Annotated in this window: 74 protein-coding genes, 2 tRNA genes and 1 pseudogene (1 of these 77 running past the window's edge); 61 read left to right on the forward strand and 16 right to left on the reverse strand. The window is 41.2% G+C overall.

Annotation, left to right across the window (positions count from 1 at the left end):
• Together tuf and C228_RS0111075 are read left to right on the forward strand one after the other, a co-directional pair.
• The coding region (gene tuf / locus C228_RS0111070) for an elongation factor Tu (protein ID WP_018652685.1) at window positions 1-963 on the forward strand (963 nt) is incomplete at its 5' end.
• Between the two features lie 228 nt (window positions 964-1,191).
• Window positions 1,192-2,397, forward strand: coding sequence for a hypothetical protein (locus C228_RS0111075; protein ID WP_018652686.1), 1,206 nt, complete (start codon window positions 1,192-1,194; stop codon window positions 2,395-2,397).
• Window positions 2,398-2,434: 37 nt separating this feature from the next.
• Here the strand turns inward: C228_RS0111075 and pdxY are convergent, their stop codons facing one another.
• Window positions 2,435-3,295 (reverse strand): pyridoxal kinase PdxY, encoded by an 861-nt coding sequence (pdxY, locus tag C228_RS0111080; protein ID WP_018652687.1) that lies wholly within the window; start codon window positions 3,293-3,295, stop codon window positions 2,435-2,437.
• A gap of 102 nt (window positions 3,296-3,397) precedes the next feature.
• Here pdxY and C228_RS0111085 point away from each other — a divergent pair.
• A tRNA-Thr gene (locus tag C228_RS0111085) sits at window positions 3,398-3,473 on the forward strand.
• Window positions 3,474-3,611: 138 nt separating this feature from the next.
• On the opposite strand, the gene accA is transcribed toward C228_RS0111085, so the two are convergent.
• The 3 genes from accA to C228_RS0111100 form a co-directional block, all read right to left on the reverse strand.
• Complete coding sequence (accA, locus tag C228_RS0111090; RefSeq protein ID WP_018652688.1) at window positions 3,612-4,565, reverse strand: acetyl-CoA carboxylase carboxyl transferase subunit alpha; 954 nt, start codon at window positions 4,563-4,565, stop codon at window positions 3,612-3,614.
• A 118-nt stretch (window positions 4,566-4,683) separates the two neighbouring features.
• Window positions 4,684-6,099 carry a multicopper oxidase domain-containing protein gene (locus C228_RS0111095; protein ID WP_018652689.1) on the reverse strand — a complete coding sequence of 472 codons (1,416 nt, stop codon included), beginning with the start codon at window positions 6,097-6,099 and terminating at the stop codon, window positions 4,684-4,686.
• Between the two features lie 7 nt (window positions 6,100-6,106).
• Window positions 6,107-6,832, reverse strand: a complete 726-nt coding sequence (locus C228_RS0111100) for a 1-acylglycerol-3-phosphate O-acyltransferase (protein ID WP_018652690.1) — start codon at window positions 6,830-6,832, stop codon at window positions 6,107-6,109.
• A gap of 132 nt (window positions 6,833-6,964) precedes the next feature.
• Here C228_RS0111100 and tpx point away from each other — a divergent pair, with 132 nt between their 5' ends.
• Window positions 6,965-7,465: a thiol peroxidase gene (gene tpx / locus C228_RS0111105; RefSeq protein WP_018652691.1), complete on the forward strand. Its 501-nt coding sequence runs from the start codon at window positions 6,965-6,967 to the stop codon at window positions 7,463-7,465.
• Between the two features lie 99 nt (window positions 7,466-7,564).
• Here tpx and tilS read toward each other — a convergent pair whose 3' ends face one another.
• Window positions 7,565-8,824 (reverse strand): tRNA lysidine(34) synthetase TilS, encoded by a 1,260-nt coding sequence (gene tilS, locus C228_RS0111110; RefSeq protein WP_018652692.1) that lies wholly within the window; start codon window positions 8,822-8,824, stop codon window positions 7,565-7,567.
• A gap of 129 nt (window positions 8,825-8,953) precedes the next feature.
• Between tilS and tldD the strand changes: the two genes are divergently transcribed.
• The 4 genes from tldD (at window position 8,954) to prmA (ending at window position 12,229) form a co-directional block, all read left to right on the forward strand.
• Entirely contained in the window at window positions 8,954-10,414 is a 1,461-nt protein-coding gene (tldD, locus tag C228_RS0111115; protein WP_018652693.1) for a metalloprotease TldD, read from the forward strand.
• A 120-nt stretch (window positions 10,415-10,534) separates the two neighbouring features.
• Window positions 10,535-10,795 carry a type II toxin-antitoxin system TacA family antitoxin gene (locus C228_RS0111120; protein WP_018652694.1) on the forward strand — a complete coding sequence of 87 codons (261 nt, stop codon included), beginning with the start codon at window positions 10,535-10,537 and terminating at the stop codon, window positions 10,793-10,795.
• Window positions 10,796-10,798: 3 nt separating this feature from the next.
• Window positions 10,799-11,266, forward strand: a complete 468-nt coding sequence (locus tag C228_RS0111125; protein ID WP_018652695.1) for a GNAT family N-acetyltransferase — start codon at window positions 10,799-10,801, stop codon at window positions 11,264-11,266.
• 81 nt (window positions 11,267-11,347) lie between these two features.
• On the forward strand, window positions 11,348-12,229 hold the full coding sequence (gene prmA, locus C228_RS0111130; RefSeq protein WP_018652696.1) for a 50S ribosomal protein L11 methyltransferase: 882 nt from the start codon (window positions 11,348-11,350) through the stop codon (window positions 12,227-12,229).
• Window positions 12,230-12,497: 268 nt separating this feature from the next.
• Here prmA and fumC read toward each other — a convergent pair whose 3' ends face one another.
• The 5 genes from fumC to selA form a co-directional block, all read right to left on the reverse strand.
• The gene (fumC, locus tag C228_RS0111135; RefSeq protein WP_018652697.1) at window positions 12,498-13,892 is read right to left on the reverse strand and encodes a class II fumarate hydratase; all 1,395 of its coding nucleotides are present in this window, start codon (window positions 13,890-13,892) and stop codon (window positions 12,498-12,500) included.
• A gap of 213 nt (window positions 13,893-14,105) precedes the next feature.
• Entirely contained in the window at window positions 14,106-15,482 is a 1,377-nt protein-coding gene (gene trkA, locus C228_RS0111140; RefSeq protein ID WP_018652698.1) for a Trk system potassium transporter TrkA, read from the reverse strand.
• Window positions 15,479-16,786, reverse strand: a complete 1,308-nt coding sequence (gene rsmB / locus C228_RS0111145; RefSeq protein ID WP_018652699.1) for a 16S rRNA (cytosine(967)-C(5))-methyltransferase RsmB — start codon at window positions 16,784-16,786, stop codon at window positions 15,479-15,481. Before rsmB ends, trkA begins: the two co-directional genes overlap by 4 nt.
• Window position 16,787: 1 nt before the next feature.
• Window positions 16,788-18,638, reverse strand: coding sequence for a selenocysteine-specific translation elongation factor (gene selB / locus C228_RS0111150; protein WP_018652700.1), 1,851 nt, complete (start codon window positions 18,636-18,638; stop codon window positions 16,788-16,790).
• The gene (selA, locus tag C228_RS0111155) at window positions 18,635-20,020 is read right to left on the reverse strand and encodes an L-seryl-tRNA(Sec) selenium transferase (protein WP_026313288.1); all 1,386 of its coding nucleotides are present in this window, start codon (window positions 20,018-20,020) and stop codon (window positions 18,635-18,637) included. Before selA ends, selB begins: the two co-directional genes overlap by 4 nt.
• A gap of 69 nt (window positions 20,021-20,089) precedes the next feature.
• On the opposite strand from selA, the gene C228_RS0111160 reads away from it, so the two are divergent.
• A tRNA-Sec gene (locus C228_RS0111160) sits at window positions 20,090-20,184 on the forward strand.
• Window positions 20,185-20,315: 131 nt separating this feature from the next.
• Here C228_RS0111160 and C228_RS0111165 read toward each other — a convergent pair.
• The gene (locus tag C228_RS0111165; RefSeq protein WP_018652702.1) at window positions 20,316-21,383 is read right to left on the reverse strand and encodes an MFS transporter; all 1,068 of its coding nucleotides are present in this window, start codon (window positions 21,381-21,383) and stop codon (window positions 20,316-20,318) included.
• Window positions 21,384-21,403: 20 nt separating this feature from the next.
• Window positions 21,404-22,972, reverse strand: coding sequence for a murein biosynthesis integral membrane protein MurJ (murJ, locus tag C228_RS0111170; protein ID WP_018652703.1), 1,569 nt, complete (start codon window positions 22,970-22,972; stop codon window positions 21,404-21,406).
• A 408-nt stretch (window positions 22,973-23,380) separates the two neighbouring features.
• Here murJ and rpsT point away from each other — a divergent pair, with 408 nt between their 5' ends.
• Window positions 23,381-23,644 carry a 30S ribosomal protein S20 gene (gene rpsT, locus C228_RS0111175; RefSeq protein WP_018652704.1) on the forward strand — a complete coding sequence of 88 codons (264 nt, stop codon included), beginning with the start codon at window positions 23,381-23,383 and terminating at the stop codon, window positions 23,642-23,644.
• A 61-nt stretch (window positions 23,645-23,705) separates the two neighbouring features.
• Here rpsT and C228_RS0111180 read toward each other — a convergent pair whose 3' ends face one another.
• A complete protein-coding gene (locus C228_RS0111180; protein ID WP_018652705.1) occupies window positions 23,706-24,338 on the reverse strand; it encodes a TfoX/Sxy family DNA transformation protein in 633 nt (210 codons plus the stop codon).
• A 420-nt stretch (window positions 24,339-24,758) separates the two neighbouring features.
• On the opposite strand from C228_RS0111180, the gene rpsJ reads away from it, so the two are divergent.
• The 32 genes from rpsJ (at window position 24,759) to rplS (ending at window position 40,750) form a co-directional block, all read left to right on the forward strand.
• Window positions 24,759-25,070, forward strand: coding sequence for a 30S ribosomal protein S10 (gene rpsJ / locus C228_RS0111185; protein WP_001181005.1), 312 nt, complete (start codon window positions 24,759-24,761; stop codon window positions 25,068-25,070).
• Window positions 25,071-25,095: 25 nt separating this feature from the next.
• A complete protein-coding gene (rplC, locus tag C228_RS0111190) occupies window positions 25,096-25,722 on the forward strand; it encodes a 50S ribosomal protein L3 (RefSeq protein ID WP_018652706.1) in 627 nt (208 codons plus the stop codon).
• 15 nt (window positions 25,723-25,737) lie between these two features.
• A complete protein-coding gene (gene rplD, locus C228_RS0111195) occupies window positions 25,738-26,340 on the forward strand; it encodes a 50S ribosomal protein L4 (protein ID WP_018652707.1) in 603 nt (200 codons plus the stop codon).
• On the forward strand, window positions 26,340-26,645 hold the full coding sequence (rplW, locus tag C228_RS0111200) for a 50S ribosomal protein L23 (protein ID WP_211214907.1): 306 nt from the start codon (window positions 26,340-26,342) through the stop codon (window positions 26,643-26,645). Before rplD ends, rplW begins: the two co-directional genes overlap by 1 nt.
• A 20-nt stretch (window positions 26,646-26,665) precedes the next feature.
• Window positions 26,666-27,487, forward strand: a complete 822-nt coding sequence (gene rplB / locus C228_RS0111205; RefSeq protein ID WP_018652709.1) for a 50S ribosomal protein L2 — start codon at window positions 26,666-26,668, stop codon at window positions 27,485-27,487.
• Window positions 27,488-27,514: 27 nt separating this feature from the next.
• On the forward strand, window positions 27,515-27,790 hold the full coding sequence (rpsS, locus tag C228_RS0111210; RefSeq protein WP_005539416.1) for a 30S ribosomal protein S19: 276 nt from the start codon (window positions 27,515-27,517) through the stop codon (window positions 27,788-27,790).
• Window positions 27,791-27,800: 10 nt separating this feature from the next.
• Window positions 27,801-28,133 (forward strand): 50S ribosomal protein L22, encoded by a 333-nt coding sequence (rplV, locus tag C228_RS0111215; protein ID WP_018652710.1) that lies wholly within the window; start codon window positions 27,801-27,803, stop codon window positions 28,131-28,133.
• An 18-nt stretch (window positions 28,134-28,151) separates the two neighbouring features.
• Window positions 28,152-28,856, forward strand: coding sequence for a 30S ribosomal protein S3 (gene rpsC, locus C228_RS0111220; protein ID WP_018652711.1), 705 nt, complete (start codon window positions 28,152-28,154; stop codon window positions 28,854-28,856).
• Window positions 28,857-28,869: 13 nt separating this feature from the next.
• Window positions 28,870-29,280: a 50S ribosomal protein L16 gene (gene rplP, locus C228_RS0111225; protein WP_005818321.1), complete on the forward strand. Its 411-nt coding sequence runs from the start codon at window positions 28,870-28,872 to the stop codon at window positions 29,278-29,280.
• Window positions 29,280-29,471 carry a 50S ribosomal protein L29 gene (rpmC, locus tag C228_RS0111230; RefSeq protein ID WP_005717924.1) on the forward strand — a complete coding sequence of 64 codons (192 nt, stop codon included), beginning with the start codon at window positions 29,280-29,282 and terminating at the stop codon, window positions 29,469-29,471. Before rplP ends, rpmC begins: the two co-directional genes overlap by 1 nt.
• A complete protein-coding gene (gene rpsQ, locus C228_RS0111235; protein WP_018652712.1) occupies window positions 29,471-29,725 on the forward strand; it encodes a 30S ribosomal protein S17 in 255 nt (84 codons plus the stop codon). Before rpmC ends, rpsQ begins: the two co-directional genes overlap by 1 nt.
• Before the next feature lie 241 nt (window positions 29,726-29,966).
• Window positions 29,967-30,338, forward strand: a complete 372-nt coding sequence (gene rplN / locus C228_RS0111240) for a 50S ribosomal protein L14 (RefSeq protein WP_005619403.1) — start codon at window positions 29,967-29,969, stop codon at window positions 30,336-30,338.
• A 10-nt stretch (window positions 30,339-30,348) separates the two neighbouring features.
• Entirely contained in the window at window positions 30,349-30,660 is a 312-nt protein-coding gene (gene rplX, locus C228_RS0111245) for a 50S ribosomal protein L24 (protein WP_014992365.1), read from the forward strand.
• Window positions 30,661-30,677: 17 nt separating this feature from the next.
• On the forward strand, window positions 30,678-31,217 hold the full coding sequence (gene rplE, locus C228_RS0111250) for a 50S ribosomal protein L5 (RefSeq protein ID WP_018652713.1): 540 nt from the start codon (window positions 30,678-30,680) through the stop codon (window positions 31,215-31,217).
• An 11-nt stretch (window positions 31,218-31,228) separates the two neighbouring features.
• Window positions 31,229-31,534: a 30S ribosomal protein S14 gene (gene rpsN / locus C228_RS0111255; RefSeq protein WP_018652714.1), complete on the forward strand. Its 306-nt coding sequence runs from the start codon at window positions 31,229-31,231 to the stop codon at window positions 31,532-31,534.
• Between the two features lie 36 nt (window positions 31,535-31,570).
• Entirely contained in the window at window positions 31,571-31,963 is a 393-nt protein-coding gene (rpsH, locus tag C228_RS0111260; protein WP_018652715.1) for a 30S ribosomal protein S8, read from the forward strand.
• Between the two features lie 16 nt (window positions 31,964-31,979).
• Window positions 31,980-32,513 carry a 50S ribosomal protein L6 gene (gene rplF / locus C228_RS0111265; protein WP_018652716.1) on the forward strand — a complete coding sequence of 178 codons (534 nt, stop codon included), beginning with the start codon at window positions 31,980-31,982 and terminating at the stop codon, window positions 32,511-32,513.
• Window positions 32,514-32,527: 14 nt separating this feature from the next.
• Window positions 32,528-32,881, forward strand: coding sequence for a 50S ribosomal protein L18 (gene rplR / locus C228_RS0111270; protein ID WP_018652717.1), 354 nt, complete (start codon window positions 32,528-32,530; stop codon window positions 32,879-32,881).
• Between the two features lie 14 nt (window positions 32,882-32,895).
• Window positions 32,896-33,396: a 30S ribosomal protein S5 gene (gene rpsE, locus C228_RS0111275; protein ID WP_005625147.1), complete on the forward strand. Its 501-nt coding sequence runs from the start codon at window positions 32,896-32,898 to the stop codon at window positions 33,394-33,396.
• 6 nt (window positions 33,397-33,402) lie between these two features.
• Window positions 33,403-33,582, forward strand: a complete 180-nt coding sequence (rpmD, locus tag C228_RS0111280) for a 50S ribosomal protein L30 (RefSeq protein WP_005711983.1) — start codon at window positions 33,403-33,405, stop codon at window positions 33,580-33,582.
• A gap of 4 nt (window positions 33,583-33,586) precedes the next feature.
• Complete coding sequence (gene rplO / locus C228_RS0111285) at window positions 33,587-34,021, forward strand: 50S ribosomal protein L15 (RefSeq protein WP_018652718.1); 435 nt, start codon at window positions 33,587-33,589, stop codon at window positions 34,019-34,021.
• Window positions 34,022-34,024: 3 nt separating this feature from the next.
• Entirely contained in the window at window positions 34,025-35,347 is a 1,323-nt protein-coding gene (secY, locus tag C228_RS0111290; protein ID WP_018652719.1) for a preprotein translocase subunit SecY, read from the forward strand.
• Between the two features lie 25 nt (window positions 35,348-35,372).
• Window positions 35,373-35,486: a 50S ribosomal protein L36 gene (gene rpmJ, locus C228_RS0111295; protein ID WP_005599318.1), complete on the forward strand. Its 114-nt coding sequence runs from the start codon at window positions 35,373-35,375 to the stop codon at window positions 35,484-35,486.
• Between the two features lie 137 nt (window positions 35,487-35,623).
• Entirely contained in the window at window positions 35,624-35,980 is a 357-nt protein-coding gene (gene rpsM, locus C228_RS0111300) for a 30S ribosomal protein S13 (RefSeq protein ID WP_005599322.1), read from the forward strand.
• Window positions 35,981-35,996: 16 nt separating this feature from the next.
• Entirely contained in the window at window positions 35,997-36,386 is a 390-nt protein-coding gene (rpsK, locus tag C228_RS0111305) for a 30S ribosomal protein S11 (protein WP_018652720.1), read from the forward strand.
• Between the two features lie 28 nt (window positions 36,387-36,414).
• Window positions 36,415-37,041, forward strand: a complete 627-nt coding sequence (rpsD, locus tag C228_RS0111310) for a 30S ribosomal protein S4 (protein ID WP_005599325.1) — start codon at window positions 36,415-36,417, stop codon at window positions 37,039-37,041.
• Window positions 37,042-37,106: 65 nt separating this feature from the next.
• Window positions 37,107-38,096 carry a DNA-directed RNA polymerase subunit alpha gene (locus C228_RS0111315; protein ID WP_018652721.1) on the forward strand — a complete coding sequence of 330 codons (990 nt, stop codon included), beginning with the start codon at window positions 37,107-37,109 and terminating at the stop codon, window positions 38,094-38,096.
• A 35-nt stretch (window positions 38,097-38,131) separates the two neighbouring features.
• The gene (rplQ, locus tag C228_RS0111320) at window positions 38,132-38,515 is read left to right on the forward strand and encodes a 50S ribosomal protein L17 (protein ID WP_018652722.1); all 384 of its coding nucleotides are present in this window, start codon (window positions 38,132-38,134) and stop codon (window positions 38,513-38,515) included.
• Between the two features lie 237 nt (window positions 38,516-38,752).
• Window positions 38,753-39,001 carry a 30S ribosomal protein S16 gene (rpsP, locus tag C228_RS0111325; protein WP_018652723.1) on the forward strand — a complete coding sequence of 83 codons (249 nt, stop codon included), beginning with the start codon at window positions 38,753-38,755 and terminating at the stop codon, window positions 38,999-39,001.
• A gap of 33 nt (window positions 39,002-39,034) precedes the next feature.
• On the forward strand, window positions 39,035-39,562 hold the full coding sequence (rimM, locus tag C228_RS0111330; RefSeq protein WP_018652724.1) for a ribosome maturation factor RimM: 528 nt from the start codon (window positions 39,035-39,037) through the stop codon (window positions 39,560-39,562).
• Window positions 39,563-39,618: 56 nt separating this feature from the next.
• A complete protein-coding gene (gene trmD, locus C228_RS0111335) occupies window positions 39,619-40,374 on the forward strand; it encodes a tRNA (guanosine(37)-N1)-methyltransferase TrmD (protein WP_018652725.1) in 756 nt (251 codons plus the stop codon).
• Window positions 40,375-40,399: 25 nt separating this feature from the next.
• Complete coding sequence (rplS, locus tag C228_RS0111340) at window positions 40,400-40,750, forward strand: 50S ribosomal protein L19 (protein WP_014992357.1); 351 nt, start codon at window positions 40,400-40,402, stop codon at window positions 40,748-40,750.
• A 189-nt stretch (window positions 40,751-40,939) separates the two neighbouring features.
• On the opposite strand, the gene C228_RS0111345 is transcribed toward rplS, so the two are convergent.
• A complete protein-coding gene (locus C228_RS0111345; RefSeq protein WP_018652726.1) occupies window positions 40,940-42,133 on the reverse strand; it encodes a ribosomal protein uL16 3-hydroxylase in 1,194 nt (397 codons plus the stop codon).
• Between the two features lie 226 nt (window positions 42,134-42,359).
• On the opposite strand from C228_RS0111345, the pseudogene C228_RS0111350 reads away from it, so the two are divergent.
• Window positions 42,360-42,632, forward strand: a pseudogene (locus tag C228_RS0111350) (ABC transporter substrate-binding protein); the annotation flags it as partial.
• A gap of 207 nt (window positions 42,633-42,839) precedes the next feature.
• Here the strand turns inward: C228_RS0111350 and C228_RS0111355 are convergent.
• Window positions 42,840-43,559 (reverse strand): LexA family transcriptional regulator, encoded by a 720-nt coding sequence (locus tag C228_RS0111355; RefSeq protein WP_018652728.1) that lies wholly within the window; start codon window positions 43,557-43,559, stop codon window positions 42,840-42,842.
• Between the two features lie 176 nt (window positions 43,560-43,735).
• On the opposite strand from C228_RS0111355, the gene C228_RS0111360 reads away from it, so the two are divergent.
• The 12 genes from C228_RS0111360 (at window position 43,736) to C228_RS0111415 (ending at window position 50,396) form a co-directional block, all read left to right on the forward strand.
• Window positions 43,736-44,014, forward strand: a complete 279-nt coding sequence (locus C228_RS0111360; protein ID WP_018652729.1) for a helix-turn-helix domain-containing protein — start codon at window positions 43,736-43,738, stop codon at window positions 44,012-44,014.
• Window positions 44,015-44,058: 44 nt separating this feature from the next.
• Window positions 44,059-46,020 carry a Mu transposase C-terminal domain-containing protein gene (locus C228_RS0111365; protein ID WP_018652730.1) on the forward strand — a complete coding sequence of 654 codons (1,962 nt, stop codon included), beginning with the start codon at window positions 44,059-44,061 and terminating at the stop codon, window positions 46,018-46,020.
• 9 nt (window positions 46,021-46,029) lie between these two features.
• Entirely contained in the window at window positions 46,030-46,458 is a 429-nt protein-coding gene (locus tag C228_RS0111370; RefSeq protein WP_018652731.1) for a hypothetical protein, read from the forward strand.
• Window positions 46,459-46,513: 55 nt separating this feature from the next.
• On the forward strand, window positions 46,514-47,395 hold the full coding sequence (locus C228_RS0111375) for an AAA family ATPase (RefSeq protein ID WP_018652732.1): 882 nt from the start codon (window positions 46,514-46,516) through the stop codon (window positions 47,393-47,395).
• 9 nt (window positions 47,396-47,404) lie between these two features.
• Window positions 47,405-47,602, forward strand: a complete 198-nt coding sequence (locus tag C228_RS0111380) for a hypothetical protein (protein WP_018652733.1) — start codon at window positions 47,405-47,407, stop codon at window positions 47,600-47,602.
• Window positions 47,599-47,943 carry a hypothetical protein gene (locus C228_RS0111385; RefSeq protein ID WP_018652734.1) on the forward strand — a complete coding sequence of 115 codons (345 nt, stop codon included), beginning with the start codon at window positions 47,599-47,601 and terminating at the stop codon, window positions 47,941-47,943. Before C228_RS0111380 ends, C228_RS0111385 begins: the two co-directional genes overlap by 4 nt.
• 9 nt (window positions 47,944-47,952) lie before the next feature.
• Window positions 47,953-48,219, forward strand: coding sequence for a hypothetical protein (locus C228_RS0111390; RefSeq protein ID WP_018652735.1), 267 nt, complete (start codon window positions 47,953-47,955; stop codon window positions 48,217-48,219).
• A complete protein-coding gene (locus C228_RS0111395; RefSeq protein ID WP_018652736.1) occupies window positions 48,212-48,730 on the forward strand; it encodes a host-nuclease inhibitor Gam family protein in 519 nt (172 codons plus the stop codon). Before C228_RS0111390 ends, C228_RS0111395 begins: the two co-directional genes overlap by 8 nt.
• 145 nt (window positions 48,731-48,875) lie before the next feature.
• On the forward strand, window positions 48,876-49,112 hold the full coding sequence (locus C228_RS0111400) for a hypothetical protein (protein ID WP_018652737.1): 237 nt from the start codon (window positions 48,876-48,878) through the stop codon (window positions 49,110-49,112).
• Between the two features lie 10 nt (window positions 49,113-49,122).
• Window positions 49,123-49,431: a hypothetical protein gene (locus tag C228_RS0111405; RefSeq protein ID WP_018652738.1), complete on the forward strand. Its 309-nt coding sequence runs from the start codon at window positions 49,123-49,125 to the stop codon at window positions 49,429-49,431.
• The gene (locus tag C228_RS0111410; protein ID WP_018652739.1) at window positions 49,418-49,984 is read left to right on the forward strand and encodes a hypothetical protein; all 567 of its coding nucleotides are present in this window, start codon (window positions 49,418-49,420) and stop codon (window positions 49,982-49,984) included. The genes C228_RS0111405 and C228_RS0111410 overlap by 14 nt, the downstream gene beginning before the upstream one ends.
• Entirely contained in the window at window positions 49,968-50,396 is a 429-nt protein-coding gene (locus tag C228_RS0111415) for a gp16 family protein (protein WP_018652740.1), read from the forward strand. Before C228_RS0111410 ends, C228_RS0111415 begins: the two co-directional genes overlap by 17 nt.
• Before the next feature lie 61 nt (window positions 50,397-50,457).
• Here C228_RS0111415 and C228_RS0111420 read toward each other — a convergent pair whose 3' ends face one another.
• Window positions 50,458-50,964 carry a helix-turn-helix domain-containing protein gene (locus C228_RS0111420; protein WP_018652741.1) on the reverse strand — a complete coding sequence of 169 codons (507 nt, stop codon included), beginning with the start codon at window positions 50,962-50,964 and terminating at the stop codon, window positions 50,458-50,460.
• Between the two features lie 121 nt (window positions 50,965-51,085).
• Here C228_RS0111420 and C228_RS0111425 point away from each other — a divergent pair, with 121 nt between their 5' ends.
• From C228_RS0111425 to C228_RS0111450, 6 genes are all read left to right on the forward strand, one after another.
• Window positions 51,086-51,274 (forward strand): helix-turn-helix domain-containing protein, encoded by a 189-nt coding sequence (locus C228_RS0111425; protein WP_018652742.1) that lies wholly within the window; start codon window positions 51,086-51,088, stop codon window positions 51,272-51,274.
• Window positions 51,275-51,345: 71 nt separating this feature from the next.
• Complete coding sequence (locus tag C228_RS0111430) at window positions 51,346-51,939, forward strand: antA/AntB antirepressor family protein (protein ID WP_018652743.1); 594 nt, start codon at window positions 51,346-51,348, stop codon at window positions 51,937-51,939.
• Window positions 51,940-51,951: 12 nt separating this feature from the next.
• On the forward strand, window positions 51,952-52,161 hold the full coding sequence (locus tag C228_RS0111435; protein WP_018652744.1) for a hypothetical protein: 210 nt from the start codon (window positions 51,952-51,954) through the stop codon (window positions 52,159-52,161).
• Between the two features lie 131 nt (window positions 52,162-52,292).
• A complete protein-coding gene (locus C228_RS0111440) occupies window positions 52,293-52,718 on the forward strand; it encodes a Mor transcription activator family protein (protein WP_018652745.1) in 426 nt (141 codons plus the stop codon).
• 88 nt (window positions 52,719-52,806) lie between these two features.
• Window positions 52,807-53,352 (forward strand): N-acetylmuramoyl-L-alanine amidase, encoded by a 546-nt coding sequence (locus C228_RS0111445; RefSeq protein ID WP_018652746.1) that lies wholly within the window; start codon window positions 52,807-52,809, stop codon window positions 53,350-53,352.
• Between the two features lie 2 nt (window positions 53,353-53,354).
• Window positions 53,355-53,573: the 5' portion of a DUF2644 domain-containing protein gene (locus C228_RS0111450; protein WP_018652747.1), read on the forward strand. It continues 3 nt past the right edge of the window; the window shows 219 of its 222 coding nt (coding positions 1-219); its start codon is at window positions 53,355-53,357; its stop codon lies beyond the right edge, outside the window.

The raw sequence follows: 53,573 nt of genomic DNA on the forward strand, positions 1-53,573 counted from the left end.
CGTCACTACGCACACGTAGACTGCCCAGGACACGCGGACTATGTTAAAAACATGATTACTGGTGCGGCGCAAATGGACGGTGCAATCTTAGTGGTAGCAGCAACAGACGGTCCAATGCCACAAACTCGTGAGCACATCTTATTAGGTCGCCAAGTAGGTGTACCATACATCATCGTATTCTTAAACAAATGCGACATGGTAGATGACGAAGAGTTATTAGAATTAGTAGAAATGGAAGTTCGTGAACTTCTTTCTCAATATGACTTCCCAGGCGATGATACACCAATCGTACGTGGTTCTGCATTACAAGCATTAAACGGGGTTGCAGAATGGGAAGAAAAAATCCTTGAATTAGCGAACCACTTAGATACATACATTCCAGAGCCAGAGCGTGCGATTGACAAGCCATTCTTGTTACCAATCGAAGACGTATTCTCAATCTCTGGTCGTGGTACAGTAGTAACAGGCCGTGTTGAGCGTGGTATCATTAAAGCAGGTGAAGAGGTTGAAATCGTTGGTATCAAAGAAACAGCGAAAACAACCGTAACTGGCGTTGAAATGTTCCGTAAATTACTTGACGAAGGTCGTGCAGGTGAGAACGTAGGTGCATTATTACGTGGTACAAAACGTGAAGAAATCGAACGTGGTCAAGTATTAGCGAAACCAGGTACAATTACACCACACACAGACTTCGAATCAGAAGTATACGTATTATCAAAAGAGGAAGGTGGTCGTCATACTCCATTCTTCAAAGGTTACCGTCCACAGTTCTACTTCCGTACAACAGACGTAACAGGTACAATCGAATTACCTGAAGGCGTAGAGATGGTAATGCCAGGCGACAACATCAAAATGACTGTTAGCTTAATTCACCCAATCGCAATGGACGAAGGTTTACGTTTTGCGATTCGTGAAGGTGGTCGTACAGTAGGTGCAGGTGTTGTAGCGAAAATTATCAAATAATTAGGTATTAGACTTAATATTTGAGTGCGAAATGCTAGAGAAGGCGTGTCGAAAGACACGCCTTTTTTGTTTTGTATCAATTTGAATCACAGAGTATAATTCAGCGCGCTTTATGCAAATAAGCAGAACATAGAAGTATTTGTTCTCCGATTCACAAATAGCCTATAAATAATTTGACCTCGCTATAGCTAGATTGCCTGATTAAATTATTGTTTAAAATAAAAAGTTATGGAAAGAATCCCCCAACTACAGGCAGTCGATATCTATATTGATTTTGCAACCATTCCCAGTTTAAGTTACTTCTTACATTTTCTTAAACACAAACATGATCATCAAAGATTACGTCTATTTTCATTAGCACGTTTTGAAATGCCACAAACGGTTATTGAACAATATGAAGGCATCATTCAATTTTCTCGTAATGTTGAACATAATGTGGAGCAGTTACTTGAACAATTACAAACGATTTTGTCTCAAGAAGGTAAACAATTCGAATTACATTTGCATTTAAATTTGTTTCATAGTTTTGAGATGTTTCTGAATTTATCGCCGACTTATACAAAGTATAAGGAAAAAATTAGTAAGATCGTTTTACATTTATATGATGACGGCTCGGAAGGTGTGATGAAACAGTATCAGTTACAGCAATCTAATTCACTTGCACAAGATTTGGCTTCAACAAAAGCCTCTTTAGTTTCTTTATTTAAGAATGGGGAGGGGGCATTTTCACAAATTGATTTGATTCGCTATGTTTGGAATGCTGTGCTTGAAACGCATTATTATTTGCTTTCCGATCACTTTTTAGCACATGAAAAGTTACAACCGTTAAAGATTGAATTAGGGCATTATCAATTACTCAATCTTTCCGCATATCAATATTTATCGAGCGAAGATTTGTTATGGTTAAAGCAAATATTAAAGATTGATGCCGAATTAGAATCGTTGATGCACAAATTAACTACTCAACCGGTTTATTTTTTCAGCGGTACGACATTTTTTAATATTAGCTTTGAAGATAAACAACGTTTAGCAAATATTCATGCGATACTGATTCGTGAACATTTAGATCCAAATAGCCAGTTGTTTATTGGAGAACCTTATTTATTTGTGTTTAAAGGCCATCCGAATAGTCCGGAAATTAATCAGGCATTACGAGAGTATTATCCTAATGCGATATTTTTACCGGAAAATATTCCGTTTGAAATATTAACCTTATTAGGCTTTAGTCCGCAGAAAATCGGCGGTTTTGCTAGCACAATTCATGTAAATAGTGAGCAAAGTAAGTTAGCGAAATTATTCTTTTTGACGTCAACAGATGAGCAAGAGCGTAATCGCTCTGACGGTTATATTAAGCAGTATGCGCTTGCTCAGGCGATGTTAGAAATGCAGCTTGTTAGCCAAGAACAGGTGTATTATTGTAGTTTATCCTCATAAAAAAGCCGACGAATTGTCGGCTTTGTTAATTGTAATATTAGGCGATTTTAACCGCTTTACATGTGCTAATTGGATTCACAATGCGTTCTCTCGCGGCAATGATTTGTAATTCATATACGCTCGAATTTGCGGTAATTTCCATAACATCGTTTACTGCATTTGCAGTGTGTTCAAAAGCTTCTAGATCTGACTTACCATTTAATAAATTTGCTAAGAATAGTCCGGCGGTTAAATCACCCACACCAACTGGCTCTTTATCAAATTGATAGAGTGGACGGCTAATATGCCAAATGCCTTCCGCCGTTGCAAAAAGCATCTCAAATTTATCCGCTTGTTTGCCTACTTTGCTTAAATGTTTGACTAAAACTTTTTTCGGACCTTTGCTTAAAATGGCTTTAACCGCCTCGATTGCTTGCTCAAAGTTTTCAACGGGTAAGCCGCTAAGTTCTCGTAATTCGACCAAATTTGGTGTAATGATATCTGCATGTGCCATTGCGATATTAATTAAGCCTTCTTTAACTCCGTCCGCCACGATACAGCCTTTATCCGGATGTCCCATCACCGGATCACACAGGTAAATTGCATTTTTATTCTGTAATTTAACTGCTTGATAGGCTTTAACAATCTCTTCCACCTGTTCTGCCGAGCCGATATAACCGGATAACACAGCATCGCAATGCTTAAGTGCATCAATATCGGCAATACCTTGTACGATTTCGCCGATTTGTTCTTTTGGAATCACCATACCTTTCCATTTGCCGTATTGCGTATGGTTTGAAAATTGCACCGTATTCAATGCCCATACATCCACACCGAGTAATTGCATTGGGAAAGTTGCGGATTTATTTCCTGCATAACCATATACAACATGGGATTGAATAGAGAGGATATTTTTCATTCTTTTGATTCCTTTTTTATGTTCAATTGTGGATAATTTGGGCGAAATAAACTTGCATGTGAAATAAAAATACCTATAATAACGGCTCTTTCAACGAAGTATGCCGACTTAGCTCAGTAGGTAGAGCAACTGACTTGTAATCAGTAGGTCACCAGTTCAATTCCGGTAGTCGGCACCATTCTTATATCTTTTCTTTTATTTCTTCAAATTTTTTCTTTATAAAGGTTTCTAATTTTAAATTTGTTATTTCTTTTTTGTGCATAAAAAACGGTCGGATTTTGGCAAAATTTTGCGGAAATCCTACCGTTTTTTTCGCTTAAACGTATCCGTAGCTCATTAAGCGTCGGTAACGACGATCTAGTAAATCTTCGGTGCTTAATGGCGAGAGATCAGCTAAGTCCGCTAAAATACGTTCTTTAAGGTTTTGTGCCATTTGGGCAACATCATGATGTGCACCACCTAATGGCTCAGCAACAATGCTATCAATTAAGTTTAACTCTTTTAAACGTTGCGCGGTTAAACCCATAACTTCTGCTGCTGTTGAGGCTTTTTCTGCGCTTTTCCATAAGATTGAAGCACAACCTTCTGGCGAAATAACTGAGTAAGTTGAATATTGCAACATATTTACTTTATCACCTACGCCGATCGCTAATGCACCGCCAGAACCGCCTTCACCGATTACCGTACAGATAATCGGTACTTTTAATTGCGCCATTTCACGTAAGTTGCGTGCGATAGCTTCTGCTTGGCCACGTTCTTCCGCACCGATACCAGGATATGCGCCCGGTGTGTCGATAAAGGTAATAATCGGCATATTGAAACGTTCCGCTATTTCCATTAAACGTAAAGCTTTACGGTAGCCTTCCGGTGCCGGCATACCGAAATTACGTTTTACTTTTTCTTTGGTTGTGCGGCCTTTTTGATGGCCAATAACCATGACCGGACGACCTTCTAAACGTGCAATACCACCAACAATCGCTTTGTCGTCAGCAAAAGCACGGTCACCGGCTAATTCATCAAATTCGGTGCAAATATGTTCGATATAATCTAAAGTGTATGGACGATTTGGGTGACGTGCCATACGTGATACTTGCCACGCATCTAAATTTGCAAAGGTTTTTTTAGTCAATTCTTCGCTTTTCTTTTGTAGGCGTTTGATTTCGTCATCCAAATCAATTTTACCGTCTTGCGCACTCACAGCACGAAGCGATTCAATTTTTGCTTCAAGCTCGGCAATCGGTAATTCAAAATCTAAATATTCTTGGCTCATTATTTCAGTCCTGTTTTGCAGAAAATTCTATCTATTCTATCAGTGATAGAAGAAAAATAGGCATAAAAGCGGTGTTTTTTTGCAAAAAATTTGCAATTTTCGTAACAGATCCGACCGCTTATTCCTCCACGATAAATTGTCCCATTGCACCTCGGTCTCTTAGCATGAAGTCAGAAACACCAAAAGTGAATGGTAGTTGGTCAGAAGCGAGATGGTCAAAGCGAACCAGCAATGTGACTTCTTGGTCTTTCTCCAACCAAACGGTATCTTGCCAAGCTAGCTGTTTATGCGGTTCACGTTTACGATCTCGAGTTTCGACAATAAATTTTGCACCTTGTAGGGTAAAACCAACCGCTTCGTTGCTGGTTACGTACCAACGCTCCACGCTGCCTTGCTTAATGGTAAAGTCGATACGTTTAGGGTCAAATCGCTGTTGGTTAATTAAACAATCTAACGGGCGTAATGCGATACGGCGTTCCTGAGTGATTTTCAGTTGGAACGAATCTAAATCGAAAACCGGTAATGAAGGTTTGGTGGTGAATACCGATGCCATACCTTCGGGGTGCAATTCTAAAATGACATTATCAACCAAATCGTTATTATCGGCGAATAGGCTTTTCGCTTTGTAAAAAATATCCCGTTTTTGACCGCTTATTAGTGAGACGGTTTTGCCGTCATTAAGGTCGACTAACACTTCAATACGAGCGGAAGGTGCAAGCGTGACGCTAGGCATTTCCACCGGTTCGGCAAGCATTCCCATACCGGTTGCTATTACGTGTAACGGCTTATCATTATCTAAACGTAACTCATAAGCTCGCGATAAGGAAGCATTAACAATACGTAGGCGCACCCAGCCTCGAGCCACGTTGTGATAGGCCGATTCTTGTCCGTTAACAAATAAACGTTTGCCAAAGAATTGCTTCTGATTCAGATCGAGTAACTGAATGCCGTCTTTATTAATGTGCTGGTCTTGCAAGACCAACGGAATATCGTTCACCCCATATTTATTGGGTAGCGATGCTGTTTTGCTATTGGCATCTTCAATAATCCAAAGTCCGGCTAGGCCTCTATATAGCTGAAATGCAGAATTTAGCATAGTGTCGGCGTGATACCAGCAAGTACAAGCGGGTTGATGGACGGAAAGAATCGGTGACCAACTGCTTTTCGGCGCTAATTTACGGTGTGCCGAACCGATCATTTCAGTCGGTGCTAATAGCCCCTGAATATTGATGGAAACCGGCTGTGGTAGATTATTCACATAAGTTAATTTGACGAAATTATCCGATTTTACTCGGACGGTCGGCGCAAGGTATTGTCCGTTTACGCCCCAAACATCCACTAATTTGCCTTTATTAAATTGGGTTTGTGCCGGACGTAAATCCAAACGAACAGGGCGACCGCGCCCCACTTCAATAATCGGCGGAATGCGTAACGGTTGACGCTCTTCGGCAAAAAGTGTACCGGGTGCAGAAAGCATCGCTCCGGCTAATGCGGAGCGTTTGAGTAGTTGTCTTCGAGTCAGATTTTGTTTCATTATGTGCTTATTTCTTGGCATCTAACGCTGCAATTTCAGCATCTAAGTCAGCAATTTTGGCTGCCATAATGCTATGGCATTTTTCAATCAATTCTTTGATATTGTCACGGTTGTAACCGCTCGTATCAATCGGCTCTAAGCTTTCGCAGATGACCGTACCGTTATCCCAACGATTGAGATCAACCTTATTATGTAGCGAAGAACACACAATTGGCACAATCGGTACGCCTGCTGCGATTGCAGTATGAAATGCGCCGGTTTTGAAAGGTAATAAGCCACGACCACGGCTACGAGTGCCTTCTGGGAACATCCAAATGGAAATTTGACGCTCACGAATAATTTCACCGACTTTGTTCATCGTGCTAATTGCGCTACTGCGTTTTTCTCGATTAATAAAGATATTGCCAGTTGCCCAATACACCAAACCGAAAAATGGAATCCAAATCAGGCTTTTTTTACCGATCGTAACAGTGCGAGGCGGCACGATACCGGCAATAGTGAGCATATCGTAGTTATTTTGATGGTTAGCGATATAGATTGCCGGTTGAGTAAATTCCGGGCGTGGACGATAAATCACTTTTAAACCGACCAGTTTGTGCATTGAGGCATACATTCTTGCTACGATGCCGACCGTGCTAGGGTGACGGAAACGGATAAAAGCATATACCGTACCAATGATAGAAATAAGAATCGCAGTCACGGCGACCGCAAGAATACGAGCGAGTTTTAGCATAATAAGCCCTTTAAAAAATCAACATTTAATTGCACGCAGTATAACAAAATTTACTTATTTTATTAAAAGGTTTAAACGGCAATTAAAAGTCGCTATATTAGGTTGGCTTTTAACCAATGATAGGAGTTTGATATGAGCAAGGTAACATTAATGGGTAACCCGATTGATGTAGCGGGTAACTTTCCACAAGCGGGCGAAACCGTTGAGAATTTTACATTAGTGAATAACAGTTTAGAGAATGTTTCTTTGGCGGATTTTGCCGGTAAACGCAAAGTGTTAAATATTTTCCCAAGTATTGATACCGGTATATGCGCAACCTCAGTACGTGTGTTTAACCAAAAAGCAGCGGATTTAACAAATACGATTGTTTTATGTATTTCTGCAGATTTACCTTTTGCACAGGCACGTTTTTGTGGTGCAGAGGGCATTGAAAATGTACAAACGCTTTCTACTTTCCGTCATAAAGCTGTACATCAACAACTTGGTGTTGATATTCAAAGTACACCGTTAGCCGGTTTAACTTCTCGTTCGGTGATTGTGCTAGATGAAAATAATCGTGTATTACACAGCGAATTAGTTTCCGAAATCAAAAATGAACCGAATTACGAAGCGGCATTAGCTGTTTTAGCGTAATCTTCACGAGCGGTAGAGTTTGCAAAAAATTTAGCCAAAATAACCGCTTATCGACAAAAAGCCCACGCAGCAAAACGTGGGCTTTTTTGTGTGCCAAAGCTAGGCACAAACAAAAACTAACTGATCATCCCAAAAAATAAGCGGCGTGCGTTTACGTAACCAGACCGGCACTTGTGCTTGTTGGTAGAGCTTTTTCATCTCTTCCCGCATTGGCTTACCATATTGCGCTACTTTGCCTTGGTGAGCTAATTTCACTTGTAATGAGGCATCCACTAAGGCTTCCGGTAATAGCAAGCGGTTAATTTTGCCTGATTTTTTGTAAATAATGCTGTCGCCTAAATGTTCTAACTCGCCGACTCCATCCGGTAGCGTTAACGATTGTTGAGCGGAGAGCGGCTGGCAAAAATCGTTTATCTCGAGCAGTTCACCGGTTAAATATAAATGATGTTGATAACGGCGTAGCCAAAAATCGACCAATTTAAGTTGCGGATTTTTATCAATGTTCGTATAAATCGTTTGCTGAATCACTTGCATCAGTTGTGAGGTGCTTGGCATTTGTACGCCGCATTTTCCCAGCCATAAACGAATAAGTTGCTGCTGTTTAGCTACAGAAAATTGTGGGAAATCTTTGATATTTAAGCGCTTTTCAGAAAAGTCCGCATAGTGTTGTAACTCTTGAGCGAGCAATTCTTCCAATAGCATTTGTTGTTCAGCACAATGCTGTGCAGAACGAGCCACCATTTGACTGAAATGCTGCCAGCGCCGATTCACAATCGGCAACACTTCATTGCGTAAAAAATTACGGTCGTAATGGCTGTCGTGATTACTTTCGTCTTCAATCCAAGTTAATTGCTTTTGGCGTGCATATTGTTCGATTTGCGCTTTGCTCACATTAAGAAGCGGTCTAAAAATGGTAAACTTTTGCCAAAATCCGACCGCTTGCATGGCCGATAGTCCTTTGATTCCGCTGCCACGTTTTAAGGCAAGCAGGAAGGTTTCCGCTTGATCATCAAGATGATGAGCAGTCACTAACACTTCGTTAGGCAGAATGATTTCCCCGATTGCCTGATAACGTGCTGCTCTGGCGCCGGCCTCGATACCTTCACTGCGATCCACCGTGACTTTTTGTAAAATAAATGGGATTTTTAACTGCTTGCAAAGTTGCTCACAGAAATCTGCCCAACGGTCGGCATTTGGACTAAGCCCATGGTGAATATGTACCGCTCTTAGGTTGAGCTTGAGTTCGGCTAACAGGTGCAGTAACACAATCGAATCAATACCACCGCTTAAGCCAAGCACAAAATTTCGCTGAGTCGGAAAATAGTGCCTAAACTGTGTTTGAAGTGTATCCAGTAACATATTGCGCCTTATCTGTGTCGGTCATTTTCCTCATTCTATCATTATTCAGCGGCTCTTTTTGAAAAAGAGCAGTGAGAGCCGGCTTGAATATGTTAAAATTTAAAGAATTTTATTAAGAAGAGAAAAACAATGTTAAATCAAGTTTCAGAAAGCTTGCTTGCACCAAGTGGGCTTGAATTATCGCACTTGAGTAAAGTGCTTGATCATTTTGCGAATCGCCAAATTGATTATGCGGATCTCTATTTTCAATTAAGCCAAGACGAGAGTTGGTCGTTAGAAGATTCGATTATTAAAGAGGGCGGTTTTTATATTGACCGTGGTTTCGGTGTACGTGCGGTATCGGGAGAAAAAACCGGCTTTGCTTATGCAGACCAAATCGGCTTGAGCCAGCTTGAACAATGTGCGACCGCAGCTCGCTCGATTACTAATGCAAGCGGTCAATTATCGGTAAAAAGTTTCAAACAAACGAATGCGATCAAACGTTATGCGTCGGTCAATCCGTTAGATACGTTAAGCCGTGAGCAAAAAGTTGAGCTACTCCATTTAGTCGATAAAGTTGCACGTGCGGAAGATCCTCGAGTGATTCAAGTTAATGCAGGGCTTTCAGCAGTTTATGAAGAAATGTTAGTGGCGGCAACAGACGGCACGCTTGCAGCGGATATTCGCCCGTTGGTGCGTTTATCAGTTTTAGTATTGGTAGAAGAAAATAGTAAACGTGAGCGAGGTTCTGCAGGTGCTGGCGGACGTTTCGGTTTAAATTGGTTTTTTGAACCGCAGGTGGTCAACGGTGAAATGACTGGTGATACTCGAGCGGTTTATTTGGCGAAAGAAGCGGTGCGTATGGCATTAGTCAATTTAGGCGCAATGCCGGCACCAGCCGGTACGATGCCGATTGTATTGGGTGCGGGTTGGCCGGGTATTTTATTACATGAAGCGGTTGGGCACGGTTTAGAAGGTGACTTTAACCGTAAAGAATCTTCGCTATTTACCGGCAAAATTGGCGAGCTAGTAACTTCTCCGCTTTGTACTATCGTTGATGACGGTACTGTGTCGGATGTACGAGGTTCAATTACGGTGGATGACGAGGGCGTACCTTCTCAACGTAACGTATTGATCGAAAATGGTATTTTGAAAGGTTATATCCAAGATAAACTTAACGCTCGTTTAATGGGAGTTACCCCGACCGGCAACGGTCGCCGTGAGTCTTATGCACACTTGCCAATGCCTCGTATGACCAATACCTATCTCACTGAAGGCCCACACAGCTTTGAAGAAATGATCGAATCGGTCGATTACGGTATTTACGCACCGCATTTCAGCGGCGGTCAGGTGGATATTACTTCGGGTAAATTCGTGTTCTCAACTGCAGAAGCTTATTTAATCGAAAAAGGTAAAATCACCAAACCGGTTACCGGTGCAACCTTAATCGGCAGCGGCATTGACGCGATGCAGCAGGTTTCAATGGTTGGCAAGAAAGTGGAACTTGATCCGGGCATTGGCACTTGCGGCAAAGAAGGGCAATCCGTACCGGTTGGTGTAGGCCAACCGACCGTGAAGTTAGATAAGATTACGGTTGGCGGACGAGGGTAAATAAAGGCAGCAAGATTTAACAATCTTGCTGTTTTTTATACTAAAGCGATTATGATTGCCTTACTTCGTTAAATCTTTTAAGATGTATATCTATTGTGTATCTATAAAAGTGGAGGAAACATGAGAACTGCGCCAATTAATTTACGAGCGATGCCTGATCAGCGAGATTTAATTGATTATGCGGCAAGCATTTTAGGTAAAACACGTTCTGACTTTATGTTAGAAACAGCGTGCCAAGCTGCCCAAAATGTGATTTTAGATCGTACTGTTTTCCAATTAAATGAGCAGGCTTTCGAGCAATTTAACCGATTGTTAGAACAGTCGACAGCAGATAATCCGGGGTTAGATAAGCTGTTAAATACCAAAACGGTGTGGGAGTAGAAAATGCACACACCGGAATTGCTTTCCGAGCAACATATTGTGCGATATTTTCAATGCGGTGAGGTCGTGCTAGACCAATGGTTACAACGCACAGCATTGAAAAATCAGCAAAATAATGCCAGCAAAACTTTTGTTGTGTGTGATGAGAATAAAAACGTTATAGGATTTTATTGCTTATCTGCCGGTTCGGTGAGTCATCAGTTTGTTGCAGGCGCATTAAGACGTAATATGCCCGATCCGATTCCCGTGATTATTTTAGGTAGATTAGCTGTCGATTGCTCAGCACAGGGTAAGCAGTTAGGCGTATCAATGTTAAAAGATGCGGTCTTAAAATCGAAGACGGTGGCGAGCCAAATCGGAGTAAAAGCATTACTTGTTCATGCGTTAAACCAGCAAGCAAAACAATTTTATTTAAAGTACGGTTTTTCATGTTCACCCATTGATGAGATGGTTTTAATGTTAAAACTCTAAACAAGCGGTCATTTTCGGCTGATATTTTACAAATTATCCGCTTGGTTTCGGACATCGGATAAAAATAAGGAAAAAAATAATATGGCATGGGTACAAATTCGTTTAAATAGTACGGATAAACAGGCTGAGCAAATCAGTGATTTTTTAGAAGAAATCGGGGCGGTGTCGGTAACCTTTATGGACAGTCAGGATACGCCGATTTTTGAGCCGTTACCGGGTGAAACCCGTTTATGGGGTAATACGGACGTAGTGGGTTTATTTGATGCGGAAACCGATATGAAAGCGATTGTTGAAGCATTAATTGCCAGCCGTTTAGTCGAAGCGGATTTTGCACATAAGATCGAACAAATCGAAGATAAAGATTGGGAGCGTGAATGGATGGATAACTTCCACCCAATGCAATTCGGTAAACGTTTATGGATTTGCCCAAGCTGGCGTGAAGTGCCGGATCCGAATGCGGTCAACGTGATGCTTGACCCAGGACTTGCGTTTGGTACTGGTACGCATCCGACTACCGCACTTTGTTTGCAATGGTTGGATAGCTTAGATTTGGCAGGTAAAACGGTAATCGATTTTGGTTGTGGTTCCGGTATTTTAGCGATTGCGGCACTTAAACTCGGTGCAAAACAAGCGATCGGGATTGATATCGACCCGCAGGCGATTTTAGCTTCTACCAATAATGCGAAAGCAAACGGTGTGGCGGATCGTTTACAGTTATTCTTAGCGAAAGATCAACCGCAAGATCTACAAGCCGATGTGGTGGTGGCGAATATTCTTGCCGGTCCGCTGAAAGAACTTGCGCCAAATATTATTACGTTGGTGAAACCACAAGGTGATTTAGGTTTATCCGGTATTTTAGCAACGCAAGCGGAATCGGTCTGTGAAGCCTATGCGCCGGACTTCAATCTTGATCCGGTGGTAGAAAAAGAAGAGTGGTGCCGTATTACTGGTGTGAAGAAATAAGCGGTTATTTTTGTCAGATTATTTGCAAAAAAAAACGGCATTATATAGCAGTTGCACAAAAGTTTATTTGTAGGGGCGAACTGTGTTCGCCCTTATGATATTCATCATAAATTGTTTGGGCGAATGTAATTCGCCCCTACATAATTGAAACAGATTAACCTCTGTGCATTTGCTACATAATTTCGAAAAAAAGTGGAAAATTAGACCGCTTGTAAACAGTAAAAAGGGCTATCAAACGATAGCCCTTATTTATCTGTTAGTTAACAGCTTATTTTAAGCTGCCTACCATATCTTCCGGACGAACCCATTCATCGAATTGTTCAGCGGTTACTAAACCTAAGTTAATCGCTTCTTCTTTTAAGGTTGTGCCGTTTTTGTGTGCGGTTTTCGCAATTTTCGCTGCATTTTCATAGCCGATGTGTGTATTTAATGCAGTTACCAACATTAATGATTGCTCAAGTTGTTGCTTAATGCGCGGGAAGTTTGGCTCAATACCAGTTGCACAGTGCTCATCGAATGACACGCAAACATCACCTAATAATTGCGCTGATTGTAAGAAGTTTGCCGCCATAACCGGTTTGAATACGTTCAATTGGAAATGACCTTGCGTACCGGCAAATGAAATGGTCGTATCGTTACCTAATACTTGTGCCGCAACCATTGTCATTGCTTCACACTGTGTTGGGTTTACTTTACCCGGCATGATTGATGAACCCGGCTCATTTTCCGGAATTAATATTTCACCGATACCTGAACGAGGGCCTGAAGCAAGTAAACGAATATCGTTGGCAATTTTATAAAGTGACACAGCGATTTGTTTTAATGCACCGTGTGTTTCTACGATTGCATCGTGTGTTGCAAGCGCTTCGAATTTATTTTGTGCAGTAATGAACGGTAAACCGGTGAATTTAGCGATATAGTTCGCTACGGTCACATCATAACCTTTCGGTGTATTTAAACCGGTACCCACCGCTGTACCACCTAATGCTAATTCAGATAAGTGCGGTAAAGTATTTTCCAACGCTTTAATACCGAATGCTAATTGTGCCGCGTATGCAGAGAACTCTTGACCTAATGTTAACGGCGTTGCGTCCATTAAGTGAGTACGACCGATTTTTACCACGTCTTTGAATGCTTCAGCTTTTTCCGCAAAGGTTTTTTGTAAGCGTTTTACACAAGGTAAGGTGTGTTCTACCACTTTTTTGTATGCCGCAATGTGCATTGCTGTCGGATAGGTATCGTTTGAAGATTGTGATTTGTTTACATCATCATTCGGATGAATAATTGATTTTTCACCTAATTTACCGCCGTTAATTACGTGGGCACGGTTAGCGATAACTTCATTGAGATTCATATTTGACTGTGTACCTGAACCGGTTTGCCAAATCACTAATGGGAATTCGCCGTCTAGTTTATGATCAAGAATTTCATCACAAGCGGTTGCAATTAAGTCACGTTTTTCAGCAGAAAGCACGCCTAAATCGGTATTTGCAAAGGCTGCGGCTTTTTTCAAGTAAGCGAATGCTTCGATGATTTCAGCGGGCATCGATGCTTCCGGGCCAATTTTGAAGTTATTACGAGAGCGCTCGGTTTGCGCCGCCCAATAACGATTAGCAGGTACTTGAACTTCGCCCATTGTATCTTTCTCAATACGATATTCCATTTGTGTTCTCCTGTGGATAATGTAAATGTTTAATTTGGGTATCTAATAATTTCTAGGTAGGATAGTAGCACTGGCAAAAGAAGAAAGAAACCGGCTCAAAACATTCCGTTCTACTTTTTTTATTATTTTGTGATATGGATCAGAATTTACCGAATTAGCTAAAAAGATAGCCATAGTAACGATTTTTTTACTATGGCTTTTATTTATTATAATTTATAAGAAGAAGGTGCTTAATTGGAAGAGTTTCTCAATTTCGCTGACTTGTTTCTTGTCGTTAACAAAAACAATCACTCTGTCGTTTTCTTCAATTTGAGTTGATTTATGGGCGATGATGATTTCTTCATTTCGCACGATCGCACCGACAATCGCACCCTGCGGCAGTTTCAATTCTCGGACGGTACGTCCAACCACTTTAGACGATTCCGCATCACCGTGCGCAATAGCTTCGATACACTCTGCCTGCCCCTGTTTTAGTGAAGCGACCTGCACAATATCACCTTTGCGAACATGGCTGGATAACGCAGAAATCGTGGCTTGTTTCGGCGACAGCGCAATATCAATGGTTCCGCCTTGAACCAGGTGTAAGTAAGCCATTTTCTGTACCAGAACAATCGCTTTTTTCGCACCAAGTCGTTTCGCTAATAACGCCGACATAATATTGGCTTCATCATCGCTGGTGAGTGCGAGGAATAAATCAATATTTTCGATATGTTCTTCAAACAGTAATTCTTGGTCGGATGCGTCACCGCACAACACTAACGCTTTTTCTAATTTTTCTGCAAGTTTCTCCGCTTTACGGGGATCTCGCTCAATCATTTTAACGCTGCATTGTTCTTCAAGATCTTTCGCTAATCCGGTACCGATACTGCCGCCGCCGACAATCATCACTCGTTTATGCGGTTTGTCTAAGCGTTGTAACTCACTCATAACCGCTTTGATGTTATGGGTGGCACAGATAAAGAACACTTCATCACCGGCTTCGATAATAGTTGAGCCTTGCGGAATGATGGCTCGGTCTTGGCGGAAAATCGAGACGATACGAGCTTCAATATAAGGTAAATGGTCACGTAATGCTGAAATCGGGTAGCCGACTAACGGACCTCCATAATAAGCTTTTACACTGACGAGGCTGACAAGTTCATTGGCAAAATGTGCCACTTGTAGCGCGCCCGGATAATCTATTAAGCGCAGAATTTCTTTTTTTACCAATACTTCCGGCGCAATAATATGATCGATCGGCAACGCACTATCGGTAAAGAGCTTTTCTTTTTCTCGTACGTAATCGGAATTACGAATACGGGCGATTTTGGTTGGAATATGAAACAACGTATGAGCGATTTGGCACGCAATCATATTGGTTTCATCGCTTTCGGTTACTGCGACAATTAAGTCGGCATCACTGGCGCCCGCATCTCGTAATACTTGCGGCGATGCACCATTCCCCTTTAATACTTGTAAATCGTGTTTATCTTGTAACGTGTTTAAACGCCCCTGATCGTCATCGATTAAGATAATATCGTTATCTTCACTTACCAGATTTTCTGCGAGAGTGGAGCCGACTTGACCGGCTCCTAAAATAATTATTTTCATTCAGTTTTTACCAACTTCGCATAGAAGAAACCGTCTCCACCTTTTTCCTGCGGGAAGAATTGCTTCATTGCTGTTTTTTCACCGTTAAAATCCATTTCTACCAGTTTGGCATCCGTTCGTTGTGCGACAAAGCGGCTGATTTGTTGCTCGTTTTCTTCAGGCAGAATAGAGCAGGTTGCATATAATAAAACGCCGTTTGGTTTTAGCCTTTGCCATAATGCGTGCAAGATTTTGCTTTGCAATTCGGCGAGTTCGGCAATATCTTGTTCTTTGCGCAGCCATTTGATATCCGGATGGCGGCGAATCACACCGGTTGCCGAGCAAGGCGCATCTAAGAGGATACGATCAAACATCACATCCGCTTCAAGCCATTCCTGCGGCTTTGAGGCATCTCCGCAAATTACCTTAGCGGTTTGCCCTAAACGTGTTAAGTTTTCTCGCATACGTTTAAGGCGGTTTTCTTCAATATCTAATGCAATCACTTGTGCTTGCGGTACTTTTTCTAAAATATGGGTGGTTTTGCCACCGGGTGCGGCACAAGCGTCCAGCACTAATTCGCCATCTTTTGCACCGAGTAATTCGGCAGACCATTGTGCGTGCGCATCTTGCACGGTCGCCCAACCTTGCTCGAAATGCATAAGTTTAGCCACTGGTATCGGATTCTCAAGCAGAATGGCGCAATCCGGCACACAAGCGGTCGAATTTTCGGAATTTTTTGCAACTAATTCACCGAGCAATACAGCATAGTCTTGCGCTTTAATATGTTGCTGATTTGCTCGAATCCACATCGGTGGGCGCTGATTATTCGCTTCCACAATCTCGCGCCAGTGCGGGTACACTTTTTTGATGCGATTCACAAACCAGTCCGGATGTAGTGTCTGCCAATGTTTATCGGCAACCGCTAAAATCTGTGCTTGTTCACGTAAAAAGCGGCGCAATACCCCGTTGGTTAGCGCTCTGAAGCTATCCAGTTTTAGCACTTTGGTCGCATTAACCACTTCATCTACCGCCGCATGTGCAGGCACTCGCATATAGAGTAATTGATATAGCCCCACCAGTAATAAGCAGTGGACTAAACGAGTTTTGCCTTTAAGCGGTTTTGCGACTAACTGTTTAATCACCAGTTCCAAACGTGGCAATACACGACAGATCCCAAACGTGATTTCTTGAACTAAGGGGACATCTTTCGGATCAAGCTGAGGCTGTATTTCCGGCAGTAAGCTGGAAAGTGATTTCCCTTGATCTAAAACTTGTAAGATAATTTGTGCGGCAATCGCACGTGTATTTTGTTTTTTGTTTTTCATATTAAAAAATGTCGTGGTCTCTTAATAAATGCACATTACCTTTACGGCGTAAAAAGCCGGAGCGGTCAAAATATTCAATTAATTGTACGGTGAGCTTGCGTCCGTACTGAATTTCGTCTCGTAGCTGATTTACCGAGATTTCTCCGTGCCGGAGAATAAAGTCTCGAATCAATTGTGCAAAGGCTTCAATTTGTTCATTTAATAAGAAACGGTCTTTTACAATAGGGATTAAATAGCCTAATTTCCCTGCTTTATATAATAAATTTCGCATTTCGGTTTCATCAACTGCCAAATGAGTTGCAATATTCCGTACCCATAATGCTTGGTTGGTTGCTTCGAAAAGCGGTCTAATTTGTTGCCAAATTTGCAATTCTTGCGGATTGAACTCAATGCGATGAGCGGGCAGATGCAACCAGCCACGTGTTTGGGCTAATTGTTGTGTTGCCAGCAGATCATCAATAAATGCCAATCCGAGCTTTTCAGGCAATTCCAATAATGCCATGCGGCGTAAACGGGCTTTCGCCACGCCTAACTGATCTTGATGGAGCGAATGATATTCCGCTAGTTTAGCTAACACTTTTTGTTGAGCTGCTTGTTTGAATGTTGGGCTATAAAGCCATTCGGCATTCGTATCAAAACCAAGTTTAGCAATCTCTGTCGCAAACAATTGTTCGTCCCATAATAAACGTTCCAACGCAAGAACATCGTGTTGCAGATAAAGCGCGATACGTTGTGCATAATTACCGGTTTGCGTTAACGCAGTTAAATAAGCTAAACGAGCCTCGCTACGCTTATGGCGTTTCGGTGAATGAATTTCTAATACCTGTGCGCCGGCGACGGTTTGGCTGTCATCACCATTGCGTATAATCAGTTTATCATTGAATGCAATGTGTAACGGTTCATCTAATAGCACTTCTGCAAAATATTCAGCGTTTTTGACCGCTTGTTTCGCATTGAGTAAGCTTAATTTGCCGGTGATATGCGAGGCAAAATGGTAAATATGTACCACTGACGTTTCTTTTAAGGTTTGTGCTGCGCTCAGTTTTACCGTAATACGGTCGGTGGCAAATGTTGGTGCCAGCTCGGTTAGCCAGTAACCTCGGGCGATTTGTTGTTTTTCAACATTTGCCAGGTTTAGGGCTAGGCGCTGTCCTGCAGCACCAAGTTCTGACGGATGATTTTGTGCGTGAATCGTTTTAACACGCACTTTGGTACCATCTGATAAATAGATTTCATCACCAACAGTAACTTTACCGGCAACTGCTGTACCGGTCACTACCAGCCCGGCACCTTTAATGTGGAATACTCGGTCGATAACATAACGAAACGGCTGGTTATTCGTCACTTGTCGGTTTTGCGCAATTAAATACGCTCTTAATTCGGCAATACCTAAGCCAGTTACGCAAGAGGTCACAAAAAAAGGCACGCTATTGAGCAAAGGTAATTGTTGCTTGATCTGCGAAATAAGCTGATCAATTTGCGCCGGTTCAACCTTATCCGCTTTGGTTAATACCACCATAATATGCTTGAAATTCAGCAAGTTAAGAATTTCGAAATGTTCAAGCGTTTGCGGTTTAAGCCCTTCTTCCGCCGAAATGACTAACAGAGCGTGTTCTACACCTCCTAATCCTGCCAACATATTCGATAAAAATTTTTGGTGACCCGGCACGTCAATAAAACCGAGCGTATCGGTTTGGCTTGAATCTGTGTGTATCGGCAAATAAGCGTAGCCTAAATCAATGGTTAAGCCACGCTTTTTTTCTTCCGGTAAGTGGGCGGTATGAGTGCCGGTGAGAGCATGTAAAAGGGTGCTTTTGCCATGATCGACATGGCCTGCCGTGACAATAATCATTCTTTCTCCAACATGGTAATTAATTGCTCAAACTGCGTAACCGATCTCAAATCTAACCAAAATTTCTGCTGTGCAAACCGCCCAATAATTGGACAATTAAAGGCTTTAAAGCGTTGCTCTAACGCTAATAAATCGCTTTGTTTGTCAGCACTAATCGTGATAGCGATTGAAGCTAAGGTTTCGGTTGGAAGCGTACCACTGCCAATTTGAGCGACACTCTCTTCAATTTGCACATTAAAATTCGGGGTTAAGAGCTTACTTAGCGCTTGTTTTAATTGTTCCGCTTTAACTTTCAATACATAAAGTGGCTGTGTGAGCAAATGTAACGTAGGCAATTCATCCGCTAATTTTTCTGGAAATAAATAGTGACGCAATGTGGCTTCCAGTGCCGATAAAACCACTTTATCGCAACGTAGCACGCGTTTGAGCGGATGTGCTTGTAATGCAGCGATTTGAGCTTGTTTGCCGACAATAATACCGGCTTGAGGGCCGCCCAGTAACTTATCACCGGAAAACGACACTAAATCAACGCCGGTGGCCACTTTTTGTTGCACCATCGGCTCTGAAGGCAAGTTAAGCAACGTCATATCGGTTAATGAGCCGCTGCCTAAATCACTGATAACCGGTAAATTAAATGCTTTACCCAGTTCGACTAATTCTTCTTCGGAGACGCTGCTTGTGAATCCTTGAATCTGATAGTTACTGGTGTGTACTTTCATTAACAAGGCGGTATTTTCAGTAATCGCATTGCGATAATCTTTTAAATGAGTGCGGTTAGTTGTACCGACTTCCACTAGTTTGCATCCGGCTTGTTGCATAATATCCGGAATGCGGAATGCACCGCCGATTTCCACCAATTCTCCCCGTGACACAATCACTTCTTTGCCTTGGGCAAAGGTAGCGAGCATAAGTAACACCGCTGCCGCATTGTTATTCACAACGCAAGCGGCTTCAGCGCCGGTGAGTTGGGAGATTAAGGCGGAAACAGCATTATCTCGATGGGAACGCTGACCTTGCTCAATATCGAATTCTAAGGCAACGTTATGACGCATTGCATCGGTTGCCGCAGTAATGGCAGATTCCGACCATAATCCTCTGCCTAAATTGGTATGCAGCACTGTACCGGTCAGATTGAATACTTTTTTGATTTGTGGCTGGCGCATGGCTTGTAAATTCGTTTCAATCAGCGCAAACAGCGCGGACTCATCTTGTAGAAAAGCTGGCAACGTTTGGTTTTTGACAATTTGCTGCCGTGCTTCTTCAATAAAGGCTCTCGCCTGTGTGACGAAGGCGTGATGTCCAAATTGATGAATTAAATCAATACCTTGTGGGCTTTTTATCAATTTATCCGTTGAGGGAATAAGTCGGAATAGTGTTTGCATAATTAAAAAAGAATAGGAGGATTTTGAACAATTTTAATAAATAAAGTAGAATACTGCTACTTTTTCCATGGAAGTGAGTCGTCTCCGGTGAGGCGGCAGGACTTCAAATCCTGTTGAGGACGCCAGCGTTCTTGGGTGGGTTCGACTCCCATTCACTTCCGCCAAATTCAATTAAAAAGGCTTAACTTAATGCTTTTATGCGATGTAAGTTAAGCCTTTTTGCTTTTTAGCGCTTTTTACAAGCGGTCTAATTTCGCCAAAATTTTGCAAATTTTTATCCAAAAACGACCGCTTGTTACACGAGGAATATATAAGGCAGTATATTCATTACCCCGGCAGTCGTAATTGCCAAAAGGAGCTTAGATAAACCGAACATTAACCCTTGGTTTTCACCTTTATCCAATTTAACCAATATATTCGCTAAGGCGGTATTGGCAAATAAACTGACTAGCGAAAAGATAATCAGGTATAAAAAAGCAGTCACTTCTGAAATATATTCCAGCGCATAAAACCACGGCACAATCAGTAATGCGATAAGTATCGGTGCAATATAATTTAGTTTGACCACACCGAAATTTACCTTGCGGGAGAATTGTGCCTGTAGCAGTACCGCAATCAGATTATTGATAAAAAATGCGATCGGCACTAATTCTTGTTGATCCAACAGCTCGGTAAAAATGTAAGGGAAAATCACATAAAATGCCGAGCTCATTCCTAATGGAATAAATAGCAGTAAATGCACAAAAATAAACCGCTTGCTAATCACTTCTTTAAATTGTGCAAAGCGGAAAGGGGTAAAACGGAAGTTGCATTTTTTTCTCGGCATTGTCTGCCACATAAAAAGTAACATGGTGACTTCAATCGCACAACTACACCAAATCAACCATTCCGCTTTTTGATAATGAATAAACGGAATGGAAACTAATGGTGCAACCATAGACGCCATACTGGAGATTTTGAGAAACTTCCCTTGCGCTTTGGTTTTAGATGCATAATTATCCTCAGCGGAGGAAAGTAAAAACGCTCTGGCATTGGTACTAAACAGTGTACTGCCTAAACCGAAGCAAAACGTTGCTAACAGCAGTAGCGTATAATGGTCGGTCGTGAGTAACAAAATATAGGCAAGCGAATCCAACAGACAGCCGAATAACATTACCGGCATTCGCCCGAAGCGATCGCCCCACGAGCCAGCAAATAAAGAAAAGGCTTGGCTAGCAAATACCAATAAAGAGAATGCACTGGCAATCTGCGTTGTGTCAAACCCTTTATATTTCGTCAGATAAATAAAAAATACGCTCTGCATTGCGGTATAAGCGAGTCCGGAAAAGAACCTACGCCATAAAATAATATTTTGCATATCCATATTATTTACCCTCTGTTTTATTACGCTCTGAGATCTCGTTTACAAATCCCTAGCACAAATAAGGAACTAAAATAAACAATTGCCGCCAATATGATGAGCCAAGCCAACCAATACACCTTCATCCAAGTCGTCATCGCATACCAGCCTTCTAAATTCGGAGAGAAATAGGCGACTAACGCTCCCATTAAACACGCCGAAATAGCGACTTTTAATACGAATAAAGCGGTTTTATGAGTGAAGTGATAAGCCCCTTCTTTCGCAAGCCCTCGATAAAGTAACGAAGCATTTACCGCAGCAGAAAGAGCTGAAGCCATTGCTAAGCCTAAATAACTGAATGGAATTACTAACACGCCGAAACAAATATTACAAATGGTGGCAATAATGCCGATTTTAACCGGCGTTTTGGTATTTTGACGGGCGTAGAAGCCGTTTGCCAAAATGCTGATTAACATATAACTGTTTAAGCCTAAACACATAATCCATAAGGCGTGGGAGGTAGCAACCACATCCGATAACCCGAATTTGCCTCGCATAAAAATGGTCATCATTAACGGCTGAGCTAATACGGCGATACCAATCATTGCCGGAATACCGAGTAATAATACCATTCTCACGCCCCAGTCCACCGTGCCTTGGAATTCCACCGCACGCTGTACTTCATCAATCTCTTTCTTTTTAGCGATGCGGGACAAGCTTGGTAAAACCACTGTAGAAATCGCAATACCGAATAGCCCAAGCGGAAACTCAATTAAGCGGTCGGAATAATATAACCAAGTAATCGAACCAGTAGCCAAAAAGCTGGCAATGACTTGATTGATTAATAAATTAAGTTGGGTTACCGAAACCCCGAATAATGCAGGAATCATTAAGTTGCGGACTTTAGTGACTCCTTCATCTTTCCACGCCCATTTTGGTTTAACTAGTAAACCTTCTTTTTTCATAAACGGGATTTGGAATGAGAATTGTAACAAGCCGCCGATAAAGATCCCCCAAGCTAAGGCAACATCAGGTTGCTCGAAGTAATCCGCACCGAATAACGCCATACTAATCATCGCAATATTCAGTAATACTGGCGAAAACGCCATCACACCAAACTTACCAATGGTATTTAATACCGCACCGGACAGTGCGACAAAGGTAATAAACCATAAATAAGGGAAAGTGATTTTCAGCAATAATGAGGCTTGGGTGAATTTCTGTGCGTCAGGGCCGTCATTAACCCAATCCATAAACCAACCGGTACCGAATAATGCAGCAACTACCGGTGAGCCAATCATTGCTACTAACGTAACAATTGTGACTAAACCACCTAATGTGCCCGATACTTTTGCGACAAATTCACGGGTTTTATCCAAATCGTTATCGGCGTTATATTCGGCAAGTACCGGCACGAATGCTTTTGAAAAGGCACCTTCCGCAAATAGGCGGCGTAAAAAGTTCGGAATACGATTAGCAAATAGGAATACATCTGACATCGCTCCGGCACCGAGTAATCCGGCGATAACTACGTCTCGTACTAAACCTAAGATGCGAGAAATGAGGGTCATACTACTTACTAATATGCCCGATTTAAGAAGTTTTTTGCTCATAGAATATCGCTTACTATAAATAAGAAAGAAAAAGTTAGTTTAACAAAGGTTAATACAAAAAAATGGAGAACTACATATACCTGTTAGAGATAGAACGTAGAAATGATAGAGGCAATAGTTCACTTTTTCTTCATAAGCGGTCATTTTTAGGCGATTTTTTGCAAAAAATTGCGAGGATCCGACTGCTTACATGAAGAGCTTCATATAAATTGAACGGAATTTTAGCAGTTTGTTGTAGGAAAATCAGAAAAAAACTGATAAAATCTCCATCTATCGTTTTCTATCAGTAAAACGGTGTTATTTTCAAGCACGTGTCTCGTTGAAAATGAATTTAAACTATCGATAGCTAAACATAAACCAAAGTTTATGTTTTTTTAATTTTTACACAGATATTTTAGGAGTTTGACCTTGGCTAATATCAAGTCAGCAAAAAAACGTGCGGTTCAATCTGAAAAACGCCGCCAACACAACGCAAGCCAACGCTCAATGATGCGTACATTTATCAAGAAAGTATACGCAGCAGTAGCGACAGGCGATAAAGTAGCTTCACAGGCAGCTTTCGTTGAAATGCAAAAAGTAGTGGACCGTATGGCATCTAAAGGCTTAATCCACGCTAACAAAGCAGCTAACCACAAAGCAAAGTTAGCAGCTCAAATCAAAAAATTAGCGTAATTGCTTTTTGTGTAAAAGAACCGACCAAATGGTCGGTTTTTTTACGCCTATCTTTACTTAGTTATGCGAATCTTTTTCGTAATCCTGCCTGATAAAGCGCATTGTCGGCTTCAATTAATAAATTCTGCTTTTCTTGTTCTGTCAACATATAAATATATTTGTATTGAATCGCACTGTATAGTTTAAATAATAACAATGCGGTTGCTTCCAAACCTTGCTGGATTAAACGCACAAAAACGTTAATGGCGCCTGTCGCTTTTAAATCTGTTACTGTATAAATACCGACTTTAGCCAATAATCTCTCAATACTGACATTTAAGTTTGGCAACATACGAATTTTGTTTTGATTTTGATTTTCAATTTTTGCTTTAGATTGTTGATATTCGTGAATGGCTGAAGTGATCCAGTGAGAGTAAGTGTGTAGATTGTTAAGAATTGAGGATGGAAGAAGATAAAAGATTTTGGAACGACAGTTGATATGACGATCAACCAGAAAGTGAATAGATATTGTTTGAGTTATTTCTTCTAAATATTGGGCCGATTTGCGTACATATAAATGTTGATCTTTGTAGAGGGCAAACATGGTATCTTTTTTAAAGATACCTAAGAATGAAAAATAAGGCTTAAAGGTAACCTCCCCGAGAGGGGACAATAGCGCTTTAAGTCTTTCTAACTCCTTTGTTGTGTATTTCATACGAGCTCCTTTTGATGATTTACTTTTGTAACTTTATATTCATTATAAGCCACTTACTTATAGCTATAAGCCGTTAAAAGGCAATCTAATAATGTAAAATAAATCAAGGAATGTCAATAATTTATAATCCAAAAACCATACTTTATTAATGGCTTATTTCGATGCAGATTGTTCTTGCGCTTACCCGAGAAGTAGTGTAATATGCATACACTTTGATGCTCATCGTATTTACGATGTAGATACGAAGATTTTAAAGTCGCTTAATGTAATCATTTATTAAGCGGTACTATAGACATTGTAGTACATACAATGTTTCCGATTTGGAAACTATACAGGTATAACTGCGCTCCCTTATGCTATATGGCTTAAGTGGTAGTTCGGTTTTTTTATTAGCTAAATTTTAATTGGAGCTCTGGTCTAATGCAGAACCAAAGAATCCGTATCCGCTTAAAAGCATTTGATCATCGTTTAATTGATCAATCTACTGCGGAGATCGTAGAAACAGCTAAACGTACTGGTGCACAAGTTCGTGGTCCAATTCCTTTACCAACTCGTAAAGAACGTTTTACTGTATTGATTTCTCCACACGTGAACAAAGACGCACGTGACCAATATGAAATTCGTACGCACAAACGTCTAGTTGATATTGTTGAACCAACAGAAAAAACTGTTGATGCACTAATGCGTTTAGATCTAGCTGCTGGCGTTGATGTTCAGATTAGTCTAGGTTAATTGGGATTATTAAGAGGTTATTACAATGATTGGTTTAGTCGGTCGTAAAGTTGGTATGACTCGCGTTTTCAATGAAGACGGCGTGTCAATTCCAGTTACCGTTATCGAAATTGAAGCCAACCGTGTTACTCAGGTTAAGACCCTTGAAAACGATGGCTATTCTGCAATTCAAGTTACTACTGGCACTAAAAAAGCAAGTCGTGTAACTAAGCCAGAAGCTGGTCATTTCGTGAAAGCAGGTGTTGAAGCTGGTCGCGGTTTATGGGAATTTCGTACTGAAAGTGAAGAATTCACTTTAGGTCAAGAAATCAATGTTGACATCTTCACTGATGTTAAAAAAGTTGATGTTACTGGTACTTCAAAAGGTAAAGGTTTTGCTGGCGGTGTTAAACGCTGGAACTTCCGTACCCAAGATGCTACACACGGTAACTCTTTATCACACCGTGTTCTCGGTTCTATTGGTCAAAACCAAACTCCGGGTCGTGTGTTTAAAGGTAAAAAAATGGCTGGACACTTAGGTGCTGAGCGTGTAACCGTTCAATCGCTTGAAGTTGTTCGTGTTGATGCTGAGCGTAAATTATTATTAGTAAAAGGTGCTGTTCCAGGCGCAACTAATAGTGATGTTATCGTTAAACCAGCAGTTAAAGCATAAGTCTAGGAGATAGAGATGGAATTACAAGTTGTAGGTGCAAACGCACTCACTGTTTCTGAAACTACCTTCGGACGTGAGTTCAACGAAGCGTTGATCCATCAAGTAGTTGTTGCTTATGCAGCAGGTGCTCGTCAAGGTACACGCGCGCAAAAAACTCGTGCAGAAGTGTCTGGTTCAGGTAAAAAACCTTGGCGTCAAAAAGGTACAGGTCGAGCACGTTCTGGTGACATCAAATCACCAATCTGGCGTTCTGGTGGTGTCACTTTCGCAGCGAAACCACAAGATCACAGCCAAAAAGTGAATAAAAAAATGTACCGTGGTGCAATCAAGAGCATTCTTTCTGAGCTTGTTCGCCAAGATCGTTTAGTGGTTGTTGAGAAATTTGAAATCGACGCACCAAAAACGAAACTTTTAGTACAAAAATTAAAACAATTAGCACTTGAAGATGTGTTAATTATCACAGCGTCAGAAGATACCAACTTATTCTTAGCAGCACGCAACCTTTACAAAGTAGATGTGCGTGATGTTCAAGGTATCGATCCAGTAAGTTTAATCGCTTTCGATAAAGTGGTGATGACTGCGGACGCAGTGAAACAAATTGAGGAGATGTTAGCGTGATTCAACAAGAACGTTTGCTAAAAGTGCTTAAAGCACCACATATCTCTGAAAAAGCGACAACTAACGCAGAAAAATCAAACACAATCGTATTCAAAGTAGCATTAGATGCGAACAAAGCAGAAATTGCACAAGCGGTTGCTGAACTTTTCGAAGTGAAAGTTGATTCTGTTCGTACCGTGATCGTAAAAGGTAAAACCAAACGTCGTGGTGCAAAAGTTGGTCGTCGTAGTGACTGGAAAAAAGCTTATGTTACTCTTCAAGAAGGTCAGCAAATTGCCGATCTCGTTGAAGGTGCGGCAGAGTAATTACGGAGGAATAGAAAACTATGGCTATCGTTAAATGTAAGCCGACCTCCGCTGGTCGTCGTCACGTAGTTAAAGTTGTTAATGCAGAACTTCATAAGGGTAAACCTTATGCACCATTATTAGATACTAAATCTAAAACTGGTGGTCGTAACAACTTAGGTCGTATTACCACTCGCCACATCGGTGGTGGCCACAAACAACACTACCGTCTAATTGACTTCAAACGTAACAAATTAGACATTCCAGCTGTTGTTGAGCGTTTAGAGTACGATCCAAACCGTTCTGCTAACATCGCATTAGTACTTTATAAAGATGGTGAACGCCGTTACATTTTGGCACCAAAAGGTTTATCTGCTGGCGACCAAATCCAAGCGGGTGCGTCATCACCAATTAAAGTAGGTAACTCATTACCAATGCGTAATATCCCTGTTGGTACTACGGTTCACAACGTTGAGTTGAAACCGGGTAAAGGCGGTCAAATCGCTCGTTCAGCAGGTGCTTACGTTCAAATCATCGCTCGTGAAGGTAACTACGTTACTTTACGTCTTCGCTCAGGCGAAATGCGTAAAGTATTAGCTGAGTGTTCTGCAACTATCGGTGAAGTAGGTAACTCAGAGCATATGCTTCGCGTACTTGGTAAAGCAGGTGCAACACGTTGGAGAGGCGTTCGCCCGACCGTTCGTGGTACTGCAATGAACCCAGTAGATCACCCGCACGGTGGTGGTGAAGGTCGTAACTTTGGTAAACACCCAGTAACACCTTGGGGCGTTCAAACCAAAGGTAAGAAAACTCGCCATAACAAACGTACTGATAAATTCATCGTACGTCGTCGTGGTAAATAATTTTTTATATCAATAAGAGGATAAGCCATGCCACGTTCTCTCAAGAAAGGTCCTTTCCTTGACCTACACTTGTTGAAGAAGGTAGAGAAGGCGGTGGAAAGCGGGGATAAAAAACCAATCAAAACTTGGTCCCGTCGTTCAATGATCATTCCATCAATGATCGGATTGACCATCGCAGTCCATAATGGTCGTCAGCATGTTCCAGTTTATGTTTCTGATGAAATGATCGGTCATAAACTCGGTGAATTTGCACCGACTCGTACTTACCGCGGTCACGCCGCAGATAAGAAAGCTAAGAAATAAGAGGTAAAAGATGGAAACTATTGCAAAACATCGTTACGCTCGTACTTCTGCACAAAAAGCTCGCTTAGTTGCTGATTTAATCCGTGGTAAAAAAGTTGCTGCTGCATTAGAAATCTTAACTTTCACCAACAAAAAAGCTGCGGCTTTAGTGAAGAAAGTTTTAGAGTCAGCAATCGCAAACGCAGAGCATAACGACGGTGCAGATGTCGATGATCTTAAAGTTACGAAGATCTTTGTAGATGAAGGTCCAAGTATGAAACGTGTAATGCCACGTGCAAAAGGTCGTGCAGATCGTATTTTAAAACGTACAAGCCACATCACTGTGGTTGTGTCAGATCGTTAATCAGTAGGAGAATAGCAAATGGGTCAAAAAGTACATCCACATGGTATTCGCCTAGGTATTGTTAAGCCTTGGAGCTCTACTTGGTTCGCGAATACACAAGATTTCGCTGATAACTTAGACGGCGATTTCAAAGTACGTAAATTCTTAAACAAAGAGTTAGCGAACGCTTCTGTTTCACGCATCACTATTGAGCGTCCAGCAAAAAGCATTCGTGTAACTATCCACACTGCTCGCCCGGGTATCGTAATCGGTAAAAAAGGCGAAGATGTTGAAAAATTGAGAAATGCTGTTTCTGCTATCGCAGGCGTACCAGCTCAAATCAACATCGCAGAGGTGAAAAAACCAGAGCTAGATGCAAAATTAGTTGCAGATAGCATCGCTTCTCAACTTGAACGCCGTGTAATGTTCCGCCGTGCAATGAAACGTGCAGTACAAAACGCAATGCGTTTAGGTGCTAAAGGTATCAAAGTTGAAGTAAGCGGTCGTTTAGGTGGTGCAGAAATCGCACGTTCAGAGTGGTATCGTGAAGGTCGTGTACCTCTTCACACACTTCGTGCGGACATCGACTATAACACGGCTGAAGCACACACAACTTACGGCGTAATCGGCGTGAAAGTGTGGATCTTCAAAGGTGAAATTCTTGGTGGTATGGCTGCAGTGATTGAATCTGATAAAGAACCAGCGGCACAGCCTAAAAAGCCAGCTCGCAAAGGTCGTAAATAAGGAGAATCACTGAATGTTACAACCAAAACGCACAAAATTCCGCAAAGTCCACAAAGGTCGTAACCGTGGTATTGCGGGCGGTACAGAAGTTAGCTTCGGTACTTTCGGTTTAAAAGCAGTTGGTCGTGGTCGTTTAACCGCTCGTCAAATTGAAGCGGCTCGTCGTGCAATGACACGTGCAGTTAAACGTCAAGGTAAAATCTGGATCCGCGTGTTCCCAGATAAACCAATTACTGAAAAACCATTAGAAGTCCGTATGGGTAAAGGTAAAGGTAACGTTGAGTACTGGGTAGCCTTAATCCAGCCGGGTAAAGTTCTCTATGAAATGGACGGTGTTTCTGAAGAAATTGCACGCCACGCATTTGCGTTAGCCGCTGCGAAACTTCCAGTGAAAACCACATTTGTAACTAAGACGGTGATGTAATGAAAGCTCAAGAACTACGTACAAAAAGTGTTGAAGAGCTGAACGCTGAATTGGTTAACTTGTTAGGTGAGCAATTCAAGTTGCGTATGCAAGCAGCCACCGGTCAGCTTCAACAAACCCATCAGTTAAAACAAGTGCGTCGTAGCATTGCACAAGTTAAAACTGTATTAACTGAAAAGGCGGGTGAGTAATGACTGATAAAATTCGTACAGTACAAGGTCGAGTAGTTAGCGACAAAATGGCCAAATCATTTGTAGTAGCTATCGAACGTACGGTTAAACACCCACTCTATGGTAAGTTTATTCGTCGTACTACAAAACTTCACGTACACGATGAAAATAACGAAGCTAAATTAGGTGATTTAGTTGAAATCAAGGAATGTCGTCCTGTTTCAAAAACCAAATCACACACATTAGTTCGTGTTGTTGAAAAAGCAGTAGCTTAATCTACAAATTCATTTATAAACAAGCGGTAATATACCGCTTGTTTTTTGCAAATTTTAAGCCCTAAAGCTAAGCAATTAGGGCTTTTTTATTTGTAATTTTTGCGTGAATATTACCGCTTGTTCGTAAAATTTTATTTGATTTACGATGAGTTTTTGAGGTATAATTCGCCGGCTACTTACATAATAGGGTAAGTAGATTTTCGTCCCGTAAGGGTGTTTTTTAATTTAACGGAGCACTAATATGATCCAAGAACAGACTATGCTGGATGTTGCTGATAACTCAGGGGCTCGTAGCGTAATGTGTATCAAGGTTCTAGGTGGATCGCACCGTCGTTACGCTGCTATTGGCGACATTATCAAAGTTACCGTGAAAGAAGCAATTCCACGCGGTAAAGTAAAAAAAGGTGATGTGTTAAAAGCAGTTGTTGTGCGCACCAAGAAGGGTGTTCGTCGCCCAGATGGCTCAGTTATTCGTTTCGATGGCAATGCTTGTGTTATTTTAAATAATAATACTGAGCAACCAATCGGTACTCGTATTTTTGGACCGGTGACTCGTGAACTTCGTTCTGAGAAGTTTATGAAGATCATTTCACTAGCTCCAGAAGTACTGTAAGGGGAATGTAATGGCTGCTAAAATCCGTCAAAATGATGAAGTAATTGTTCTTACTGGTAAAGATAAGGGCAAACGTGGTAAGGTAACTCAAGTGTTACCAAACGGTAAAGTGATTGTTGAAGGTGTTAAAATCATCACTAAACACGAAAAACCAGTTCCTGCGTTAGGCAAAGCTGGTGGCTTAGTGAAGAAAGAAGCGGCGATTGATGCGTCAAACGTTGCAATTTTCAACCCGAAAACAAATAAAGCTGACCGTGTAGGTTTTAGATTCGAAGACGGCAAAAAAGTCCGTTTCTTCAAATCTAATAATGAAATTATTTAATTAACTGGAGTAATGCGATGGCGAAACTGCATGATTACTACAGAGATACAGTAGTGAATGAATTGAAAGCAAAATTCAACTACTCATCTGTCATGCAAGTCCCACGAATCGAAAAGATTACCCTGAATATGGGTGTGGGTGAAGCATTGACCGATAAGAAACTTCTAGATAACGCCGTTGCGGATCTAGCAGCAATTAGCGGTCAGAAACCTTTAATTACTAAAGCGCGCAAATCTGTTGCAGGCTTTAAAATCCGTCAGGGATATCCAATCGGATGTAAAGTAACCCTACGTGGCGAACGTATGTGGGAATTCTTTGAAAGATTGATTTCTATCGCTGTTCCACGTATCCGTGACTTCCGCGGTTTAAGTGCGAAGTCATTTGATGGTCGTGGTAATTACAGTATGGGTGTTCGTGAACAAATCATTTTCCCTGAAATCGACTACGATAAAGTAGATCGTGTGCGTGGTTTAGATATTACTATCACCACTTCAGCGAAAACCGATGAAGAAGGTCAAGCTTTATTAGCGGCTTTCAATTTCCCATTCCGTAAATAAGGTAGGTTATCGTGGCAAAACAATCAATGATTGCACGTGATGTTAAGCGTGCTAAATTAGCTGATAAATTCTACGCTAAACGTGAAGAGTTGAAGAAAATCATCTCTGATGTAAATTCTTCTGATGAAGATCGTTGGAATGCTGTTTTAAAATTACAAACACTTCCGCGTGATTCAAGCCCAAGCCGTCAGCGTAATCGTTGCCGCCAAACTGGTCGTCCACACGGTGTACTTCGTAAGTTTGGTTTAAGCCGTATTAAGGTTCGTGAAGCCGCTATGCGTGGCGAGATCCCGGGTCTTAAGAAAGCAAGCTGGTAATAACCTCTTTTAATTTGGAATCATGGGAGTAAATACATGAGCATGCAAGATCCAATCGCAGATATGCTGACCCGTATTCGTAACGGTCAAGCTGCGAATAAAGTTGCAATCAGTATGCCTTCATCTAAGTTAAAAGTTGCTATTGCAAAAGTTTTAGCTGACGAAGGTTATGTAGAAAGCATCAAAGTTGTTGAAGGTGTTAAACCTGAACTGGAAATTACTTTAAAATATTTCCAAAACAAACCGGTTGTAGAAAGTATCCAACGCGTAAGCCGTCCTGGTCTTCGTATTTACAAACGTAAAGACGAATTACCAAAAGTAATGGGTGGTTTAGGTATCGCTGTTGTTTCTACATCGAAAGGTGTAATGACCGACCGTGCTGCGCGTCAAGCGGGCCTCGGCGGTGAAATTATCTGTTACGTAGCATAATAGAGAGGTAGGAAGAATGTCTCGTGTTGCAAAAGCACCTGTTAATATTCCTGCCGGTGTTGAAGTAAAACTCAACGGTCAGCTATTAACAGTTAAAGGTAAAAACGGCGAGTTATCTCGTACAATTCATAATGCAGTTGAAGTAAATCACGAAGCGAATGCATTAACTTTCGCACCACGCGCTGGTGTTGCAAATGCAGATGCACAAGCAGGTACTGCCCGTGCACTTGTTAATGCTATGGTTATCGGTGTTACAGAAGGCTTTACTAAGAAATTGCAGTTGGTGGGTGTTGGTTATAGAGCACAAATGAAAGGTAACGTAGTTGCTTTAAGTTTAGGTTTCTCACACCCTGTTGAGCATACGTTGCCAGCTGGCGTAACTGGTGAATGTCCATCACAAACAGAAATTATTCTGAAAAGTGCAGACAAACAGTTAATCGGCCAAGTTGCAGCGGATATTCGTGCATATCGCCGTCCTGAGCCTTATAAAGGTAAAGGTGTACGTTACGCTGATGAAGTTGTACGTACTAAAGAAGCGAAGAAAAAGTAAAGTAAGGTAACACTATGGATAAGAAAGTAGCTCGTATCCGTCGTGCAACCCGTGCACGTCATTTAATGAGAGAGCAAGGTGCAACCCGTTTGGTTGTGCATCGCACACCTCGCCATATCTATGCGCAGGTTATTGCACCTAATGGCTCAGAAGTACTAGCAGCAGCTTCAACTGTTGAGAAAGTAATTAGAGAGCAAGTTAAATATACTGGTAACAAAGACGCAGCAGCGGTAGTTGGTAAACTCGTTGCAGAGCGTGCTTTGGCAAAAGGTATTCAAGCGGTTGCTTTCGACCGTTCTGGTTTCAAATACCACGGTCGTGTGCAATCATTGGCAGATGCTGCTCGTGAAGCTGGTCTACAGTTCTAATAGAGGAATTTGAGATGTCAAACATCGAAAAACAAGCTGGTGAACTGCAAGAGAAGCTAATCGCGGTTAACCGTGTATCTAAAACCGTAAAAGGTGGTCGTATTATGAGCTTTACCGCTTTAACAGTGGTAGGCGATGGTAATGGTCGCGTGGGTTTCGGTTACGGTAAAGCTCGTGAAGTTCCAGCAGCTATCCAAAAAGCGATGGAAAAAGCTCGTCGCAATATGATCAATGTCGCTTTAAACGAAGGTACATTACAACACCCAGTTAAAGGTTCACACACTGGTTCACGCGTATTTATGCAGCCAGCAAGCGAAGGTACGGGTATCATCGCAGGTGGTGCAATGCGTGCAGTGTTAGAAGTAGCAGGTGTTCACAACGTTCTTTCGAAAGCGTATGGTTCAACTAACCCAATTAACGTTGTTCGTGCAACTATCGATGCACTTGCAAATATGAAATCACCTGAAATGGTTGCTGCAAAACGTGGCAAAACTGTTGAAGAAATTTTGGGGTAATTGAATATGGCAAAAACTATCAAAGTAACTCAAACTCGTAGCTCTATCGCTCGTTTACCGAAACATAAAGCAACGTTAAAAGGCTTAGGTCTTCGTCATATTCGTCATACTGTAGAACTTGAAGATACACCAGCAGTACGCGGTATGATCAATCAAGTTTCATATATGGTTAAGGTTGAGGAGTAATAGAATGCGTTTAAATTCTCTATCCCCAGCTGAAGGTGCTAAGCACAGTGCTAAACGCTTAGGTCGTGGTATCGGTTCTGGTGTTGGTAAAACTGGTGGCCGTGGCCATAAAGGTCAAAAATCTCGTACCGGTGGCGGTGTTCGTCGTGGTTTCGAGGGTGGTCAGATGCCTTTATACCGTCGTTTGCCGAAATTTGGTTTTACTTCATTAAAATCATTGCACACAGCTGAAATTCGCTTAAACGACTTAGCAAAAGTAGAAGGCAACGAAGTAACCTTAGATTCACTTAAAGCAGCTAACGTTATCACTAAAGACATTTTATCAGCAAAAGTTATTCTTGCAGGTAAGATCGAGAAAGCGGTAGTAGTAAAAGGCTTACGTGCAACTAAAGGTGCAAAAGCTGCGATTGAAGCAGCTGGTGGCTCTATCGAGGAATAATAAATGGCAAAGCAACCAGGGTACCAAGGTAGTACACAAAAAGGGACTGGCGAGCTTAAATCAAGATTATTATTTGTTTTAGGTGCGTTAATCGTTTTCCGTATCGGTTCTTTTATACCTGTTCCTGGCATTGATGCTTCTGTATTATCCGAATTAGTTCGACAACAGCAAGGCACCATCATTGATATGTTTAATATGTTTTCTGGTGGTGCTTTAAGCCGAGCGTCTATATTTGCGTTAGGTATTATGCCTTATATTTCGGCGTCAATTATTGTTCAATTATTGACAGCGATTCATCCTCCTTTAGCTGAGCTAAAAAAAGAAGGTGAGGCGGGACGTCGAAAAATTAGCAAATATACTCGCTATGCTACTTTGTTATTAGCATTTATTCAGTCTATTGGTATTTCAATTGCCCTACCGAATATGTTGCAAGGATTAGTTCCTAATCCAAGTGTCCTATTCTATGTAACTTCTGTAATTAGCCTAGTTACGGGAACAATGTTCCTAATGTGGTTAGGTGAGCAAATCACTGAGCGTGGTATCGGTAACGGTATCTCTTTGATTATCTTTGCAGGTATTGTCGCGGATTTACCAGCGACAATTGGGCAAACAATTGAGCAAGCTCGTCAAGGCGAAATTTCTCCACTTGTTCTTTTATTAGTAGCTGTAATCGCATTTGCGGTAACATATTTTGTTGTCTTTGTTGAACGCGGACAAAGAAGAATTGTGGTAAATTATGCAAGTCGCCAGCAAGGTAGAATGATGGCGCCAGCTAGATCTTCTCATTTACCATTAAAAGTTAATATGGCAGGTGTAATTCCTGCAATCTTCGCGTCAAGTATCATCTTATTCCCTGCGAGTATTACGCAGTGGTTTGGTCAAAGCGAAGGACTTGAATGGCTATTTGACTTATCACAATTATTACAGCCAGGACAACCGTTATATATTGTGTTATTCACAATGGCAGTAATCTTCTTTGCATTCTTCTATACGGGAATGCAATATAATCCTCGTGATACAGCGGATAATTTGAAGAAATCAGGTGCGTTTGTACCAGGTTATCGACCAGGCGAACAAACATCACGTTATATTGATAAAGTGATGACACGCTTAACCTTAATCGGTGCGTTGTATATTACTTTTGTTTGTTTGGTTCCTTATATCATTACATCTTTATGGAAGGTACCATTCCAATTAGGCGGTACTTCACTGTTAATCGTAGTGGTAGTTATTATGGATTTCATCGCACAGGTTCAAGGTCATTTAATGTCATTACAATATGATTCTGTGTTGAAGAAAGCCAATTTGAAAGGCTTAGGGCAATAATCCCTTAGATCAAAAAGGATAAGCAATGAAAGTTCGTGCTTCAGTTAAGAAATTATGCCGTAACTGTAAAGTTGTTAAACGTGAAGGTGTTGTTCGCGTAATTTGTAGCGATCCTAAACACAAACAACGTCAAGGTTAATTAGTATTCTTTCTTGCAAAGAACCCGCTGAGCAGGTATACTGCTCAGCTCATTCGTCCCTGATATGCTGTTTGAGTATCCTGAAACGGGCTTTTCAAGATCAGCATATCAATAAACTTAAATAATAGGAGTGCATAGTGGCCCGTATTGCAGGCATTAACATTCCTGATCAAAAACACACTGTAATCGCATTAACTGCAATTTACGGTATCGGTAAAACTCGTGCTAAAGCTATCTGTGCAGCAACGGGTATTGCTGAAGATGTAAAGATCAGAGAATTGTCTGAAGAGCAGATTGAAAAACTGCGTGAAGAAGTTGGTAAATTTACTGTCGAAGGTGATTTACGTCGTGAAGTAACATTAAGCATCAAACGTCTTTTAGACTTAGGTTGCTACCGTGGTTTACGTCATCGTCGTAGTTTACCAGTACGTGGTCAACGTACTAAGACTAATGCGCGTACTCGTAAGGGGCCACGCAAACCGATCAAAAAATAATCGGAGTAGATAAATAATGGCTAAAACACCAGTTCGCGCACGTAAGCGCGTTAAAAAACAGATTGCAGATGGCGTAGCTCATATCCACGCATCTTTCAATAACACAATCGTGACTATTACTGACCGTCAAGGTAACGCTCTAACATGGGCAACGGCAGGTGGTTCAGGTTTCCGTGGTTCTCGTAAATCAACTCCGTTTGCTGCACAAGTTGCTGCAGAACGTTGTGCTGAAGCTGTTAAAGAATTCGGCTTAAAGAACTTGGAAGTTATGGTTAAAGGTCCGGGTCCAGGTCGTGAATCAACAATCCGCGCATTAAATGCAGCAGGTTTCCGTATCACGAACATTACTGATGTGACTCCGATTCCTCATAACGGTTGTCGTCCACCGAAAAAACGTCGCGTTTAATTGACGTTAGAATAATTGGAGAAAGAAAATGGCAAGATATTTGGGTCCTAAGCTCAAGCTAAGCCGTCGTGAAGGTACTGATTTATTCCTTAAATCAGGCGTTCGTGCGATTGAATCAAAATGTAGAAATCGTCTTGATGTAGCACCAGGTCAACACGGTGCACGCAAGCCACGTTTATCTGACTACGGTAGTCAGTTACGTGAGAAACAAAAAGTTCGCCGTATCTATGGTATCTTAGAACGTCAATTCCGTAATTACTATACAGAAGCAAATCGCTTAAAAGGTAATACCGGCGAGAACTTATTAGTATTATTAGAAGGTCGTTTAGACAACGTAGTTTATCGTATGGGTTTTGCTGCAACTCGTGCCGAAGCGCGTCAGCTTGTAAGCCATAAATCTATCGTAGTAAACGGTCGTGTAGTGAATATTCCTTCTTATCAAGTTTCTGTTGATGATGTAGTTGCTGTTCGTGAGAAATCTAAAAAACAAGCACGTATCAAAGCATCATTAGAATTAGCGACTCAACGTGAAAAACCAACTTGGTTAGAAGTTGATGCAACTAAGATGGAAGGTGTATTTAAACGTACTCCTGAACGCTCTGATTTATCAGCAGATATTAACGAACATCTGATCGTTGAGCTTTACTCTAAATAATAGTTAATTTTTAAAATTACATTATTAGATTAGTAAATAAAGCTTAAAAACAAAGAGAGGATAAAATGCAGGGTTCTGTGACAGAATTTTTAAAGCCGCACTTAGTGAATATTGAACAAATCAGTTCAACTCACGCAAAAGTGACCTTAGAGCCGTTAGAACGTGGCTTTGGCCATACATTAGGTAACGCACTTCGTCGCATTTTACTTTCGTCTATGCCAGGTTGTGCAGTAACAGAAGTTGAAATTGATGGTGTATTACATGAATACAGCAGCAAGGAAGGCGTACAAGAAGATATTCTTGAAGTATTGTTAAACCTTAAAGGTCTAGCGGTAAAAGTGTCAAATAAAGATGATATCATCCTGACACTTAATAAGTCTGGAATTGGCCCTGTGACTGCAGCCGACATTACGCACGATGGTGATGTAGAAATTGTAAATCCAAATCACGTTATTTGTCATTTGACAGATAAAAGCGCATCAATCAATATGCGTATCCGTGTTCAACGCGGTCGTGGTTATGTATCAGCATCAGCTCGCGTACATTCTCAAGATGAAGATCGTCCAATCGGTCGTTTATTAGTTGATGCTCGTTTTAGCCCAGTAGATCGCATTGCTTACAATGTTGAAGCTGCTCGTGTAGAACAACGCACAGACTTAGATAAACTTATCATTGAGATGGAAACTAATGGCACAATCGATCCAGAAGAAGCCATTCGTCGCGCTGCAACGATTTTAGCAGAACAGCTAGATGCATTCGTTGATTTACGTGATGTTCGTCAGCCTGAAGTTAAAGAAGAAAAACCGGAATTCGATCCGATTTTACTTCGTCCAGTAGATGACTTAGAGTTGACAGTTCGTTCTGCTAACTGTTTGAAAGCAGAGACAATTCACTATATCGGTGATTTAGTGCAACGTACAGAAGTTGAGTTATTAAAAACACCTAACCTTGGTAAGAAATCACTTACTGAGATTAAGGATGTGCTTGCTTCTCGTGGCTTATCACTGGGTATGCGCCTTGAGAATTGGCCGCCAGCAAGTATTGCTGAAGACTAATTTTAGGTATTAGATTTTCTAAGAAGGAATAGGTTATGCGCCATCGTAAGAGTGGACGTCAATTAAACCGTAACAGTAGCCATCGCCAAGCGATGTTCCGTAATATGGCAAGTTCTTTAATCGGTCACGAGATCATTAAAACAACTTTACCTAAAGCTAAAGAGTTACGTCGTGTAGTTGAACCATTAATTACTTTAGCAAAAGAAGATAGCGTTGCAAATCGCCGCTTAGCTTTTGCTCGTACTCGCAACGTAGAAACAGTTGCTAAATTATTCAATGAATTAGGTCCACGTTTTGCACAACGCGCGGGTGGTTATACTCGTATCTTAAAATGTGGTTTCCGTGCAGGCGACAACGCACCAATGGCTTACATTGAGTTAGTTGACCGTCCAGAAGTTGCTGAAGCAGCTACGGAATAATAGCTAAATAGCTTAATTTGAAAAGCCCGAGTTATCTCGGGCTTTGTTTTTTTCTAATACTTTTAAACTTTTTCTTACCGATTTGCTTTATCGTAATAAAGATCTTTTCTTGTAATTTAGTGGAAAATCGGTATAATCTATCCGCTTTTTTTATCTTTTTTAGATGATTAGAGCATACAGTACCCTCACCTCGAACGAGGGTTTTCTTTTTACTATCAACATTTTTAGAGGAAGGTTATGGTAACCATTCGTTTAACTCGTGGCGGAGCTAAAAAACGCCCATTCTATCAAATCGTGGTAGCAGACAGCCGTTCACCACGTGACGGTCGTTTCATCGAGCGTATCGGTTTCTTCAATCCATTAGCAGCAGGCCAAGCAGAACGTTTACGTTTAGATGTGGCTAAAGTTGATGCTTGGGTTGCTAAAGGTGCTGAGCTTTCAGACCGTGTTGTATCTTTAGTGAAAGAAGCTCGTAAAGCGGCTTAATTTATTAAAAATTTTGTAAAGTAGGTGAGTAGCATGAGCGAACAAAAAATTGAAGTTGTCGGAAAACTGGGGTCGACCTATGGGATTCGTGGCTGGTTACGCCTCTATTCATCAACTGAAGAAACTGAAAGCATTTTCGATTATCAGCCTTGGTTCTTAAAAATTAAAGGGCAATGGCAACCAATCGAATTAGAAAGTTGGCGTTATCACAGCAATGATTTGATTGTGAAATTAAAAGGTACCGACGATCGTGAAAGCGCGCAGTTACTCACCAATGCCGAAATCGGTGTGGACTTATCTGTGTTTCCTGAATTGGAAGAAGGGGATTATTACTGGCATGATTTAATCGGTTGCCAAGTCGTTAACCTCGAAGGCTATACCATGGGTGTTGTGACTGAATTAATGGAAACGGGCTCAAATGATGTTTTGGTTGTACGCGCTAACAGTAAAGATGCTTTCGGTAAGCAAGAACGATTAATTCCGTTCTTATATGAACAAGTAGTTAAAAGAGTAGATCTCCCCACCAAAACAATAACGGTGGATTGGGACGCTGGTTTCTAACCTCAGGTATGCGGTGCGCTTTGGCTTTAAGTAGTAAGGACATTTGAGGATAAATTATGTGGATTGGTATCATTTCACTGTTCCCTGAAATGTTTAAAGCAATTACCGATTTTGGGGTGACAGGACGTGCGGTAAAACAAGAGCTTCTGCAAATTCAATGTTGGAATCCTCGTGATTTTACGTTTGATAAACATAAAACCGTTGATGATCGCCCTTATGGCGGCGGGCCGGGAATGTTAATGATGGTGCAACCTTTGCGTGATGCGATTCATGCCGCGAAGCAAGCAGCAAAAGCAGAAGATGGTGTAGAGGCAAACGTTATTTATCTCTCACCACAAGGGCGTAAGTTGGATCAACAAGGTGTGAAAACACTGGCTTCAAATCAGAAACTAATTTTAATTTGTGGGCGATACGAAGGGGTTGATGAACGATTGATTCAAACTGAAGTTGATGAAGAATGGTCAATCGGCGATTATGTGCTTACAGGGGGCGAATTGCCGGCAATGACGTTAATTGACGCTGTTGCGAGATTTGTGCCCGGAGTGTTAGGCAAACAGGCCTCTGCAGATGAAGATTCATTTGCGACAGGTTTATTGGATTGCCCGCATTACACTCGTCCGGAAATGTTAGACGGTATTCCTGTTCCCGGAGTGCTGATGTCGGGTCATCACGAGAATATTCGTAAATGGCGATTAGAACAATCGCTTGAACGTACGTGGTTAAGACGCCCTGAGCTATTGGATAGCCTAGCTCTGACTGACGAACAACGCGTGTTGTTGGCTAAAATTAAGAAACAACACAAAATCAGTTAATTCTAGGATTTAGAAGGTTTTTAAAATGAGTAACATCATCAAACAAATCGAACAAGAACAGTTAAAACAAAACGTACCTAGCTTCCGTCCAGGTGACACATTAGAAGTTAAGGTATGGGTAGTAGAAGGTAGTAAAAGACGTTTGCAAGCGTTCGAAGGCGTGGTTATTGCAATTCGTAACCGTGGCTTGCACTCTGCATTCACTCTACGTAAAGTATCAAACGGCGTAGGCGTTGAACGTGTATTCCAAACTCACTCACCAGTAATTGACAGCATCTCTGTTAAACGTAAAGGTGCGGTACGTAAAGCTAAACTTTACTACTTACGTGAGCGTTCAGGTAAATCTGCACGTATCAAAGAGCGTCTTGGCGAATAATTCGCACACGCTTAATGCGAAAGATAAAGAGGCTTGGGGAAACCCAAGCCTTTTCTTTTATGTACGTAATGTAACAAGCGGTCAATTTTAGCTAATCTTTTGCAAAAGTTTATGGAAATCAGACCGCTTGTAAAAATAAAGGCAGGTATTTACCCGCCTTTGCTGAACACTAAAAATAAAATGAACGGTTTATTCCGATTCTTCTAAAATCACCCAACCGCTATCAAGCCAATCACAAATAGTATCTAACAATAATTCAAGCTCTTCTTGGTTTTTCACTTTTGACGCTAGCTTGTTCCAAGAGATTGCATCACCGTTGGCAATACGAATTAACAAGTTTTGTTCCGCTTCATTTAGCTCGTCAATCCACTCACCGTTTACATAAATACGTTGCGGATTTTCGGTATAAAGCATTTTGACATTTGCATCTTGTTGAATCCAACCGCCTTCTTCCAAAATACCTTGTACTTCATCTGGATAGTATTCGTTATCCGTTTGTAGTAGATCGTAACGACGAGAACTTACCGCAGTAGCAACGCTGTGAGTAAAGATTTCATCAAATTGATCAGAGTTTTGTAATAAGTCGATTAATTGATGCTTCAACACTTTTACCATTTTCGGATCAAGCAATGCATTTGGTTGTTCATGCGGTGCAAGGCGGAACGGGATATTAAATTCCGAGCCAGCAATCACTTCCGAATGGTGTTCTAAGGTTTTGCAGAAGTTTTCGAGTAAATCCGCCGCATTCGGGTAACGTAAACCGAATGAGAATGTTAGCCCTTTGGTTTCCGATACACCATAGTGAGCCATACGAGAAGGCACATAAAGCACATCGCCCGGATTCATCACTTCATCTAACACCAATTCGCCCATATCATCGAAAATACGGATAGGTTGGTTTGGTTTAAATTCGGTGGAAGGATCGCACCATTTACCGAGTTGCCAACGGCGCTGACCGTAACCTTGCACGAGAAAAACATCGTATTCATCATAATGTTTACCGACCGTACCACCTTTAGGTGAGCAAGAGACCATAATGTCGTCACGTTGCCATTGCGGTAAGAAGCTAAACGCTTGCCACAATGCACCGAGTTCCGGTGACCATTGCTCTAAGTTTTGTACCATAACTGAGAATTGCGCCGGCAAATCTTGTAAATCACTTTCCGTAAACGGACTGGTTTTGACCGACCATTGCTCATTTTCACATTTGATTAAGCGAGCAGTGATTTCCTCTTCTAACGCTAACTCCATAATATCTTCCGGCTCGAATAATCCGACAATTTGCGGTAAGCCGTTACGGATTAACAGCGGTCGTTTTTGCCAATAATCACGTAAGAAAGTTTCCGGGCTAATATTTTCAGGTAAGCAGAATGGAATGTTCATAGATGCTCCTCATGTCTTTTCTCTTTGATTAAAACTATTCTACCTGATAAATGTTTGAATTTCTTGCGTTATGTCAGTTTATTGGTGAGGAAAGTTGCTTACTTTTGTGATCAATATCACAAAATTTGATTAGGATTAGTTGGTAATGATTTTCATTCGCTGAAAATATATTAAAATAAATATAGAAAGAATGATTTGAGTTTAATTTTTTATAAGGTGTGTGTTTATGTTACGAGCAATAAAATTAACAGCAGCTGCATTGGCAACGTTATTTACATTATCTGGTTTTGCTAATGCCAAACCGACGGAAATTACCGATGTACTTGAGCGTAAAGTGACGGTTGAGTTGCCGGCTAAACGAGTGGTACTTGCGTTTAACTACCAAGATTATATGGCAGTTGGTGGTGAAAAAGCATTAGATAATGTGGTTGGCTTTTCTAAAGCGGTTTGGTCTGATTGGGCGCCAGCAAGTTGGGTGGAATTTAGTAAAGCGGTACCTGTGGGGTAGTGATCTATTTTACATAGATAAAGATAAAAAAATTTGGCGCAAAAAAATGCGGAGAGGCTAATAAAATCAAGGCTCTCCGCATTTTTGTTATGGAAAACTATGCAAAAAACAAAATGAGCAAAAATAGTGAAAAAATGAAAAAAATTGCACTATTTTTTGCATAGTAATGATCGGTTTTAAACTGATTTTAAAATAGTTTTAAATTAGCTTATGTCCAACGTGGACGACTTGCCCGATGATTTGCAGGTTCTGTGCTTCTTGGTTGCTGATTTTAATTGGTTCGTACTCTTCTCTGTTGTCAGATATTAGCTCCACGCCGTCCCACAACATTTTCACACGTTTTACCCACACGCTGTCACCATTCTGAACAAGATAAATTTTATCATCACCTCGTACTTCATTACGGCTTAAATCAACTAAGAGCTGGTCGCCATCAGTAATAGTCGGTTGCATAGAAGAACCGCTCGCCCAGAAAACCGCACAATGCTTTGCCTGCACGCCAAGGCTATGCAAAAGACTGTCCGCATAAGGCTCTTGCCCATCTGGTTTGGTCACCCCCTCATTAAAGCTCCCAAAACCTGCTGAAACATGAATAGAAACAAAGCTATCAATCATTGAAACAGCTTCTTCACGCATTACTTCTAACTGCTGAAACGCTTTTCCCACAATGCTTTGGCTGGTTTGTGGTTGTTGTTCCTTACCTGTTGCCAGCCATTCAAGACTAGCGCCTGACACTTCCGCTATTTTTACTAAATTTGAGCGAGATGGATCTGCTTCACCTTTCACCCAACGTGCTAATGATGCTTGAGCAACTCCTACCGCTCTGGCGAACTCACTGTAATTACTCTTAAAACTCTTTTCTGCGATAAATTTCATTCTTTCTGAAAATTTTTCATCGTAAATGTTTGGTTTGCTCATCTTTTACGTTCCTAATAGTTAAGTTTTACTCGTAAAACATATTCTTAAACCATTGATTTATAAATGAATTATGAATAAACCAAAAATATTTTCTAAAAAATAATGTTTTACGGTTGATTTGTTTAAAGTTTTACGGTTTAATACACGCATTGGATAGGTAAATAGGAGTGTATTAAATGAGTGTATTAAGCGACGTTAAAAAAACCGCACAGAGTGATTGGCATAGAGCCGATATTCTTGCGGGACTTCGTAAAAAAGGTTGGACGCTACGTTCTTTGGCTGATGAAGGAGGTGTTAGTTATAGCACATTGAAATCAGCTTTAGATAAGTCTTACCCCAAAATGGAACGCCTAATCGCAAGTGCAATAGGAGTAGCTCCTGAAGTAATTTGGGCAGGACGAACTGCAGAACGTATTGAACGTAATCGGCGACCAACCTTAACTAATAAGTTTTAATCATAAATGATCTTGAACGTAAAAGATATAGAGGAAGAACGTTTATGAGTGAGTTAAGTTTAAAAACGCACTATTCGGTGGCTGAGTTATTAAGTTTTAAGTTATCTAGCTTACCCAGTGCTCATAAAAATGTGCTTGAAAAATCGGTAAGAGAAAGCTGGCAATCACAAAAACGAACAGGCAGAGGCGGTGGATATGAATATGCTCTCAGCTCAATGCCGGAAGAAGTTCAAAATGAAATCCGCTCCCGTTTTGCGGTATCGGTCATCAAAAGTAAGCCAAAACTCCCCGTAGTACGAGCCGAAATTGATTTAAGTTCTTTAACAAATAAACAACGCAATATTGCGGATGCTCGAATGACTCTAGTAGCGAAAGTGCTTGAGCTGGAAGACAGCGGAATGTCCCGAATTAAAGCGGTTAAGTTTTTCTGCGATCTTGCAAAAAATGGCGAATTACCCGCCGATGTGGCGGAGCTAGTTATGGTGGCTAACGCTAAATCAAACGCAAAACGCACAGTAGGCGAACGCACACTTAACCAGTGGGTAATTGATTACTGCAAAGCAGATAATGCTGAGCAACGATTAAAAATCATTGCACCGCAAGTGCGACAGCCCGTTGATGTAGCTGAATTAAACTGGTTGCCAGAATTTTTAGGGGTTTACCGCAATACAAACGGCGTAAATATTGCCGAAGCCTACGAAGAATTTGCTTGGCGTTGGCAAACAGCTTACGCAGACCAGCCGTTATGGTTGGAGTTAATGCCAAGCATACATCAAGTTCGCCGAGTGATGAGTAAATTTAGCCAGCTATTTAAAGCGATTGGTCGCAAAACTGGAGCGGAACTTAGAGCGAAAAACACTTATGTGAAACGTGATTGGTCGGTATTAAAGGCTAATGACGTGTGGGTTGGCGACGGACACTCAATGAAGATGAAAGTGGCACACCCCGACCACGGCAGACCGTTTATTCCTGAACTAACTATGGTAATGGATGCACCAAGCCGATTTATTGTAGGTTGGTCGGTGAGTTTAGCCGAAAACTGCATAGCGGTCGCTGATGCAATCCGCTACGGCGTAGAGCGACACGGCATTCCGGCAATTTACTACTCAGATAATGGTGGTGGTGAAAAGAACTGGACGCTCGATGCAGATATTACAGGGATTTTGCCGAGATTAGGCATTAACCACCAAACAGGGATACCGGGCAATCCGCAAGGGCGAGGCATTATCGAACGAGTAAACCAAACCATTGCGTTGCGAATTGCTCGACAATTTGACACTTACCACGGCACAGGGGCAGACCGTGAAACGGTTCGGCAAGTTTCGACTGGCGTGATTAGCCTAGAGAAAGCGTTACGCCAAGGCAAAACCGAACTGACCGATAAACAAAAACGCGCAAAGGGAAAATTACCAAGCTGGCAACAGTTTATTGATGCGGTGGAGCAAGCGATTGACTGGTACAACAACGAACACGTCCACCGAGAAATCGGTACGACACCGGCAAGAAAACGAGCTCAACTCTTACAAGATGTTGAAGTGCTGAAAATCACGCCGGTTGAAGCAAGAGATATGTTCAGACCGCAAGTGATTCGTGTGGCTCAGCGTGGTTGGTTGTCGGTGTTCAACAATGACTACTTTAATCAGAAATTGATTGAGGTGGACGGCGAAAAAGTCACTGTGAGCTTTGATATTCACAATGCGGAAAGCGTGATTGTTCGCCACTTAGACGGCAGATTTATCTGCGAAGCCCAATTTGACGGCAATAAACGTGCGGCATTCCCTGAAGCGTTTGTAGATAAAGCGCGCAAAGAACGTACGAACCGCCGAATGAAGCTCAAACAAGAGCAAGTGGACGAAATACAAGCGGAATTAAACCCAGTTAGAACGATTGAACATACGCCAGCGTTTAACTTTGTGATGACTGACAAAGCAAAACAGGCAACCCCAATTTTCCTAACTCAAGCAGAAAAAGAAGAATGGGAAGAACAACAAAGAGCCTTTGGCTAGGAGTGAAAAATGAACGAATTGAAAAGTTTTATTAAGCAAGAACGAGAAATACGAGCAAAACGCCGTTTAGAACGTAAAGCCCGACTTAAAGATAAACCATTATTTGAACATAGTGCGAAATGTGAGGTGGTTTTCCCTAGTGGGTTGAAGTTTGAGCTTTCTCTTGAATTGAAGCAAGTATCTCATGCAACTCGTCCCACAGCTCATCAGCTAGCTCAGATAGTAAATCTGCTGCAGGGTGATCTTCAGGCTTGTCAGTTAGATAAATCGAATCTGTTATCTGATTTACCTGCATTGAGAAATCATATAAAGCAGATTCTGCCTCTTTTGGCGAAAGATTTGCTAAGTGAGCAAATAGCTTTTGAATCAAAAGATGTTGAAGATTTGCTCGAGCAAGCACGGTTGCAACAGGTTCAGATGGTAGTGAGTGAGGCATAACGCTTCCTTGAATGAATTTTAAATAAGAATTGAGGCTCATTTTACGAGGTTAAAAATGAAAAACCAAGAATTAAAAACTTTTATGGAAAACCGTGGCTTACAACAAAAGCAAACGGCACAAATGTTAGACATCTCTATCGCTACCCTCAGCCTTTATCTAAAAGGCACTTATGCCGGTAACGTGCAACAGATTGACGAAAAAGTAGAGGCATTAATCGCTCGTCATAAAGAAAAAGTAACGGAAGCAAAATACAGTACGGATTTTGTTAAAACCCTCACAGCTCGCCGTGGAATGGATGTTATCAAATATGCACACGTTGAAGGCGAATTAAATGTGATTTTTGGCGGTGCGGGTTTGGGTAAAACGCAGATGCTGAAACAGTATGCGAAAGACAATAGCGGTGCGGTGTTGATTGAAGTTGATCCAAGTTGTGTGCCTAAAACGTTATTAAAACGTATCGCAAAAGCCATCGGCACAACCGATACCGGTACGAATGACACGTTACTTGAAGCGATTACTGCAAAGCTAAAAGGCTCGGAACGTGTGTTACTGGTTGATGAAGCCGAGCTGTTATCTACTCGCTCCCTCGAATTTATCCGCCGAATCCACGACCTCACGGGCGTGGGCGTAGTGTTAGCCGGTATGCCGAGATTACTTATCAATCTTAAAGGTAAAAACAACGAACTGGCACAGTTATATAGTCGAGTGAGTTTTGCGTTAGACCTTGGCAACCAACTCCCTGAAAGTGATTTAGCGTTACTTGCAGAAAAGGCATTAGGCACAGCGGAATATAACGACACGCTACTAAAAGCGGCAAAAGGCAACGCAAGACGATTAAGTAAGCTAATGCGAGGCGTGGTAAGAACCGCAGAAATTAACGGTGCGGAAATTAACGCAGAGATGATTAAACAATATGCAGGAATGTTAATCAATTAGGGGGCTGAAATGGCAGTAAAGCAAATTTATGCAGCTTATGCAGGCGAAAGATACATCATGGACGGTACGGCAATAGAAGTCGCTTTAGGGATGAATATCTCAGTAGAAACAGTGAGAAAACTCGCTACTCCGAGTTATGCAAACCGTACAGGAAAAGGTTTAAGCATTGTAAAACTCGGTCGTGAAGAAGTTGGAGATAGAAAATGAGTAAAGAATACAGCGAAGTAGCCGGCAGAGAAATGAACAAGGAAACCAAAGCAGTCTATGAAGCGGCGGTAAAACTTGAATTGGCAATGCTGGAATGTGAAGAGATGGATTTGGAAGTAACCGGTGTGGAATGGGGGGGAGGTTATCAACCACGAATTATTTTAAGAGAAAACTATAAAACAAAACGCTTTGTAAAAAGTGGTACAGCACAAGTGTTCGGTATGAAAACAAGAGCCGGTGTGCGTTACGACTTTTACCAAATGCAAGTGCGAGGCGTGAAGTGTATTTGGGAAGGCGAACGCAATTACCCGAATAAAGTTAAACAGAAATACAAACATTAGGAGTTAAAAATGACAGAAATGGATACACGTGAAAGCGTATTAGTCGGCAGTTATGCGGTCGTACCACCCTTGCTTTGGGAAGAAATCGAAGACGGCAAAGAATATGCCGTTATTGATACCACAGACGCAGGCGATTGGTGCGTAAAAATGCAAACAATCGACAAATCAAACCGCTATTACTTTGTACTCACAAAATCAGGGCGAGTTTTTGATAACACCGTTGAAGCTGGCGAATTTATTGAAGCATTGGAATACTTAGGAGGAAAAAATGCGTAAACCGACAAGAGTTAAATCAGCAACATTAGAAATCCGAGCACAAAGCCGTGAAGAAACTGAAGTGTTAATTAAAGAACTCGGTGATGCACAGCGTGAATTACAGCGTGTTACCACACAGCAGAATGATGAAATCGGCGCAATTACTGAACGCTATGCTCAGCCATTGCAAGAGTTACGTGAAGCAGTGGAAAGTCGTCAAAAAGCGATTCAGGCATGGTGTGAAAGCCACCGTGATGAACTTACTAAAAATGGTAAACAAAAAACAGGTTATTTCAACACAGGCGAAGTGCAATGGCGACAAAATCCACCGAGTGTGCGAGTAACGAAAGCTGACCAAGTGATTGAAAACTTGAAATTACTCGGACTAACCCAGTTTGTTCGCACTAAAGAAGAAATCAACAAAGATGCAATCTTGCTAGAGCCTGAAACCGCTCAAACCGTAGCAGGCATTACAATCAAATCAGGTGTTGAAGAGTTTGTTGTGAAACCATTTGAACAAGAATCTCGCTAATGGATATTCCTATTATCTGCCTTTGTATTGGAATGATTCTAGCCTTTTTAGTATTAGTGCTAGATACAAAATAAAACATATTTAAAAGCCCTTTAAACCTCGTTTTGAGGGGCTTTAATAATGTGTTTTAAAAGAGGAAATCAGTATGACAATCACAGAAAACCAAGACCTACGTCAAGAGATGGCGCACTGTATTGAGTTGTTTGAAGAAGCGATTAAATACGTGCGAGAAGGTGATTTTAAAGGTGCAGGCGTGCTTTGGGAAAACGGCAGAAAATTAGCGTTTGAACTCAAAGCGAAGATTACAACACAAGAATCTAAACGGCGATTTGATGAAATTCAAAGAGTTAGTAAAGATAATGTGATGAAACAGTTAAGTTAGGGAGTATGTAATGGACAATCAGCAAAAATACAAAATCTGCTTAGAAGTTATTTTCAAAGATGAAAATAGTTTAAATCAAGTTGGGATTAATGCAAAAACAGACGTACTTGGTGGACGTATTGCCAGAGTGGATTTTAACGGAAATAGCTTTGATAGGTTAGAACGTTATGAAGAATTAATAACCCCAATGCAATTAGCTTTTTTAAATAGCAAAGAGACTTATAAAGCACGTATGCAACAGGCAGTTGATAAGGTTTTAAGTGATCTTTATGAAGAAAATGAATGGGAAGAAGAGGAAGAAGATGATGAAACTCTGTAAATGCCCAATCTGCCATTCAGATATCACGCTTGAAGCTCTTATTGAAGATGAATCTAGTCGTGAGTTATTGAATACGGTCATCAATATGGGGAGCGGTTGTGGTGCAGCGGTTGTGCCTTATTTGGGGTTGTTTAAGCCTAAAAAATCCAGTTTGTCCAACAGCCGAGCATTAAAGCTATTGAAAAGTTTATTAGAGATTTATCAACCGTCAAACGTGTTAGAGCGAGCTTTGCACGATACGGTTGAACAAGTCCGACGCAATCGGCGAGAAACGGGCAGAATTGAACCGCTTGCTAATCATAACTACCTCAAAAAAGTCTATGAAAGCGTGAAAGTACAATTTGCCGTTGTGCGAAGTGATAAAGACTTTAAACAGCATAAGCACGAAAGCCCCGAACAAGCGGCACGCAATGAGGAGGATAAATTAAGAGGTGCGATTCAGTATGTAGAGCGAATGAAATCCTTAGGGCAATTAGACAACATTAAGAACACCGAAAGCTATCAATTATGGCTAAAATGTCAGGAGAAAAAAGCAAATGCAACCGCAAACTAGACAGCAAATGATTCAGAAAATCCACATCGGCAAGGCGGAATTAAAAATGGACCGTGAATGCTACACTCGCTTTTTACTCGAAACAGTAGATAAACACAGTTGTAGTGTAATGACTGACAGCGAGCTAATGCAGGTTTTATCGGCGATGAAGGCAAAAGGCTTTAAGGTTAAATCCAAGCAACACGGCAAAAAGCCTGATGTCGGCAATGCACCGGTCAATCAAATCCGTAAGCGTTATATGGATAAAATTGAAGCCTTTCTGACTGAAATGAAAAAGCCGTGGAATTATGCTCATGCCATTTGTAAAAAATCCTTCGGGATTGACCGCTTGCAATGGTGTACAGAAGAACAGCTCCGCAAAATTGTGCAAATGTTAGCAGTTAGTGCTAAACGGCATGGGCGGAGAGTGTAGAATTTATTTACAGCCTTCTGCGGAGGGCTGAATAATAAATTTTACGAAATTTTTTACACAGTTACGATTTTGGGGCTTTTACCTCTTCTAATTGTAATTTAACAAGCCATAAATCTCTTGCCATCTTGGCTACGTCAAGAATTTTCTGCTTACTATCCTCACTACTTTTACGGTAACAACTCACTAACATCATTTCCTCAGAATTTAGTAATACCTTTGAACTGGCATTGTTTGGGGTTGGAGGTAGTTCCACATCAAATCCTTCACTTTCATCATTTAACCGTGTTTGATGATTTTCCAGAGAATAACCTTTCATTACAGCATTCCAAAAATTATTTTCTGATACCTCTTTGGCTTCACTATACCCAGTTAAGATATAGTCCACATCTAAATTTAAATCTGGACGGTCATTTGCAAGAGCTTTTAGCTCTTTCTCGGGAAATGAATTGCGTTTTTTCCTTTCAGCAAAAGAATATTTGCTAATTCCCAGTAATTCAGCTAGCTCTTTATCCATTGTTACGGATAATACGGTTTTTAGACGATTAGAAATATCTATAAAATTTTTCATAAAAACTCTTGCAAAAGATATAGTTAAGATTTAATATTAACTTAGTTAAGAAATATTAATTGATTTTATGTTTTTATCTTAACATATTTAAGTGTTTTAGTCTAACAATTAGGAGAAAACTATGCAAAAAAGAACCCCACAAGAAGCTAAGCAATGGCTTCGAGATCAAAATATCACTCAAGCTCAATGGGCTAGGGACAATGGCTTTACATTACAATATGTGAATTATGTATTGAGTGGAAAAGCGAAATGCCGATACGGTATGTTGAGAGAGATAGCCATCAAGCTGAATATTCAACTTGATGACTAGTAAGTTCACTAACTGGGTGTTTTGACCGTGAGAAAGTTGTAGACACCCATAAACTATAAGGAAGATTCTATATGAATACTTTTAAAATTTCAACCTTCACAGGTTTAATTCAAAGCCAATATGTTCAACTTGTTAATGCCCGTGAGCTTCATCAAAAATTGGAGAACGGCAAGCAATTCTCAGATTGGATCCAACATCGTATTTCTAAGTATGGATTCACAGAAAACCTAGATTTTATCGGTGTTCACCAAATAGTGAACGTCGAGAGTGGTTTCTTTGGTCTTCGTCAAAAAGAAATCAAGGACTATCACATCACCCTCGATATGGCAAAAGAGCTTTGTATGCTTGAGCGTTCCGAACTTGGGCAAAAAGCACGTCGTTATTTTATCCAAATGGAAAAAGAGGCGTTGCAAGCTCGCCAACTACCCCAAGTTTTGCCAGCGAAAAACACGGTAGAAATCAGCACCGACAAATACATCGAACTGCTCGAAACCCAAAATCAACTGCTCAAACAGGTCGTCAAGCCACAACGCTACAAACTCCGCCTGACCGCAGACGAAAAACGCCATATTCTAAGCCTACATCAACAAGGCTTAACTACAGGGCAAATCGTCCAACAAACAGGGCGTTCTGAAAGTGCCGTGCGTACAGTCATTCGTGGATAATGGAGGTGTAAAATGAGAGTTGAATTTGAAGATATTGTGCAAAATACCGAAAATCTTGCAAGTGGTCTATACAGTTTAAGTCACTTATTAGAAATTGTGGACAATACCGAAGACCAAATATCACTAAATGGACTTGCTCATCTGTTGGGGGTAGTCGCATTGGCGGTTAAAAAACAGGCGAATGATACGCAAACCCTGTTAAAAATGACCGAAAATTCATAAAAATCAAAAAATAGTTTCAAAGACCGCCTAATAAGCGGTCTTTTTTATCAAAATTTTACAAAAAAAGTTTGAGAAACATTCACAGATTCAAAAATGCCATGCAAAAATACCTCAAAAATGAGGGAGTATCTATGTGCGAATTTGAATCTGTTGAAGTTTATCTACCAGAAGTTGCGAAAGAATTTGTAACAATAGTGGGTTTACCTGCAACCGAAGCGTTAGTAAAGCGGTTCGGCGGTTTGGGGTTTTATATTAATTTCGGCACAAGTTTTTATAAAATGATTGTCGAAACAATCGGTAAAGAGCTTGCCGATAAGCTTACGCAATATCTGCAGAATTGTTTTGTGTATGTGCCGAAATGTGATGCAGCTTTGCGTGTATTGCGTAATAAACAATTTTATAAAGAGTTCTTGCAACTGACCGAAGAGCAAGGTATGTCAGGTAGAAAAGCGATGTTACAACTTTGCCCGAAATTCAAACTTTCCGACCGCCATGGTTGGGAAATTGTCTATAGTTTCCGTCGTACATCTCAAGCACAACAACAGGCTTTATTCTGATAGCTTGTTGAAGCGCATCGGATACATTAAAACTTTTCTAAATCTTATTCTAGCCTCTAGTTTTAACTTAACTAGAGGCTTTTTTATTATGTCATTACCGATTTTAAAAATCGTGATCCACTGCTCTGCCACCGCAAATGGCAAACGCTTACGTACTGATACACAAACCGCCGCCGAACGCATTAATGATTGGCATAAACAACGAGGCTTTAAACGTACATCCGCTGCAGTTAAACAATATAACTCACACTTAGCTCACCTTGGTTATCACTTTGTGATTGATACAGACGGCACCGTCGAAACCGGTCGTCAAGTCGGCGAAATTGGTGCGCACGTGCAAGGTCATAATTCAAATTCATTAGGCATTTGCCTTGTTGGTGGTCTTCGCGCGGATGGTAAAAATCACGGCGAATATACTGAAAAACAATGGTACGCCTTACACCGCTTGCTCTGTGAACTCGAAGCAAATCACCCGAGGGCGAAAATTTGCGGTCACCGTGACCTAAGTCCCGATGCAAATCATAACGGAAAAGTAGAAAAGCACGAATGGCTCAAAGATTGTCCGTGCTTTGACGTATGGGAATGGCTTCATTCAGAAGAAATTGTGAATGTCGAACACTTATTTAAGGAATAAAAATGAAACTAAGCGAATTAATTACAAACGACAACGGCAGATTAAGTACCACGGCGTTTATTCAGTTTTTTGGTGCGTTGTTAATGGCAGTCATTTTAGGGTATTCGGTCTATTTAGACCGTTCAAACGTGGCTGAATTATTTACTGTTTTTGCGGTGTTTTGCGGTGGTGGTGTGGCAACGAAAGGCTTTGCTAACGCATTAGGGCGTAAAGGAGGCGAA

Source organism: Actinobacillus capsulatus DSM 19761 (assembly GCF_000374285.1).
GTDB lineage: Bacteria > Pseudomonadota > Gammaproteobacteria > Enterobacterales > Pasteurellaceae > Actinobacillus > Actinobacillus capsulatus.

Coding starts and splice junctions, on each gene's coding strand:
- rplV (WP_018652710.1), top strand. CDS start 27,801: ATGGAAACTATTGCAAAACATCGTTACGCTCGTACTTCTGCACAAAAA.
- rplE (WP_018652713.1), top strand. CDS start 30,678: ATGGCGAAACTGCATGATTACTACAGAGATACAGTAGTGAATGAATTG.
- C228_RS0111415 (WP_018652740.1), top strand. CDS start 49,968: ATGCAACCGCAAACTAGACAGCAAATGATTCAGAAAATCCACATCGGC.
- C228_RS0111435 (WP_018652744.1), top strand. CDS start 51,952: ATGAGAGTTGAATTTGAAGATATTGTGCAAAATACCGAAAATCTTGCA.
- rpsH (WP_018652715.1), top strand. CDS start 31,571: ATGAGCATGCAAGATCCAATCGCAGATATGCTGACCCGTATTCGTAAC.
- C228_RS0111095 (WP_018652689.1), bottom strand. CDS start 6,099: ATGAAACAAAATCTGACTCGAAGACAACTACTCAAACGCTCCGCATTA.
- C228_RS0111355 (WP_018652728.1), bottom strand. CDS start 43,559: ATGAGCAAACCAAACATTTACGATGAAAAATTTTCAGAAAGAATGAAA.
- rplR (WP_018652717.1), top strand. CDS start 32,528: ATGGATAAGAAAGTAGCTCGTATCCGTCGTGCAACCCGTGCACGTCAT.
- C228_RS0111425 (WP_018652742.1), top strand. CDS start 51,086: ATGCAAAAAAGAACCCCACAAGAAGCTAAGCAATGGCTTCGAGATCAA.
- C228_RS0111380 (WP_018652733.1), top strand. CDS start 47,405: ATGGCAGTAAAGCAAATTTATGCAGCTTATGCAGGCGAAAGATACATC.
- C228_RS0111365 (WP_018652730.1), top strand. CDS start 44,059: ATGAGTGAGTTAAGTTTAAAAACGCACTATTCGGTGGCTGAGTTATTA.
- C228_RS0111390 (WP_018652735.1), top strand. CDS start 47,953: ATGACAGAAATGGATACACGTGAAAGCGTATTAGTCGGCAGTTATGCG.
- rpsC (WP_018652711.1), top strand. CDS start 28,152: ATGGGTCAAAAAGTACATCCACATGGTATTCGCCTAGGTATTGTTAAG.
- C228_RS0111370 (WP_018652731.1), top strand. CDS start 46,030: ATGAACGAATTGAAAAGTTTTATTAAGCAAGAACGAGAAATACGAGCA.
- C228_RS0111075 (WP_018652686.1), top strand. CDS start 1,192: ATGGAAAGAATCCCCCAACTACAGGCAGTCGATATCTATATTGATTTT.
- rpmD (WP_005711983.1), top strand. CDS start 33,403: ATGGCAAAAACTATCAAAGTAACTCAAACTCGTAGCTCTATCGCTCGT.
- tilS (WP_018652692.1), bottom strand. CDS start 8,824: ATGTTACTGGATACACTTCAAACACAGTTTAGGCACTATTTTCCGACT.
- C228_RS0111420 (WP_018652741.1), bottom strand. CDS start 50,964: ATGAAAAATTTTATAGATATTTCTAATCGTCTAAAAACCGTATTATCC.
- rpsP (WP_018652723.1), top strand. CDS start 38,753: ATGGTAACCATTCGTTTAACTCGTGGCGGAGCTAAAAAACGCCCATTC.
- C228_RS0111180 (WP_018652705.1), bottom strand. CDS start 24,338: ATGAAATACACAACAAAGGAGTTAGAAAGACTTAAAGCGCTATTGTCC.
- selB (WP_018652700.1), bottom strand. CDS start 18,638: ATGATTATTGTCACGGCAGGCCATGTCGATCATGGCAAAAGCACCCTT.
- C228_RS0111405 (WP_018652738.1), top strand. CDS start 49,123: ATGGACAATCAGCAAAAATACAAAATCTGCTTAGAAGTTATTTTCAAA.
- rplD (WP_018652707.1), top strand. CDS start 25,738: ATGGAATTACAAGTTGTAGGTGCAAACGCACTCACTGTTTCTGAAACT.
- C228_RS0111165 (WP_018652702.1), bottom strand. CDS start 21,383: ATGGATATGCAAAATATTATTTTATGGCGTAGGTTCTTTTCCGGACTC.
- C228_RS0111385 (WP_018652734.1), top strand. CDS start 47,599: ATGAGTAAAGAATACAGCGAAGTAGCCGGCAGAGAAATGAACAAGGAA.
- C228_RS0111125 (WP_018652695.1), top strand. CDS start 10,799: ATGCACACACCGGAATTGCTTTCCGAGCAACATATTGTGCGATATTTT.
- C228_RS0111100 (WP_018652690.1), bottom strand. CDS start 6,832: ATGCTAAAACTCGCTCGTATTCTTGCGGTCGCCGTGACTGCGATTCTT.
- trkA (WP_018652698.1), bottom strand. CDS start 15,482: ATGAAAATAATTATTTTAGGAGCCGGTCAAGTCGGCTCCACTCTCGCA.
- rpsE (WP_005625147.1), top strand. CDS start 32,896: ATGTCAAACATCGAAAAACAAGCTGGTGAACTGCAAGAGAAGCTAATC.
- murJ (WP_018652703.1), bottom strand. CDS start 22,972: ATGAGCAAAAAACTTCTTAAATCGGGCATATTAGTAAGTAGTATGACC.
- rpsS (WP_005539416.1), top strand. CDS start 27,515: ATGCCACGTTCTCTCAAGAAAGGTCCTTTCCTTGACCTACACTTGTTG.
- rplP (WP_005818321.1), top strand. CDS start 28,870: ATGTTACAACCAAAACGCACAAAATTCCGCAAAGTCCACAAAGGTCGT.
- C228_RS0111440 (WP_018652745.1), top strand. CDS start 52,293: ATGTGCGAATTTGAATCTGTTGAAGTTTATCTACCAGAAGTTGCGAAA.
- tpx (WP_018652691.1), top strand. CDS start 6,965: ATGAGCAAGGTAACATTAATGGGTAACCCGATTGATGTAGCGGGTAAC.
- rpsK (WP_018652720.1), top strand. CDS start 35,997: ATGGCTAAAACACCAGTTCGCGCACGTAAGCGCGTTAAAAAACAGATT.
- trmD (WP_018652725.1), top strand. CDS start 39,619: ATGTGGATTGGTATCATTTCACTGTTCCCTGAAATGTTTAAAGCAATT.
- C228_RS0111375 (WP_018652732.1), top strand. CDS start 46,514: ATGAAAAACCAAGAATTAAAAACTTTTATGGAAAACCGTGGCTTACAA.
- C228_RS0111445 (WP_018652746.1), top strand. CDS start 52,807: ATGTCATTACCGATTTTAAAAATCGTGATCCACTGCTCTGCCACCGCA.
- C228_RS0111395 (WP_018652736.1), top strand. CDS start 48,212: ATGCGTAAACCGACAAGAGTTAAATCAGCAACATTAGAAATCCGAGCA.
- rplO (WP_018652718.1), top strand. CDS start 33,587: ATGCGTTTAAATTCTCTATCCCCAGCTGAAGGTGCTAAGCACAGTGCT.
- rplF (WP_018652716.1), top strand. CDS start 31,980: ATGTCTCGTGTTGCAAAAGCACCTGTTAATATTCCTGCCGGTGTTGAA.
- fumC (WP_018652697.1), bottom strand. CDS start 13,892: ATGGAATATCGTATTGAGAAAGATACAATGGGCGAAGTTCAAGTACCT.
- rpmC (WP_005717924.1), top strand. CDS start 29,280: ATGAAAGCTCAAGAACTACGTACAAAAAGTGTTGAAGAGCTGAACGCT.
- C228_RS0111410 (WP_018652739.1), top strand. CDS start 49,418: ATGAAACTCTGTAAATGCCCAATCTGCCATTCAGATATCACGCTTGAA.
- accA (WP_018652688.1), bottom strand. CDS start 4,565: ATGAGCCAAGAATATTTAGATTTTGAATTACCGATTGCCGAGCTTGAA.
- rpsJ (WP_001181005.1), top strand. CDS start 24,759: ATGCAGAACCAAAGAATCCGTATCCGCTTAAAAGCATTTGATCATCGT.
- rpsQ (WP_018652712.1), top strand. CDS start 29,471: ATGACTGATAAAATTCGTACAGTACAAGGTCGAGTAGTTAGCGACAAA.
- rplN (WP_005619403.1), top strand. CDS start 29,967: ATGATCCAAGAACAGACTATGCTGGATGTTGCTGATAACTCAGGGGCT.
- rplB (WP_018652709.1), top strand. CDS start 26,666: ATGGCTATCGTTAAATGTAAGCCGACCTCCGCTGGTCGTCGTCACGTA.
- rplQ (WP_018652722.1), top strand. CDS start 38,132: ATGCGCCATCGTAAGAGTGGACGTCAATTAAACCGTAACAGTAGCCAT.
- rpmJ (WP_005599318.1), top strand. CDS start 35,373: ATGAAAGTTCGTGCTTCAGTTAAGAAATTATGCCGTAACTGTAAAGTT.
- rplX (WP_014992365.1), top strand. CDS start 30,349: ATGGCTGCTAAAATCCGTCAAAATGATGAAGTAATTGTTCTTACTGGT.
- rimM (WP_018652724.1), top strand. CDS start 39,035: ATGAGCGAACAAAAAATTGAAGTTGTCGGAAAACTGGGGTCGACCTAT.
- tldD (WP_018652693.1), top strand. CDS start 8,954: ATGTTAAATCAAGTTTCAGAAAGCTTGCTTGCACCAAGTGGGCTTGAA.
- prmA (WP_018652696.1), top strand. CDS start 11,348: ATGGCATGGGTACAAATTCGTTTAAATAGTACGGATAAACAGGCTGAG.
- C228_RS0111430 (WP_018652743.1), top strand. CDS start 51,346: ATGAATACTTTTAAAATTTCAACCTTCACAGGTTTAATTCAAAGCCAA.
- selA (WP_026313288.1), bottom strand. CDS start 20,020: ATGCAAACACTATTCCGACTTATTCCCTCAACGGATAAATTGATAAAA.
- C228_RS0111360 (WP_018652729.1), top strand. CDS start 43,736: ATGAGTGTATTAAGCGACGTTAAAAAAACCGCACAGAGTGATTGGCAT.
- C228_RS0111345 (WP_018652726.1), bottom strand. CDS start 42,133: ATGAACATTCCATTCTGCTTACCTGAAAATATTAGCCCGGAAACTTTC.
- rpsD (WP_005599325.1), top strand. CDS start 36,415: ATGGCAAGATATTTGGGTCCTAAGCTCAAGCTAAGCCGTCGTGAAGGT.
- rsmB (WP_018652699.1), bottom strand. CDS start 16,786: ATGAAAAACAAAAAACAAAATACACGTGCGATTGCCGCACAAATTATC.
- C228_RS0111315 (WP_018652721.1), top strand. CDS start 37,107: ATGCAGGGTTCTGTGACAGAATTTTTAAAGCCGCACTTAGTGAATATT.
- C228_RS0111400 (WP_018652737.1), top strand. CDS start 48,876: ATGACAATCACAGAAAACCAAGACCTACGTCAAGAGATGGCGCACTGT.
- C228_RS0111120 (WP_018652694.1), top strand. CDS start 10,535: ATGAGAACTGCGCCAATTAATTTACGAGCGATGCCTGATCAGCGAGAT.
- pdxY (WP_018652687.1), bottom strand. CDS start 3,295: ATGAAAAATATCCTCTCTATTCAATCCCATGTTGTATATGGTTATGCA.
- rplS (WP_014992357.1), top strand. CDS start 40,400: ATGAGTAACATCATCAAACAAATCGAACAAGAACAGTTAAAACAAAAC.
- secY (WP_018652719.1), top strand. CDS start 34,025: ATGGCAAAGCAACCAGGGTACCAAGGTAGTACACAAAAAGGGACTGGC.
- rplC (WP_018652706.1), top strand. CDS start 25,096: ATGATTGGTTTAGTCGGTCGTAAAGTTGGTATGACTCGCGTTTTCAAT.